At 73.9% G+C, this 55,986-nt stretch carries 54 protein-coding genes (2 of these 54 cut by a window edge); 33 read left to right on the top strand and 21 right to left on the bottom strand.

The window, feature by feature from the left end:
* The 5 genes from ACQPYX_RS19005 to ACQPYX_RS18985 form a co-directional block, all read left to right on the top strand.
* Positions 1 to 422: the final stretch of an ISL3 family transposase gene (locus ACQPYX_RS19005; protein WP_433798860.1), read on the top strand. Its footprint begins 892 nt before the window's first position; the window shows 422 of its 1,314 coding nt (coding positions 893–1,314); the start codon falls outside the window, past its left edge; the stop codon is at positions 420 to 422.
* A gap of 134 nt (positions 423 to 556) precedes the next feature.
* A complete protein-coding gene (locus tag ACQPYX_RS19000) occupies positions 557 to 2,437 on the top strand; it encodes an ATP-binding protein (protein WP_433798859.1) in 1,881 nt (626 codons plus the stop codon).
* A complete protein-coding gene (locus ACQPYX_RS18995; RefSeq protein WP_433798858.1) occupies positions 2,434 to 2,835 on the top strand; it encodes a roadblock/LC7 domain-containing protein in 402 nt (133 codons plus the stop codon). The genes ACQPYX_RS19000 and ACQPYX_RS18995 overlap by 4 nt, the downstream gene beginning before the upstream one ends.
* Positions 2,832 to 3,212: a DUF742 domain-containing protein gene (locus tag ACQPYX_RS18990; protein ID WP_433798857.1), complete on the top strand. Its 381-nt coding sequence runs from the start codon at positions 2,832 to 2,834 to the stop codon at positions 3,210 to 3,212. The genes ACQPYX_RS18995 and ACQPYX_RS18990 overlap by 4 nt, the downstream gene beginning before the upstream one ends.
* Positions 3,193 to 3,795, top strand: a complete 603-nt coding sequence (locus ACQPYX_RS18985; RefSeq protein ID WP_433798856.1) for a GTP-binding protein — start codon at positions 3,193 to 3,195, stop codon at positions 3,793 to 3,795. The genes ACQPYX_RS18990 and ACQPYX_RS18985 overlap by 20 nt, the downstream gene beginning before the upstream one ends.
* Before the next feature lie 13 nt (positions 3,796 to 3,808).
* Here ACQPYX_RS18985 and ACQPYX_RS18980 read toward each other — a convergent pair whose 3' ends face one another.
* Together ACQPYX_RS18980 and ACQPYX_RS18975 are read right to left on the bottom strand one after the other, a co-directional pair.
* Positions 3,809 to 4,795 carry an N-acetyltransferase family protein gene (locus ACQPYX_RS18980; RefSeq protein ID WP_433798855.1) on the bottom strand — a complete coding sequence of 329 codons (987 nt, stop codon included), beginning with the start codon at positions 4,793 to 4,795 and terminating at the stop codon, positions 3,809 to 3,811.
* Entirely contained in the window at positions 4,795 to 5,589 is a 795-nt protein-coding gene (locus ACQPYX_RS18975) for a class I SAM-dependent methyltransferase (protein WP_433798854.1), read from the bottom strand. The genes ACQPYX_RS18980 and ACQPYX_RS18975 overlap by 1 nt, the downstream gene beginning before the upstream one ends.
* Before the next feature lie 260 nt (positions 5,590 to 5,849).
* On the opposite strand from ACQPYX_RS18975, the gene rpsA reads away from it, so the two are divergent.
* The 3 genes from rpsA (at position 5,850) to coaE (ending at position 8,640) form a co-directional block, all read left to right on the top strand.
* Positions 5,850 to 7,364, top strand: a complete 1,515-nt coding sequence (gene rpsA, locus ACQPYX_RS18970; RefSeq protein ID WP_230758556.1) for a 30S ribosomal protein S1 — start codon at positions 5,850 to 5,852, stop codon at positions 7,362 to 7,364.
* Positions 7,365 to 7,498: 134 nt separating this feature from the next.
* The gene (locus tag ACQPYX_RS18965; protein WP_433798853.1) at positions 7,499 to 7,666 is read left to right on the top strand and encodes a hypothetical protein; all 168 of its coding nucleotides are present in this window, start codon (positions 7,499 to 7,501) and stop codon (positions 7,664 to 7,666) included.
* A 56-nt stretch (positions 7,667 to 7,722) separates the two neighbouring features.
* Positions 7,723 to 8,640: a dephospho-CoA kinase gene (gene coaE / locus ACQPYX_RS18960; protein ID WP_433798852.1), complete on the top strand. Its 918-nt coding sequence runs from the start codon at positions 7,723 to 7,725 to the stop codon at positions 8,638 to 8,640.
* Between the two features lie 22 nt (positions 8,641 to 8,662).
* On the opposite strand, the gene ACQPYX_RS18955 is transcribed toward coaE, so the two are convergent.
* Both ACQPYX_RS18955 and ACQPYX_RS18950 read right to left on the bottom strand, forming a co-directional pair.
* Positions 8,663 to 9,175, bottom strand: a complete 513-nt coding sequence (locus tag ACQPYX_RS18955) for a DUF402 domain-containing protein (RefSeq protein ID WP_433798851.1) — start codon at positions 9,173 to 9,175, stop codon at positions 8,663 to 8,665.
* 47 nt (positions 9,176 to 9,222) lie between these two features.
* Entirely contained in the window at positions 9,223 to 9,597 is a 375-nt protein-coding gene (locus tag ACQPYX_RS18950) for a VOC family protein (protein WP_433798850.1), read from the bottom strand.
* Positions 9,598 to 9,716: 119 nt separating this feature from the next.
* Here ACQPYX_RS18950 and ACQPYX_RS18945 point away from each other — a divergent pair, with 119 nt between their 5' ends.
* The 4 genes from ACQPYX_RS18945 to uvrB are packed head-to-tail and all read left to right on the top strand — an operon-like array spanning position 9,717 to position 14,305.
* Entirely contained in the window at positions 9,717 to 10,412 is a 696-nt protein-coding gene (locus ACQPYX_RS18945; protein ID WP_433798849.1) for a TetR/AcrR family transcriptional regulator, read from the top strand.
* Positions 10,409 to 10,783: a nuclear transport factor 2 family protein gene (locus tag ACQPYX_RS18940; RefSeq protein WP_433798848.1), complete on the top strand. Its 375-nt coding sequence runs from the start codon at positions 10,409 to 10,411 to the stop codon at positions 10,781 to 10,783. Before ACQPYX_RS18945 ends, ACQPYX_RS18940 begins: the two co-directional genes overlap by 4 nt.
* 48 nt (positions 10,784 to 10,831) lie before the next feature.
* Complete coding sequence (locus ACQPYX_RS18935) at positions 10,832 to 12,028, top strand: DUF5685 family protein (RefSeq protein ID WP_433798847.1); 1,197 nt, start codon at positions 10,832 to 10,834, stop codon at positions 12,026 to 12,028.
* 45 nt (positions 12,029 to 12,073) lie between these two features.
* Entirely contained in the window at positions 12,074 to 14,305 is a 2,232-nt protein-coding gene (gene uvrB, locus ACQPYX_RS18930) for an excinuclease ABC subunit UvrB (protein ID WP_433798846.1), read from the top strand.
* A 6-nt stretch (positions 14,306 to 14,311) separates the two neighbouring features.
* Here the strand turns inward: uvrB and ACQPYX_RS18925 are convergent, their stop codons facing one another.
* Together ACQPYX_RS18925 and ACQPYX_RS18920 are read right to left on the bottom strand one after the other, a co-directional pair.
* Positions 14,312 to 14,971 carry a UdgX family uracil-DNA binding protein gene (locus ACQPYX_RS18925; protein ID WP_433798845.1) on the bottom strand — a complete coding sequence of 220 codons (660 nt, stop codon included), beginning with the start codon at positions 14,969 to 14,971 and terminating at the stop codon, positions 14,312 to 14,314.
* A 208-nt stretch (positions 14,972 to 15,179) separates the two neighbouring features.
* Entirely contained in the window at positions 15,180 to 15,659 is a 480-nt protein-coding gene (locus ACQPYX_RS18920) for an N-acetyltransferase family protein (protein ID WP_433798844.1), read from the bottom strand.
* 97 nt (positions 15,660 to 15,756) lie between these two features.
* On the opposite strand from ACQPYX_RS18920, the gene ACQPYX_RS18915 reads away from it, so the two are divergent.
* The 6 genes from ACQPYX_RS18915 to ACQPYX_RS18890 all read left to right on the top strand — a co-directional run bounded on the left by ACQPYX_RS18915 (position 15,757) and on the right by ACQPYX_RS18890 (position 22,935).
* Entirely contained in the window at positions 15,757 to 17,001 is a 1,245-nt protein-coding gene (locus tag ACQPYX_RS18915) for a GAF domain-containing protein (protein ID WP_433798843.1), read from the top strand.
* A gap of 48 nt (positions 17,002 to 17,049) precedes the next feature.
* Positions 17,050 to 18,105 (top strand): 2,3-butanediol dehydrogenase, encoded by a 1,056-nt coding sequence (locus ACQPYX_RS18910; RefSeq protein ID WP_433798842.1) that lies wholly within the window; start codon positions 17,050 to 17,052, stop codon positions 18,103 to 18,105.
* Complete coding sequence (locus tag ACQPYX_RS18905) at positions 18,102 to 18,884, top strand: acetoin reductase (protein WP_433798841.1); 783 nt, start codon at positions 18,102 to 18,104, stop codon at positions 18,882 to 18,884. Before ACQPYX_RS18910 ends, ACQPYX_RS18905 begins: the two co-directional genes overlap by 4 nt.
* 244 nt (positions 18,885 to 19,128) lie before the next feature.
* Positions 19,129 to 19,440, top strand: coding sequence for a hypothetical protein (locus ACQPYX_RS18900; RefSeq protein WP_433798840.1), 312 nt, complete (start codon positions 19,129 to 19,131; stop codon positions 19,438 to 19,440).
* Positions 19,441 to 19,693: 253 nt separating this feature from the next.
* Positions 19,694 to 21,190 (top strand): ABC transporter transmembrane domain-containing protein, encoded by a 1,497-nt coding sequence (locus tag ACQPYX_RS18895; RefSeq protein WP_433798839.1) that lies wholly within the window; start codon positions 19,694 to 19,696, stop codon positions 21,188 to 21,190.
* Positions 21,187 to 22,935 carry an ABC transporter ATP-binding protein gene (locus ACQPYX_RS18890; RefSeq protein WP_433798838.1) on the top strand — a complete coding sequence of 583 codons (1,749 nt, stop codon included), beginning with the start codon at positions 21,187 to 21,189 and terminating at the stop codon, positions 22,933 to 22,935. The genes ACQPYX_RS18895 and ACQPYX_RS18890 overlap by 4 nt, the downstream gene beginning before the upstream one ends.
* Positions 22,936 to 22,944: 9 nt before the next feature.
* Here ACQPYX_RS18890 and ACQPYX_RS18885 read toward each other — a convergent pair whose 3' ends face one another.
* On the bottom strand, positions 22,945 to 23,817 hold the full coding sequence (locus ACQPYX_RS18885; protein WP_433798837.1) for an alpha/beta fold hydrolase: 873 nt from the start codon (positions 23,815 to 23,817) through the stop codon (positions 22,945 to 22,947).
* Positions 23,817 to 24,206, bottom strand: coding sequence for a tautomerase family protein (locus tag ACQPYX_RS18880; protein WP_433798836.1), 390 nt, complete (start codon positions 24,204 to 24,206; stop codon positions 23,817 to 23,819). Before ACQPYX_RS18880 ends, ACQPYX_RS18885 begins: the two co-directional genes overlap by 1 nt.
* Positions 24,207 to 24,298: 92 nt before the next feature.
* Here ACQPYX_RS18880 and ACQPYX_RS18875 point away from each other — a divergent pair, with 92 nt between their 5' ends.
* Positions 24,299 to 24,937: a TetR/AcrR family transcriptional regulator gene (locus ACQPYX_RS18875; RefSeq protein WP_433798835.1), complete on the top strand. Its 639-nt coding sequence runs from the start codon at positions 24,299 to 24,301 to the stop codon at positions 24,935 to 24,937.
* Positions 24,930 to 26,858 carry an AAA family ATPase gene (locus ACQPYX_RS18870; protein WP_433798834.1) on the top strand — a complete coding sequence of 643 codons (1,929 nt, stop codon included), beginning with the start codon at positions 24,930 to 24,932 and terminating at the stop codon, positions 26,856 to 26,858. The genes ACQPYX_RS18875 and ACQPYX_RS18870 overlap by 8 nt, the downstream gene beginning before the upstream one ends.
* 60 nt (positions 26,859 to 26,918) lie before the next feature.
* Here the strand turns inward: ACQPYX_RS18870 and glmS are convergent, their stop codons facing one another.
* The 3 genes from glmS to ACQPYX_RS18855 are packed head-to-tail and all read right to left on the bottom strand — an operon-like array spanning position 26,919 to position 30,174.
* Positions 26,919 to 28,727 (bottom strand): glutamine--fructose-6-phosphate transaminase (isomerizing), encoded by a 1,809-nt coding sequence (gene glmS / locus ACQPYX_RS18865; RefSeq protein WP_433798833.1) that lies wholly within the window; start codon positions 28,725 to 28,727, stop codon positions 26,919 to 26,921.
* 12 nt (positions 28,728 to 28,739) lie between these two features.
* The gene (locus ACQPYX_RS18860) at positions 28,740 to 28,997 is read right to left on the bottom strand and encodes a hypothetical protein (protein WP_433798832.1); all 258 of its coding nucleotides are present in this window, start codon (positions 28,995 to 28,997) and stop codon (positions 28,740 to 28,742) included.
* Between the two features lie 49 nt (positions 28,998 to 29,046).
* On the bottom strand, positions 29,047 to 30,174 hold the full coding sequence (locus ACQPYX_RS18855) for a citrate/2-methylcitrate synthase (RefSeq protein WP_433798831.1): 1,128 nt from the start codon (positions 30,172 to 30,174) through the stop codon (positions 29,047 to 29,049).
* Between the two features lie 54 nt (positions 30,175 to 30,228).
* Between ACQPYX_RS18855 and ACQPYX_RS18850 the strand changes: the two genes are divergently transcribed.
* On the top strand, positions 30,229 to 31,383 hold the full coding sequence (locus tag ACQPYX_RS18850) for a citrate/2-methylcitrate synthase (RefSeq protein WP_433798830.1): 1,155 nt from the start codon (positions 30,229 to 30,231) through the stop codon (positions 31,381 to 31,383).
* 52 nt (positions 31,384 to 31,435) lie between these two features.
* On the top strand, positions 31,436 to 32,458 hold the full coding sequence (locus ACQPYX_RS18845) for a hypothetical protein (RefSeq protein WP_433798829.1): 1,023 nt from the start codon (positions 31,436 to 31,438) through the stop codon (positions 32,456 to 32,458).
* A gap of 21 nt (positions 32,459 to 32,479) precedes the next feature.
* On the opposite strand, the gene ACQPYX_RS18840 is transcribed toward ACQPYX_RS18845, so the two are convergent.
* Together ACQPYX_RS18840 and ACQPYX_RS18835 are read right to left on the bottom strand one after the other, a co-directional pair.
* Positions 32,480 to 33,337 (bottom strand): ABC transporter permease, encoded by an 858-nt coding sequence (locus tag ACQPYX_RS18840; protein WP_433798828.1) that lies wholly within the window; start codon positions 33,335 to 33,337, stop codon positions 32,480 to 32,482.
* Positions 33,337 to 36,243 (bottom strand): alpha/beta fold hydrolase, encoded by a 2,907-nt coding sequence (locus ACQPYX_RS18835; protein ID WP_433798827.1) that lies wholly within the window; start codon positions 36,241 to 36,243, stop codon positions 33,337 to 33,339. The genes ACQPYX_RS18840 and ACQPYX_RS18835 overlap by 1 nt, the downstream gene beginning before the upstream one ends.
* Before the next feature lie 266 nt (positions 36,244 to 36,509).
* On the opposite strand from ACQPYX_RS18835, the gene ACQPYX_RS18830 reads away from it, so the two are divergent.
* The 4 genes from ACQPYX_RS18830 to ACQPYX_RS18815 all read left to right on the top strand — a co-directional run bounded on the left by ACQPYX_RS18830 (position 36,510) and on the right by ACQPYX_RS18815 (position 40,933).
* Positions 36,510 to 37,535, top strand: a complete 1,026-nt coding sequence (locus ACQPYX_RS18830; RefSeq protein ID WP_433798826.1) for a TerC family protein — start codon at positions 36,510 to 36,512, stop codon at positions 37,533 to 37,535.
* A 94-nt stretch (positions 37,536 to 37,629) separates the two neighbouring features.
* Positions 37,630 to 38,838 (top strand): hypothetical protein, encoded by a 1,209-nt coding sequence (locus ACQPYX_RS18825; RefSeq protein ID WP_433798825.1) that lies wholly within the window; start codon positions 37,630 to 37,632, stop codon positions 38,836 to 38,838.
* A complete protein-coding gene (locus tag ACQPYX_RS18820; RefSeq protein WP_433798824.1) occupies positions 38,835 to 39,887 on the top strand; it encodes an ABC transporter ATP-binding protein in 1,053 nt (350 codons plus the stop codon). The genes ACQPYX_RS18825 and ACQPYX_RS18820 overlap by 4 nt, the downstream gene beginning before the upstream one ends.
* Complete coding sequence (locus tag ACQPYX_RS18815) at positions 39,884 to 40,933, top strand: ABC transporter permease (RefSeq protein ID WP_433798823.1); 1,050 nt, start codon at positions 39,884 to 39,886, stop codon at positions 40,931 to 40,933. The genes ACQPYX_RS18820 and ACQPYX_RS18815 overlap by 4 nt, the downstream gene beginning before the upstream one ends.
* Here ACQPYX_RS18815 and ACQPYX_RS18810 read toward each other — a convergent pair whose 3' ends face one another.
* The gene (locus ACQPYX_RS18810) at positions 40,934 to 42,946 is read right to left on the bottom strand and encodes a DUF222 domain-containing protein (RefSeq protein WP_433798822.1); all 2,013 of its coding nucleotides are present in this window, start codon (positions 42,944 to 42,946) and stop codon (positions 40,934 to 40,936) included.
* 92 nt (positions 42,947 to 43,038) lie between these two features.
* On the opposite strand from ACQPYX_RS18810, the gene ACQPYX_RS18805 reads away from it, so the two are divergent.
* Positions 43,039 to 43,935 carry a Dyp-type peroxidase gene (locus ACQPYX_RS18805; RefSeq protein WP_433798821.1) on the top strand — a complete coding sequence of 299 codons (897 nt, stop codon included), beginning with the start codon at positions 43,039 to 43,041 and terminating at the stop codon, positions 43,933 to 43,935.
* Here the strand turns inward: ACQPYX_RS18805 and ACQPYX_RS18800 are convergent.
* From ACQPYX_RS18800 to ACQPYX_RS18790, 3 genes are read right to left on the bottom strand one after another with little or no spacing between them, the layout of a single operon-like run.
* Positions 43,878 to 45,527 (bottom strand): chloride channel protein, encoded by a 1,650-nt coding sequence (locus tag ACQPYX_RS18800; RefSeq protein ID WP_433798820.1) that lies wholly within the window; start codon positions 45,525 to 45,527, stop codon positions 43,878 to 43,880. The two genes, ACQPYX_RS18805 and ACQPYX_RS18800, sit on opposite strands and share 58 nt — an antisense overlap.
* Positions 45,524 to 45,973, bottom strand: a complete 450-nt coding sequence (locus ACQPYX_RS18795) for a MarR family winged helix-turn-helix transcriptional regulator (protein WP_433798819.1) — start codon at positions 45,971 to 45,973, stop codon at positions 45,524 to 45,526. The genes ACQPYX_RS18800 and ACQPYX_RS18795 overlap by 4 nt, the downstream gene beginning before the upstream one ends.
* 52 nt (positions 45,974 to 46,025) lie before the next feature.
* Positions 46,026 to 46,880: an esterase/lipase family protein gene (locus ACQPYX_RS18790; RefSeq protein WP_433798818.1), complete on the bottom strand. Its 855-nt coding sequence runs from the start codon at positions 46,878 to 46,880 to the stop codon at positions 46,026 to 46,028.
* Positions 46,881 to 46,930: 50 nt separating this feature from the next.
* Between ACQPYX_RS18790 and ACQPYX_RS18785 the strand changes: the two genes are divergently transcribed.
* A complete protein-coding gene (locus ACQPYX_RS18785) occupies positions 46,931 to 47,803 on the top strand; it encodes an SCO6745 family protein (protein WP_433798817.1) in 873 nt (290 codons plus the stop codon).
* Between the two features lie 78 nt (positions 47,804 to 47,881).
* Here ACQPYX_RS18785 and ACQPYX_RS18780 read toward each other — a convergent pair whose 3' ends face one another.
* Positions 47,882 to 48,085 carry a hypothetical protein gene (locus ACQPYX_RS18780; protein ID WP_230759586.1) on the bottom strand — a complete coding sequence of 68 codons (204 nt, stop codon included), beginning with the start codon at positions 48,083 to 48,085 and terminating at the stop codon, positions 47,882 to 47,884.
* Between the two features lie 57 nt (positions 48,086 to 48,142).
* Between ACQPYX_RS18780 and ACQPYX_RS18775 the strand changes: the two genes are divergently transcribed.
* Genes ACQPYX_RS18775 through ACQPYX_RS18765 form a run of 3 tightly spaced genes read left to right on the top strand, consistent with a single transcriptional unit; the run spans position 48,143 to position 51,886 of the window.
* Positions 48,143 to 49,144 carry an NAD(P)/FAD-dependent oxidoreductase gene (locus ACQPYX_RS18775; RefSeq protein ID WP_433798816.1) on the top strand — a complete coding sequence of 334 codons (1,002 nt, stop codon included), beginning with the start codon at positions 48,143 to 48,145 and terminating at the stop codon, positions 49,142 to 49,144.
* Between the two features lie 42 nt (positions 49,145 to 49,186).
* The gene (typA, locus tag ACQPYX_RS18770; protein WP_433798815.1) at positions 49,187 to 51,115 is read left to right on the top strand and encodes a translational GTPase TypA; all 1,929 of its coding nucleotides are present in this window, start codon (positions 49,187 to 49,189) and stop codon (positions 51,113 to 51,115) included.
* A 57-nt stretch (positions 51,116 to 51,172) separates the two neighbouring features.
* The gene (locus ACQPYX_RS18765; protein WP_433798814.1) at positions 51,173 to 51,886 is read left to right on the top strand and encodes a hypothetical protein; all 714 of its coding nucleotides are present in this window, start codon (positions 51,173 to 51,175) and stop codon (positions 51,884 to 51,886) included.
* Here the strand turns inward: ACQPYX_RS18765 and ACQPYX_RS18760 are convergent.
* Together ACQPYX_RS18760 and gndA are read right to left on the bottom strand one after the other, a co-directional pair.
* Complete coding sequence (locus ACQPYX_RS18760) at positions 51,883 to 52,569, bottom strand: DedA family protein (RefSeq protein ID WP_433798813.1); 687 nt, start codon at positions 52,567 to 52,569, stop codon at positions 51,883 to 51,885. The two genes, ACQPYX_RS18765 and ACQPYX_RS18760, sit on opposite strands and share 4 nt — an antisense overlap.
* Positions 52,570 to 52,619: 50 nt before the next feature.
* Positions 52,620 to 54,059 (bottom strand): NADP-dependent phosphogluconate dehydrogenase, encoded by a 1,440-nt coding sequence (gene gndA, locus ACQPYX_RS18755; RefSeq protein ID WP_433798812.1) that lies wholly within the window; start codon positions 54,057 to 54,059, stop codon positions 52,620 to 52,622.
* A gap of 154 nt (positions 54,060 to 54,213) precedes the next feature.
* On the opposite strand from gndA, the gene ACQPYX_RS18750 reads away from it, so the two are divergent.
* Positions 54,214 to 55,074 carry a GH12 family glycosyl hydrolase domain-containing protein gene (locus ACQPYX_RS18750; RefSeq protein ID WP_433798811.1) on the top strand — a complete coding sequence of 287 codons (861 nt, stop codon included), beginning with the start codon at positions 54,214 to 54,216 and terminating at the stop codon, positions 55,072 to 55,074.
* A 62-nt stretch (positions 55,075 to 55,136) separates the two neighbouring features.
* On the opposite strand, the gene ACQPYX_RS18745 is transcribed toward ACQPYX_RS18750, so the two are convergent.
* On the bottom strand, positions 55,137 to 55,733 hold the full coding sequence (locus ACQPYX_RS18745; protein WP_433798810.1) for an NADPH-dependent FMN reductase: 597 nt from the start codon (positions 55,731 to 55,733) through the stop codon (positions 55,137 to 55,139).
* 149 nt (positions 55,734 to 55,882) lie between these two features.
* On the opposite strand from ACQPYX_RS18745, the gene hisD reads away from it, so the two are divergent.
* Positions 55,883 to 55,986, top strand: the 5' end (the start) of a protein-coding gene (hisD, locus tag ACQPYX_RS18740; protein ID WP_433803758.1) for a histidinol dehydrogenase. 1,183 nt of this gene lie beyond the right edge of the window; 104 of the gene's 1,287 nt are visible here — the first part of the coding sequence; it begins with the start codon at positions 55,883 to 55,885; its stop codon lies off the right edge, out of view.

The following is a 55,986-nucleotide window of genomic DNA, read 5'->3' as shown; positions in this document are numbered from 1 at the left end:
GCGTCCGGCGGACCCTGCGCACTCGTCTTGGGCTGCTCTCCGAGCGGCAACGAGCCCGTCTGGAGACCGTGTTCGCGTTCGACGAGCACGTCGCGGTCGAGGTGACCTGGTGGGCCTACCAGCAGATCATCGCCGCCTACGAACAGCATGATCGTGCCCGCGGCAAGGCGCTGCTCACCGCGGTGATCGACCGGCTCCGGACCGGGCTACCCGACGGGCTCGAGGAGTTGGCGACCCTCGGCCGGACGCTGCACCGGCGCCGCGACGACGTCCTGGCCTACTTCGACCACCGGGCCTCGAACGGGCCGACCGAGGCGATCAACGGCCGACTCGAAGCCCTCCGACGCAACGCCTTGGGCTTCCGCAACATGATCAACTACCGGATCAGATCTCTACTGCACTGCGGCGCCCTCGCACTCTGATTCCGGAAGAGCCACTTTCTCGGACCGGCCTGCGTCGCCATTCGCACCGATCGCGTCGTGATCGCGGTGTACGGTCACGCGCACCTTTCGCCGCGGGGGGCGTCGGCCGAGATCGAGGACGGTGTGATCCGCGCATGACCCGGGTGCTCGACTACCTCCCGCACGGCGACCTCGTCGACGACGAGCAGTGGGGACGACGCCACCGATTCCTGCTCGTCGTCCTCGCGGCACTGTGCCCGGGCCTCGCCATCTTCGGCCTGGCCACCGGATCCGGGCGGGGCCTGACCGTGCTCATCGCGCTGGTTCCGGCCGTGACCGCGCTGGCGGGGTGGGTGCTGCGCAGCCACCGCACCGCCGGATCGCTGTTGGTCACGGCCGGGCTCTCGGCGAGCTGTGCCGGCCTGGTGATCCTCTCCGGCGGTTACATCGAGGCGCACTTCTCGTTCTTCGTGATCATCGGTTTCCTGGCGCTCTACCAGAACTGGGTGCCGTTCGTGTTCAACATCCTGTTCACCGTCGCGAGCCACGGTCTCGGTTCGGCGTTGGTGCCGGGACTGATGTTCAACCACCACATGGGCCAGATGAGTCCGTGGACGTGGTCGCTCGTCCACGGGGTCGCCGTGCTGCTCGCATGCATCGGCGTGTCCATCTTCTGTCGCATCACGGAGGACGAGCAGCGGAAACGCGCGGCGATCGCCGAGGAACTGGCCGCAGCGGAGGTCCGGCAGCAGGAATTCACCTCGGGCATGCTGCTGAACCTCGCGCGGCGCAACCAGAGCATGTTCCACCGGCAGCTGGACATCATCAACGATCTCGAGGAGCGGGAGCGCGACCCCGACGTGCTCGCCGAGCTGTTCCGGCTCGACCACCTCGCCACCCGCGTCCGGCGCAACGCCGAGAGCCTGCTCGTCCTCTCCGGCGAGCAGCCCGCGCGCGTGTGGTCGGCGCCGGTGGCGCTGCGCGACGTGGTGCGGGCCGGCATCGCCGAGACCGAGGACCTCGACCGGGTCGCCTTCACCGTCGACGAGCGCCCCCGCGTGGTCGGCAGCGCGGTGGCGGACCTGACCCACATGATCGCCGAGCTCACCGAGAACGCCGTCCGCTTCTCGCCGCCCGGGACCCGGGTGAGCATCCAGAGCCGGGTGCACCACGGGAACCCGGGCGCGCACCTCGTGATCATCGAGGACACCGGTGTGGGTATGCCCCCCGACGAGCTCGCCGCCGCGAACGACCTGCTCGCCCGGCCCCAGGAGGTCGACGTGTCGGCCTCGCGCCGGCTCGGGTTCCACGTCGTCTCCCGGCTGGCGGGCCGGCACGGCATCGAGGTGTCGCTGACCCCGACCCCCGGCTGCGGGGTCACCGCGGTCGTGGTGCTGCCCGCGGTGCTCTTCGCCGAGACCGTGGCGACGCCGCCCGCCGTGCCGGCGACGGTGCCGACCGCGCTGGCGGGCGCCGGAGCGGTGAACTCGGGGTCGTTCCACGCGCTGCTGCCCGACCCGCCCGAGGGCGCGGTCCCGGCCCCGCGGGAGGGACGCGCGCCGGTCGGGACCGGCCGGCACGCCTGGCCGGGGAACGGGAACGGCGACGTCCCCGCGTCGGGCTCCCGGCCCCGCACCGCCCTGATCCACCCCGTCGTCGTCCCGCCGCCCGATGAGGCGCCCCGGCCGGAGCCGCCCGCCGACGGGTCGGTCCCGGGCACGGGGGACACGGCGGAGCCGTCGGAGCCGTCCGAGCCGTCGTCTCCGGTGCTCAAGCGGCGTATCCCGCAGACCCACCTCGCGCCCGAGCTGGCCCGCCCGCACCCGACCCTGTCCTCGATGCCCCCGACCCCGGCGATCCCGGCGGGCGCCGTGGTCTCCCCAGGGACCGACGGTCCACCGGCCGGACCGGTGGGCGCGGTGAACGCCCTCTCGCGCTACCAGGCGAGCCGGAACGCGGCCCACGACGCCCTCGCCGCCCGGGGTGCCGGCGCGGGCCCCGACGACGACACCCCGGGCGACGGGAGGCCCACGTGAGCGGAACCGGACGGGACGTCGACTGGCTGGTCACCGAGTTCGCCTCGGGGACGCCCGGTGTCCGGCACGTCGTCGTGGTCTCCGCCGACGGACTCCGACTCGCGGCCAGCGGGGGCGTGGACCCGCAGCTGGCCGACCAGCTGTGCGCCGCGGTGTCCGGGCTGGTCAGCCTCGCCCGGGGCACGGCGGCGCTACTGGCGGCCGAACCCGTGTCCCAGACGATCGTCGAGATGGCCGGGGGCTACCTGTTCGCCACCTCGATCAGTCTCGGCTCGACCCTCGCGGTCTTCACCGACCGGACCGCCGACATGGGGCTGGTGGGCTACGAGATGACGATGCTGGCCGCCCGGGTGGGCCACGCCCTCACCCCCGCGGCCCGGGTGCGGGTCGACGGGTGACCGTGGACCGACGACCCGGTCCGCCCGCGCAGGAGGGCGGGCGCGTGGTGCCGAACTACGCCCTGACCGGCGGCCGCACCCGGTCGCAGCGGATGGAGATGCCGATCGAGGCCCTGGTGACCACGACCGAGCTCGGGCTCGCGACGCTCGCCGGGCTGCCGCCCGAACACCGGACGATCCTCGAGGCCGCGGCCGAGCCGGTGTCCCTGGCCGAGGTGGGGCACCGGCTGGGGGTCCCGGTCGGGGTCGCCCGCGTCCTGGTCAGCGACCTGGCCGCCGACGACTACCTCGCCGTCCACCTCCCGCTGGTGGGGGCCGACGGTCGTCCTCGCCGTGAACTCCTGGAGAGGTTGCTCGATGGACTCCGCGCCCGCTGAGCCCCTGCTGTCGCCGGCCGCGGCCCGGGAGGGGCTCGTCCCGCTCAAGGTCCTCGTCGCCGGCGGGTTCGGGGTCGGCAAGACCACGCTGGTCCACTCGCTCTCCGAGGTCCCCCCGCTGTCGACCGAGCAGCAGATGACCAGCCTGTCCCAGGGCATCGACGACGCGAGCGTGGTGCCGGGGAAGACCACGACGACCGTGGCGATGGACTTCGGGCGGCTCACCGTCGACGAGCGGATCGTGCTGTACCTGTTCGGGACGCCCGGGCAGTCGCGGTTCTGGTTCATGTGGGACGAGCTGGCCCGCGGCGCCGTCGGGGCGGTGGTGCTGGTCGACCTGCGTCGGGTCGACGACTGCTTCGCCGCGATCGACTACTTCGAGAGCCGCGGGGTGCCGTTCGTGGTCGCGGTCAACGACTTCCCCGGGTCCGGCGCGTTCGACGACCCGACGGTGCGCGACGCCCTGGCGCTGTCCCCCGGGGCGCCGCTGGTGCGCATGGACGCCCGGGAGGAGGGGAGCTGCCGGCGCACGCTGATCGCCCTCGTCGAGCACGCCGCCGCCTGGAGCCCGGCGACGACCTGACGGCGCGGCCCGGTCAGGCGGGGCGCAGCCCGCCGGCCGGCCGGACCTCCCACAGCGTCCACAGCGGGCGGTAGCCGGCGCGGGGCCAGAACACCGACGACAGCGGGTTGGGCGGGTTGTAGTAGAGGTAGGTGCCGCGGACCGGCAGGCCCGAGTCGGTCGTCTCCAGCTCGGGCAGGGCGGCGGCGGCGAGGCGGTGGCCCACGCCGCTGCCCCGCTCCGCGGACGTCACGGACGCGCAGTTGACGTAGCCCCAGGCACCGTGCGGCAGCAGCCCGGCCAGCCACGTGCCCGGGGTCGACTCGGTGCGCCCGCACTCCATCATCCCGACGGCCCGGTCGCCGCGGAGGGCGATCCAGGTCGGCTCCCCGCGGGCGAGCCGGTCGCGGATGGTCGTGCGCTTCACCGCCTCCGCGTCGGCCCGGACCAGCGAGCCGCCGACCTGGCTGGAGTAGGCCAGCTCCTCCAGGGCGAGGCGGACGCACGCGTCGAGGTCGTCGGTGCGGGCCCGGCGCACCTCGAGCGTCGGGTCCGGGGGAGGGGCGGGCAGTGCGGCGGGCGGGCGGACCGCGAGGACCGCGAGGGGGACGAGCCCGTGGTCGAGGAACACCCGCGTCGCCACGACGTCGCGGCTCGGCCACGTCACGGTGGCCGCGGAGTCCGGCTCCCGCAGGACGGCGGGCAGCAGGCGGCCGCGCCAGGCCTCGACCAGGGCGTGCAGCGGTGCGTGCCCGGCGGCCCCGACCACCGGGTGCAGCTCGGAGACCTGGGCGGCCGACCACAGCAGCGGACCGCTGCCCGCCGGCCAGGTGTGGTGGGTGACGACCCCGGCCACGCGCTGCGGGGGCGTGCCGACGACGACGATGTCGCCCGGTGGGGGAGCGACGGCCTCCGGCAGCCGCGGGTCGAGCGCCGCGAACCGCCGGCGCTGGACCTCGAGCAGGTCGGCGAGCACCTGGGCGGGCGCCTCGAGGGCGGCCCGGGCCGCGTGGCGGGGCATCAGCCCGGCAGCCGGCAGCGGAAGATCGCGGTGCCCGGGAACAGCGCGCCCCGCAGCGGGGACCACTGCCCCCACACGTCGGTGAGCCCGGCCGGCCACTCCGGCTCCACCAGGCCCTCGAGGACGAAGCCCGCGCCGACGATCTCGGCGATCCGGTCGCCCAGGGTGCGGTGGTGCTCGACGTAGGTGGCGCGGCCCGCGTCGTCGAACTCGGCGTAGCCGGTGCGGTCGAAGTAGGAGTGGGCGACGGTCAGGCCGTCCTCGCCCGGGTCGTCCGGGAAGATCCACCGCAGCGGGTGGTTCACCGCGAACACCCATCGCCCGCCCGGTCGCAGGACCCGGGCGACCTCGGCCATGAGCGCCGCGGAGTCGGCCACGAAGGGCACGGCCCCGAAGGCGGAGCAGGCGAGGTCGAACCCGTCGTCGGGAAAGGGCAGCCGGGAGGCGTCCGCCTGGACGAGGGGGACCTCGGTCCCGGTGCGCCGCGACGCGGCCCGGGCCTCCCGGAGCATGCCGGCGGACAGGTCGACGCCGACGGCGTCGGCCCCGCGGTCGACCAGCCAGCGCGAGCAGGAGGCCGCGCCGCACCCGACCTCGAGGACGCGCTTCCCGACGAGCCCGACCACGGGTCCCAGCAGGTGCGCGTCGGCCTCGCGGAGCCGCTCCGGGCACCAGACGAAGTCGGCGTCGCCGAGGAAGGCGCCGTGCTCGGCCTGGTAGTCCGTCGCGTCGGCGTCCCACCAGGCGCGGGAGGCCGCGACGGACTCCGCGTCCCCGACCGCACCGGCGCTCATGGGCGGCATCCTGACACGGCGTCCGGACATGTCCGACACGCCGGGCGGCCCGCGTGGTGTGACCCGTTTGCCGGTCCGTCGGGCGAGTGGATACGATGGTCTTCCACGTCAGTGGTCTCGCCCTGTCCGGTCGGCTCCGGTGGGCAGCGATCCCCTCGGTCCCCGCGGGTCCGATCTGAGCGTCAGGACGACGTCCGCCCTCGTGGGTCACGAACACGTCCACCCGACCGAGACCTGCCCATCCCGGAGCCATCCACCGTATGTCCATCGACACCCACACCGCCCCGAGCCACAGCAGCCCGCAGGTTGCTGTCAACGACATCGGGTCGGAAGAGGACTTCCTCGCTGCCATCGACGAGACGATCAAGTACTTCAACGATGGTGACATCGTCGAAGGCACCATCGTCAAGGTCGACCGCGACGAGGTCCTTCTCGACATCGGCTACAAGACCGAGGGCGTCATCCCCTCGCGCGAACTGTCGATCAAGCACGATGTCGACCCCAACGAAGTCGTCGCCGTCGGCGACGAGGTCGAAGCCCTCGTCCTCCAGAAGGAGGACAAGGAGGGCCGGCTGATCCTGTCCAAGAAGCGTGCGCAGTACGAGCGCGCGTGGGGCACGATCGAGCAGCTCAAGGACAACGACGAGCCGGTCAAGGGCACCGTCATCGAGGTCGTCAAGGGTGGTCTCATCCTCGACATCGGCCTCCGCGGCTTCCTCCCCGCGTCGCTGGTCGAGATGCGCCGCGTCCGCGATCTCCAGCCGTACGTCGGCAAGGAGATCGAGGCCAAGATCATCGAGCTGGACAAGAACCGCAACAACGTGGTCCTGTCCCGGCGCGCGTGGCTGGAGCAGACCCAGTCCGCCGTGCGCAGCGAGTTCCTCAACCAGCTCGCGAAGGGCCAGATCCGCAAGGGTCAGGTCTCCTCGATCGTCAACTTCGGCGCGTTCGTCGACCTCGGCGGGGTCGACGGTCTGGTCCACGTCTCCGAGCTGTCCTGGAAGCACATCGACCACCCCTCCGAGGTCGTCGAGGTCGGCCAGGAGGTCACGGTCGAGGTCCTCGACGTCGACCTGGACCGCGAGCGGGTCTCGCTGTCGCTCAAGGCGACGCAGGAGGACCCCTGGCGCCAGTTCGCCCGGACCCACCAGATCGGCCAGATCGTGCCCGGCAAGGTCACGAAGCTGGTGCCGTTCGGTGCGTTCGTGCGCGTCGACGAGGGCATCGAGGGCCTGGTCCACATCTCCGAGCTGGCCGAGCGCCACGTCGAGGTGCCGGAGCAAGTCGTCCAGGTCGGCAACGACGTCATGGTCAAGGTCATCGACATCGACCTCGACCGTCGCCGCATCTCGCTCTCGCTGAAGCAGGCGAACGAGGGCATGACGCCGGAGACCGAGTTCGACCCGGCGCTCTACGGCATGGGCGCCGAGTACGACGACGCCGGCAACTACATCTACCCGGAGGGCTTCGACCCCGACTCCGGGGAGTGGCGCGAGGGCTTCGAGTCCCAGCGCGAGGAGTGGGAGCGCCAGTACCAGGCGGCGTACGCCCGCTACCAGCAGCACATCGCGCAGCTGCAGCGCACCGCGGAGCAGGAGGCGGAGGCCGCCGAGGCGGCCCCGGCCAACTACTCCTCGGGCGGCCCGGAGGACGAGTCCGCCGAGCCGCGCGACGACGACGACCCGGGCCAGGGCCCGCCGTCGCAGTCCGGTGCCGGGTCGCTCGCCAGCGACGCGCAGCTCGCCGCGCTGCGGGAGAAGCTCTCGGGCAACTGATCGCCCGAGCATGCTCGACGACGGGCCCTCACCCCTTCCCGGGGTGGGGGCCCGTCGTCGTGTCGGGGTGACGTGGTCGGGCCGCTCCGGTACCTTCCGTCCCACCAGTCACACCAGCACCACAGGGGGTCGGGATGTTCGCGCGGCGTCGTCGGAGCGGTCGGCACCGTCTGGGCTCCACCGGCCTCACCTGGGCCCGCGAGCACGTGGCGGTGGCCGCCGCCCTTGCCGTCCCGGCCGTGTCCCGTCGCGGCCTGTTCGAGACCTTCTTCGCGACGGCGAGGCACACGGCGCTCGCGTGACCGGTCCGGGGCGAGCGGAGCGACGGGGAGCTCGACGCTAGGGCAGACTGCGCGCCGTGCTGCGCGTGGGACTGACCGGTGGGATCGGGGCGGGCAAGTCGACGGTGGCCTCGGAGCTCGCCGCGCTCGGCGCCGTCGTCGTGGACTCGGACAAGATCGCCCGCGAGGTGGTCGAGCCGGGCACCGAAGGGCTGGCCGCGGTGGTCGAGGCGTTCGGCGAGGAGGTCCTCGACGCGGACGGCGCCCTCGATCGCCCCGCCCTGGGGAAGATCGTGTTCGCCGACGACGAGGCGCGGCAGCGGCTCAACGGCATCCTGCACCCCCGGATCGGTCGGCGGACCGGCGAGCTGGTGGCGGCCGCGCCCGACTACGCGGTCCTGGTGCACGACGTGCCGCTGCTCGTGGAGAACGGCATGGGCGCGGCGTTCGCGCTCGTCGTCGTGGTGGACGCGCCCGAGGACGTCCGCGTGGAGCGCCTCGAGCGGACCCGGGGCATGGCCGAGGACGACGCGCGGTCGCGCATCCGGGCGCAGGCGACCACCGAGGCCCGCCGGGCGGCCGCCGACGTGTGGATCGACAACGTCGGGTCGGAGGAGGACGTCCGGGCCGGCGTGCGGTCGTTGTGGTCCGAGCGCCTCGTGCCGTTCGAGGCGGCCGTCCGGGCGGGGACGGCGACGCCGTGGCCCGGCGAGCCCGTCCCGGCGGACCCGACCTGGCCGGACCAGGCCCGTCGGCTCGCCGCGCGCCTGGTGCTGGCGGGTCACGACCGCGTCGACCGGGTCGAGCACGTCGGGCCGACGGCCTCACCCGGGGAGGCCGCGCCGGACGTCATCGACCTGGTGGTGCTCGCGTCCGCCGACCCGGCGGAACTGGCGGAGGGGTTCGGCGGGATCGGCTTCCCGGCCGTGGACGACGACCGGTTCGGCAGCGCCGACCCGGCGCGACCGGTGCGGGTGACGGTGCAGCGCCCCTGAGCCCGGCGGTCGTCGGGAAGGCCTACTGCCAGGGCCAGTCGAGGACGATGCCGTGGGTCGCGAGCCAGGCGTCGAGGTCGTGGCCGTGCTCGGCGACGCCGGCGTGGGTGGTGGTCGCGGTGGTGAGGGCGCGCTCCGCGGATTCCGCGGCGAGCACCCCGGCGGCGACGGCCTCGACGAACTCGTCGACGTCCAGCAGCTCGGTGCGCGTCCCGGTGTGGACGACGAGGTCGAGGTAGAAGTCGGTGGTCGTCCAGGTGTCCCCGTCGCGGGCGACGTCCGCGATGTCGACGTAGAAGTCCTGGAGCCGCTCGAACCCCGGCTTGAAGCTGAAGTCGGTGACCCGGATCCCGAGGTCGGGGAGCAGCCACGAGCGCATGTGGGTCAGGCTCGGGTGGTCGGGCATCGGGCGGGCGAGGTAGAGCCCGAAGGGCTCCGTGCGGTAGAGGTCGACCTCCCGCACGAAGCCCTTCGGGTCGGTGTTCGTGCCCTCGGCGACGGCGAACGTCTCGACCTTCGGAGGATGCAGCGCCACGCCGCCGGACCCTACGGGGATCAGCCCGTGACGGCGGCGGGGTCCATCTAGACGACCTCCCAGACGTGACCGTCCGGGTCGGCGAAGCTGGCGCCGTACATGAAGCCGTGGTCCTGGTTCGGCTTCCACTCGCTGCCGCCGTGGGCCAGCGCGGTGGCGCGCATCCGGTCGACCTCCTCGCGGCTGTCGGCGGAAAGGGCGATGAGCACCTCGGTGGTCTTGTGGGCGTCGGCGATCTCGCCCTCGACGAAGTCGGCGAAGCGGGTCGGCGTCATGACCATCGCGACGATGTTCTCGGCGATGACCACGCAGGCGGTGTTCTCGTCGCTGAACTGCTCGTTGATCGAGCAGCCGAGAGCGGTGAAGAAGGCGCGGGAGACCGCGACGTCCTCGACGGGCAGGTTGACGAAGATGCTGCGCACGATGGTTCTCCTGTCGGGCCTGCCGGGTAACTGCGTCCGGGAGATACTGTGTCCGGCGGATACTGTGTAAGGTAGACACAGTTGGCTGTGACGCACAAGACATTCCGGACGGGAGGGTGATGACCGCCGGTCAGTTGCTCTGGGACGGCGGGACGACACCGACGCGCGGGCCGCGTCGGGCACTCTCGCTCGACGACGTCGCGGCCGCCGCCGTCGCCGTGGCCGACCGCGACGGGCTCGAGGGGCTCTCCATGCAACGCGTGGCCGCCGAGGTCGGCCTCACGAAGATGGGCCTGTACCGCTACGTGGCCGGGAAGGACGAGCTGGCGGCCCTGATGGTCGACGCGGCCGTCGAGGAGCCGCCGGAGCCCGGCGACCTCGAGGGCACCTGGCGCGAGCAGGCCGAGGAGTTCACCCGCCGGGTCGACGCGGTGTGGACGCGGCACCCCTGGCTGCCCTGGGCCACCATCGGCGAGCGCCTGATGGGGCCCCGGGAGGTGGGGTGGGTGGAGGCCGCGGTCCGCATCTTCGAGCCGCTCGGCTTGGAGCCCGGGGAGCGGATGGACGCGGTGTCCATGCTGTTCGGCCACCTGCGCAGCACGCACGCGGCCGCGTCGGGCGGTACCCGCCCCTGGACGGCCGACCCCGAGGGCGGGCACACGATGCGCGACCTCGTCGTGGCCCACGCGGACCGGTTCCCGGCCCTGACCCGGGTGATGGCCGCACCCGCCGTCGACCCCGGGGCCCGCTACGCCTTCGGGCTGCGGTGCCTGCTCGACGGCCTCGAGGCGGCCGCGGCGCGGGGTGCGCGGTGAGCGTGCTGCGGCGCTACCTCGCCGCGCTCGACGCCGGGTCCGTCGAGGACGTCCTGGCGTGCTTCGCCCCCGGGGGCGAGGTCGTCTCCCCGCTCTACGGGACCCTGCCGGCGACGACGTTCTACCCGGCCCTGTTCGCCGACTCCGCGCCCTCGCGCACGGTGCTCGACCGCGTCTACGTCGACCCGGACGAGCCGCGCGAGGTGGCCCTCGCATTCCACTACGACTGGACGCTCGCGGACGGCACCGCTGCCCCGTTCGACGTCGTCGACCTCGTGACCCTCGCCGGGGACCGGGAACGGATCGAGCGGCTGCGCATCTGTTACGACACGGCGCCCCTGCGCGCGTCCTGGGAGCGTGTCTCGTCGTAGCCCGGACGGACGCTGGAACTCACGCTCCGCCACCGACATCCTGTGCCGGTGTTCGGCTTCCTCCGTCCGTGTCGGCACCACCTGAGCCCCGAGCTGCACGCCCTGTGGAGCGCCCACCTCTGCGGTCTCTGTCTCGCCCTGCGGGACGGGGCCGGGCAGCAGGCCCGGGTGACCACGCACGTCGACGCACTGGTGGTGTCGGTGCTCGGTGCGGCACAGGGTGTGGCGGACAGTCGGCGTGCCGGGCCCTGTCCGCTGCGGGGCATGCGTCCCGCGACGGTGGTGACCGGCGACGGGGCGCGGCTCGCCGCGTCCACCGCGCTGCTGCTCGCCGCCGACCGCGTGGCGGACCACGTCGAGGACCGTGACGGACCCTTCGCCGCGCGCCCCGCCGCCGTCGTCGGGAAGCGCCTGGCGACGCGGTGGGCGCGCGCGGGGACGTCCGTGGCGTCCGACGTCGGGTTCGACCCGGCGGCCCTGCTCGCCGTGCCGGCCCGGCAGCGCGCGGTCGAGTCGGCCGCCGGGGTGGGGCTGGCGGAGGCGACCGCGCCGACCGAGGCGGCCGTCGGCGCGGCGCTGGCCCACACGGCCGTGCTCGCCGGACGGCCGGACAACGTCGCACCGCTCGACGAGGCCGGGCGGCTGCTCGGGCGGCTCGCGCACCTGCTCGACGCCGTGACCGACCTCGACGAGGACGCCGCCCACGGCCGCTGGAACCCGGTGGCCGCGAGCGGGACGAGCCGGTCGGCCGCGCTCGCACGGTGCCGGGAGGCGGTCGCGGGGATCGGGGCGGCGCTGCGCCGGGTGCGGTTCGACCCGGGTCCGGCCCGGGGCCTCGCGCACGCGCTGCTGGTGCACGAGACGGCCCGTGCGGTGACCCGGGCGGAGCAGGGCCCGGAACCGCCGCTCGCGCCGTGGGACCCGGCGCGGCCACCAGGTCCGGCTCCGGACGGGCCGTCGGACCCGGCGGGTCCGCCCGACCCGGCGGACCCCTCGGACCCGCCCGGGCCGCGCCGGGTGGGTCCGCAGCGCGGGCTGCTCGGCGGCTGCGCGGCGGCGGCCGGGCTGTGCTGCACCGGTCAGCTCTGCTGCGCCGACGAGTTCCCCGACCCGTGGACCGGGCAGCCGCGGCAGGGCCGGTGCTCGGACTGCGTGGACTGCACGAACTGCTCCTGCGACTGCTGCGACTGCTGTTCGGTCTGTGGCGACGGGGACTGCTGCTGCTCGTGCGATTGTGGGTCCTGACCTGCGCGGACCGTGACTGTCGGGGGGTCGGGTTAGCCTCGTGTCATGGCGTTCGCGACCGAGGTCCCCGGTGCCGCCCGTGACCAGCACGAGCACGGGCAGGGCACGCTGCTCGACAACCCGGAGGGGCTGCCCGACGACGCCCTGGCGGAGTCGGAGTTCCGGCCGATCGGGGAGATCGAGCGCACCGGGGTGCCGTTCGAGGTCGTCAGCCCGTACCAGCCCGCGGGCGACCAGCCGGCCGCGATCGACGAGCTGGAGCGCCGGGTCCGGGGCGGGGAGCACGACATCGTGCTGCTGGGCGCCACCGGTACCGGCAAGTCGGCGACCACGGCGTGGCTGATCGAGCGGGTCCAGCGGCCGACGCTCGTCATGGCGCCGAACAAGACGCTGGCGGCGCAGCTGGCCAACGAGCTGCGGGAGCTGCTGCCGAACAACGCGGTCGAGTACTTCGTCTCGTACTACGACTACTACCAGCCCGAGGCGTACATCGCGCAGACCGACACCTACATCGAGAAGGACTCCTCGATCAACGAGGACGTCGAGCGGCTGCGCCACTCGGCGACGTCGAACCTGCTGCTGCGCCGTGACACCGTGGTGGTGGCGTCGGTGTCGTGCATCTACGGCCTGGGCACGCCGCAGTCCTACCTCGACCGCTCGGTGAAGCTCGAGGTCGGCGAGGAGATCGACCGGGACACCCTGCTCCGGGCGCTGGTCGACGTGCAGTACACGCGCAACGACATGTCCTTCGCCCGCGGCACGTTCCGGGTGCGCGGCGACACCGTGGAGATCATCCCGGCGTACGAGGAACTCGCGATCCGCATCGAGTTCTTCGGCGACGAGGTCGAGGCGCTGTACTACCTCAACCCGCTCACCGGCGACGTCGTGAACCAGGTGCAGGACGTCCGCATCTTCCCGGCCACGCACTACGTCGCCGGGCCGGAGCGCATGGAGCGGGCGATCAAGGCCATCGAGCAGGAGCTCGAGGAGCGCCTCGCGGAGCTCGAGAACCAGGGGAAGCTGCTCGAGGCGCAGCGGCTGCGCATGCGCACCAGCTACGACATCGAGATGATGCGCCAGGTCGGGTTCTGCTCCGGCATCGAGAACTACTCGCGGCACATCGACGGCCGCGGGCCGGGCACGGCGCCCGCCACGCTGATCGACTACTTCCCGAACGACTTCCTGCTCGTCATCGACGAGTCGCACGTGACGGTGCCGCAGATCGGCGGCATGTACGAGGGCGACATGTCCCGCAAGCGCAACCTCGTCGAGTACGGGTTCCGCCTGCCCAGCGCCACCGACAACCGGCCGCTCACGTGGGAGGAGTTCGCCGACCGCATCGGGCAGACCGTGTACCTGTCGGCGACGCCGGGCGACTACGAGATGCGCCAGGCCGGCGGGGAGTTCGTCGAGCAGGTCATCCGCCCGACGGGCCTCGTCGACCCCGAGGTGATCGTCAAGCCCACGAAGGGCCAGATCGACGACCTCGTGGGGGAGATCCGCACGCGGGTCGACAAGGACGAGCGCACCCTGGTCACCACGCTGACCAAGAAGATGGCCGAGGACCTCACCGACTACCTGCTCGAGCTCGGGATCAAGGTCCGGTACCTGCACTCCGAGGTCGACACGTTGCGCCGCGTCGAGCTGCTGCGTCAGCTGCGGGCGGGGGAGTACGACGTCCTCGTCGGCATCAACCTGCTGCGCGAGGGCCTCGACCTGCCCGAGGTGTCCCTGGTCGCGATCCTCGACGCGGACAAGGAGGGCTTCCTGCGCAGCGAGCGGTCGCTGATCCAGACGATCGGCCGCGCGGCCCGCAACGTGTCCGGCCAGGTGCACATGTACGCCGACAAGGTCACCGAGTCGATGCAGTACGCCATCGACGAGACCGCGCGGCGCCGCGAGAAGCAGATCGCCTACAACACCGAGCGCGGTGTCGACCCGCAGCCGCTGCGCAAGAACATCGCCGACATCCTCGACCGCGTCTACCGCGAGGCCGAGGACACCGAGGTCGAGATCGGTGGCTCCGGGCGCAACGCCTCCCGCGGACGCCGTGCCGCGGGCGAGGCGGGCGGTACGCGCGGGCACTCCGGCGTGGTCGAGCACCGCGACACCTCGGGCATGGCCCGCGCGGAGCTCGCCGACCTCATCCAGCAGCTGACCGACCAGATGATGTCCGCGGCCCGCGACCTGCAGTTCGAGCTGGCCGGACGCCTGCGCGACGAGATCGCCGACCTCAAGAAGGAGATGCGGGGGATGGACGCGGCCGGAGTGAAGTAGGCCGCGTCAGCCCAGCAGGGCGGCGGCCACGCGCAGGTCGGCGACGAAGCCCGCCCGCATCTCGTCGCCGTCCTGACCACGAGCGGGGTCGGCACGCAGGATCGCCGACGGGTGGATCGTGGGCACCAGCGTGGTGCCCTCCCACTCCCGGGCCTCGCCGCGCTCACTCGTGATCCGGAACGACGAGCCGAGCAGGGCCTTGCCCGCGGTCGCCCCGAGGGTGACGACGACGTGCGGGCGGACCAGCGCGAGCTCGCCGTCGAGCCACGGCCGGCAGGCACGGACGTGGCCGACCTTCGGCGTCTGGTGGATGCGCCGGTTCCCCTGGCGGCGGAACGAGAAGTGCTTCACCGCGTTCGTCACGTACGCGTCCTCGCGCGCGATCCCGGCCTCGACGAGGGCGCCGTCGAGCAGCTTCCCTGCGGGCCCGACGAAGGGGGAGAGCTGGCGGTCCTCCTGGTCGCCGGGCTGCTCGCCGACGAACATCATGCGGGCGGTGGTCGGGCCGGTGCCGAAGACCGTGCCGGTGGTGCCCTCGTACAGCTCGCAGGCGGTGCAGGCGGCGGCGCGTTCACGCAGGTCGTCGAGGGTGGGCGCGTCGGACACGGCGGCGGCCGGGTCGGGCGTCGACGACTCCGGCTCGGTGGAGAACAGGGGCTCGGTCACCGGCTGGGGGTGCCCGCCGCCACCTCCGGGCACCCGGCCCGTTCGCGAGATGTACACCAGGCAGCCCGGCGGGCCGCAGAACCTGCTTCATGTACACCTCACGCCGGCGGATGCCCGGGGCGCCGCCGCGAGGGGGACACCAGGCAGCCCGGCGGGCCGCAGAACCTGCTCTACGTACACCTCGCGGTGGGGGAGGAGTGCCGAGCGCTCAGTCCGTCCGGCAGGCCATGATCAACGACGACCGCAGGGTCCCGTCGGCGCGGCGGTAGTGCCGGTCGCGCAGGCCCTCCACCACGAACCCGGCCGCCGCGTACAGCGCGATCGCCCGGGTGTTGTCCGGCCACACCTCGAGGTCGACCTTGTGCGCCGCGCCGGCCCGGGCCCACTCCAGCGCCGCCTCCACCAGCGCCCGCCCACCCCCGCGTCCCCGGCCGGCCGCGACGATCGCCATGCCCAGCCCGAACACGCCGGGGGTGCGTGGCATCAGCGTCAGGTAGCCCAGCACCGCGCCGTCCTCGATCAGCACCCAGGCCGCGCCCGTGCCGGCGGCGATCAGCTCCCGGAACCCGTGCGCCCGGGCCTCGACGTCGACGGGCGGCTGCGCGCCGAGCGTGTCCTCCGGGGCCACCGTCGCGACCACGGCGGCCATCGACGCCGCGTCCCCCTCTGTCGCCCGCCGCAGCTCCACGGCGCCGAGCCTGCCCCACCGCGGCCGCCCCCGCCCTCGCGAACCTGTCAGCGGCGCCACACCCCGGTTATGCTGCGCGCCACAGGAGGTGCACGTGGTGGACGACGGCGTCTGCGCGGTGACGCGGAGTACCGACCTCCGGCAGCACGCGCGTCTGCTGCACCAGGCCCACGACGCGCGGCTGTCCGGGGGCCGCGTCACGACGGGCCTGCGCCGGGTCGTGTCCCGCTCGTGGGACCGGATGCTCGCCCTCGGCGTGACACCGGACGTGCGGTCGCTGCCCGACCCCGCCGCACCCGAGATCGTCGAGCGACGCCGCGCCGAGTCGCCCATCGCCGGCGTGCTGCCGCAGCTGCGGGCGAGCCTCACGGCGGTGGCCGAGGACGCCGAGCACATCATGGTCATCACGGCGGCCGACGGGTTCGTGCTGTGGCGCGAGGGCGCGAGCCGGGTCGCCCGGCTGGCCGAGGGTCTCGGGTTCTCGCCGGGCGCCGACTGGACCGAGGAGTCCGTCGGCACCAACGCCATCGGCACCGCGCTCGCCGAGCACGCCTCGGTACAGCTCTTCTCCGCCGAGCACTTCGCCCGCGCGCAGCACCCGTGGACGTGCACCGCGAGCCCGATCCACGACCCGCGGACCGGCGAGATGCTCGGCGTCGTCGACCTGTCCGGCCCGGCCCCGACCGTGCACCCGACGACGGTGGCGCTCGTGCACACCGCGGTGCGGCTCGCCGAGTCCGGCCTCTGGGCCCAGCACGAGCAGCGGCTCGACTCGCTGCGCGCCGTCGCCGCCCCGCTGCTCGCCCGGCGCAGCGGCCCCGCGCTCGTCGTGGACGACCACGGGTGGGTCGCCGGCGCCACCGGCCTGTCACCGCGCGACCGGGTCGGCGTGCCGAGGGCCGGCGAGGTCATGCTCGTGCACGGCCTCGGCCCCTGCCTGCCCGAGCCGGTGCCCGGCGGCTGGCTGCTCCACCCGACCAGCGCGCAGGAGAGCTCGACCCGCCTCCGACTCGACCTCACCGCCGACCCGCCGGTCGCGGTCGTCGAGGGGCGGGAGACGTGGCGACACACCCTGTCGCGGCGCCACCTGCAGATCCTCGCGCTGCTGATGCGGGCCGGGACGACCGGTCTCGACGCCGCCGCGCTCAGCCGGGCCCTCTACGACGACGCCGACCATCTGGTCACCGTGCGCGCGGAGCTCTCCCGCCTGCGCCGGGTGCTGGGCAACCTCGTCGTCGCGCGGCCCTACCGGATCGCCCCCGGCGTCGGGCTCGAGGTGCCCCCGCCCGACGTCATGGCCGGGCTGCTGGGGTCTGCAACACCGCTGCAACGCTTCCCGTGACCGGGGTCACTCCTCTGGGATGGACGCATCCCGAGCGAGGAGGAGCGTATGAAGGCTGCCCGCTTCCACGGACGCGGTGACGTCCGCGTCGAGGACATCCCCGAGCCGCACCCGGCCCCCGGCCAGATCCAGGTCGCCGTCGAGTGGTGCGGCATCTGCGGCACCGACCTGCACGAGTTCCTCGACGGTCCGATCTTCACGCCGACCCCGGACGCGCCCCACCCGCTGACCGGCGGCGCCGTGCCGGTGACCCTCGGGCACGAGTTCTCCGGCGTCGTCGCCGAGGTCGGCCAGGGCGTGACCGGCCTGCGGGAGGGCGACCGCGTCGTCGTCGAGCCCTACGACGTGTGCGGGACCTGCGTGGCCTGCCGCGACGGCCGGTACAACATCTGCCGCCAGCTCGGGTTCATCGGACTCGACGGCGACCAGGGCGGGTTCGCCGAGAAGATGGTCGTGGACGCGCGGTGGGCGCACTCCATCGAGGGCCTGTCCACCGAGCAGGGCGCGCTGGTCGAGCCGCTCGCCGTCGGCTACCACGCGGCCAAGCTCTCCGGTCTCCGGAGCGGGGGCACCGCGGCGGTGTTCGGGTCCGGGCCGATCGGGCTGGTGACGGCGGCCGCGTTGCGCGCCACGGGCGCGGGCCAGGTGATCGTCGTGGAGCCGGCCGAGGCCCGGAAGGCGAAGGCACCCGGGGCGGGCGCGGACCACGTGCTGGACCCGACCGAGGTCGACGTCCCCGAGGCCATCCGCGAGCTCACCGACGGTCGCGGCGCGGACGTCACCTTCGAGTGCGCGGGCATCGACCAGGTCCTCGCGAGCGCCGTCGCGTCGACCGCGCCCGGCGGGACCTGCGTGAACGTGTCGATCTGGGGCCACCCGGCGACCTTCGACGTCAACTCGCTGGTCTTCTCCGAGGTCACCCTCATCGGTTCCCTCGCCTACGCCAACCGGCACGCCGAGGTGATCGAGCTGATCCGCAGCGGCACCGTCGACGTCGAGCAGTTCATCACCGGCCGCATCGCCCTCGAGGACATCGTCGACCGGGGCTTCCGCGAGCTCATCGACCACAAGGAGTCCAACGTGAAGATCCTGGTGCACCCGTGAGCGCCCCGGGTACGAGAACCGCGGTCGTCACCGGCGCGGGACGCGGCATCGGGGAGGCGATCGCGCGCCGCCTCGCGCGCGACGGGTTCGCCGTGATGGTGTCCGACATCGACGCCTCGACCGCGCAGCGCACGGCCGACGCGATCACCGCCGACGGCGGCCGGGCGGCGTCGCACGCCACGGACGTCTCGGACCGCGACGCGTGCTTCGCGCTCGTGGCCGCCACCCGCGAGGAGTTCGGCGGGCTCGACGTCATGGTGTCCAACGCCGGCATCGCCCAGGTGAAGACGCTGCTGGAGGTCACGCCGGAGGACCTGCAGCGGATGCTCGCGGTCAACGTCGGCGGGGTGCTCTGGTGCCTCCAGGCGGCGGCGGAGACGATGATCGAGCAGGGCCGCGGTGGGAAGATCATCTCGGCGGCGTCGATCGCCGGGCACCAGGGATTCGACCACCTCGGGCACTACTCGGCGTCGAAGTTCGGCGTCCGGGCGCTCACCCAGGCCGCCGCGAAGGAACTGGCGCGCCACGGCATCACGGTGAACGCGTACTGCCCGGGCATCGTCGACACGACGATGTGGGAGGAGATCGACGCCGGGCTCGGCGGCTATCTCGGCACCGGCAAGGGGGAGGCGTTCGCGCAGTACTCCCAGCTCATCGCCCTCGGCCGGCCGCAGACCGCGCAGGACGTCGCCTCCTACGTCTCGTACCTGGCGAGCCCGGACGCGGACTACATGACCGGGCAGGCCGGGATCATCGACGGCGGCATCGTCATGAGCTGAGCGGTGACCTGACCGGGGTGGAACCGAAGGGGTCCGGCGTGTCCGGGCCCCTGCGGTTGCGTCCCGACGTGGCCTGAGTAACATCACCGTCATGATCGCGCGGGCAGAGGTAGTACCCCAGCGCGTCGGGTGAGCCAGGCTCCCGGCGCGCACACCACGGCGCGCCGCCGTGAGCCCCCGTGAAGACTCCCGAGACCTGGCTCGGATTCCACACCGCGGATCCAGCACGTCCAGGAGCATCCTCATGACCACTCTCGAGCCCGCCCGCATCCCCGCCGCCGACCTGGAGCGGGCCGTCAACGGCCCCGGTCGCCGCGCCTCCCGCCTGCCCCGGCCGTTCACCATGGTCACCACCGGCGGGATGACCGGCGTCATGGCGCTCGCCTCGTCGCTCTGCGAGCTCGGCTACCGGGTCCCGGACTTCGCCGTCGACGTCCACGAGGGCGTCTCCTGCACGAGCATCACGTGCACCGTCGCGCTCACCACCGACGAGTGCGCCGCGTTCGCCGACACCGTCCGCAACCTGCCGGGCGTCGAGTCGGTCGAGCCGTACTGAGCCGGTACCGCACAGCGACCGAGTAGCTGACGAGGCCTCCGCCCGCAGCGAAATCCGGTCGCGACCGCCCCGGCCCCGACCTAGCGTCGGGTCGATGCGCCCGCACACTTGACTCCCCGTCGCCCGCCGTCCCTACCCCGCGCCGGATCTCCGGCTCGACGACCCACCGACCGCGACCGGACTGCTCCGGGCCCTGCTGCGGGCCCGACCCGGCCTCGTCGTCGCGACCGTCGTGGTCGGCACCCTCTGGCTCGTGCCCGGGGCCCTCGTCCCGCTCGTCGCGGGCGCAGCCGTCGACGACGGGATCGCCGGCGGCGACACGACCGCGCTGGTGCGCGGTGCGGGCCTCGTCGTCGCCCTCGGCCTCGCCCAGATGGCCGCTGGTGCCGTCCTGGACTTCCTGTCCCACGGCATGTGGCTGCACGCTGCGTCGAGCACCCAGCGCCGTCTGACGAGCCACGTGCTCGGCCTCGGCGCCTCGTTGACCCCGCAGGCCGGCAGCGGCGACGTCACGGCCGTCACGACGTCCGACCTGAACAAGATCGGCAACCTGTTCGACACCGCCGGCCGGTTCGTCGGCTCCGTGGTGGCGTTCGGTGTCGTCGGCGCCGGCCTGCTCGCCCGCTCGCCCCTGCTCGGCGTGGTGGCGCTCGTCGGCGTCCCGCTCGCCGTCGTCGGGATCGGCCCCCTGCTGCGGCCGCTGCAGCGGCGGCGGGACGCCCAGCGCACCGAGCTCACCGCCGTGAACGCGCTCGCCGCCGACATCGTCGCCGGTCTGCGGATCCTGCGCGGCGTCGGGGGCGAGGCGCGATTCGCGGCCCGCTTCCGCGACGCGACCGCCCGGGTCCGCACCGCCGGGCTCGGGGTCGCCCGCAGCACCGCGTCCCTCGCGGCGGCCGAGGTGCTCCTCCCGGGCCTGGTCCTCGTCGTGATCACCTGGCTCGGGGCGCGCCTCGCCGTCGCGGGCGCGATCAGCCCCGGGGAGCTGGTGGCCGTGTACGGCGCGTCCGCCTTCCTCGTCGTCCCGGTGACGACCGCGACGGAGGCCGCCGCCTCGTTCGCCGCGGCCCGGGCGGGCGCGACGAAGGTCGCGCGCCTGCTCGCGCTGCGCCCGCTGCTCGCCGACCCGGGGGAGGACGCCGATCCGCTGCCCGCGGGTCCGCTCGCGGTGGCCGACCCGACGACGGGACTCGAGGTCCGCGCGGGCGAACTGACGGTCGTCGACGCCGGGGCCGACGCGTCCGCGGTCGCGGCCCGGCTGGCCCGTTTCGTCGACGGCGGGACGGTCGAGGGCCGCGGCACCGACACCGTCGCGGTCGCCGACCTGCGTCGCCGGGTGGTGCACGCCGGGCCGGAGGACCTGTGGTTCTCGGGCGTCCTGCGCGATGAGCTCGAGCCGCGCGGGGCGCTCACCGTCGCTGACGCGCTCGACGTCGCCGCCGCGACCGAGATCCTCGACGGGTTCCCGGACGGGCTCGACGAGGTCCTCGGCGAGCGCGGCCGCGAGGTGTCCGGCGGGCAGCGCCAGCGCCTCGCCCTGGCCCGCGCCCTGCTCACGGACGCGGACGTGCTCGTCCTGGAGGAACCGACCTCGGCCGTGGACGCCCACACCGAGGCCTGGATCGCGACGCGCGTCGCGGCCCGACGACGAGGCCGCACCACCGTCGTCCTCGCGCAGACCGCGCCGTGGCGGCACGTCGCCGACCGCACCGTCGACCTGACCCGCACCCTGGAGGGGAGCACCCCGTGACCGCCACCGTCCTCGGCTACGCCTCCGGGCGGGAGGCCCTGCGCTGGGCCGCGGCCGTTATCCGTGCCCGTCGACGCCGGTTCGTGACGGCGACGGGGCTCTTCCTGGCGGCCTCGGCCGCCGGTCTGGTCGGCCCGCAGCTGCTCGGCCGGATCGTCGACGAGGTCGCCGGTGGGGCCGGGTCGACGACCCGGATCGACGTGCTCGCGGCGATCTTCCTGGCCGCGCTCCTGGTGACGGCCTGGCTGCGCCGCGCGGCCCGGTGGCGGGCCGGGGCGCTGGGGGAGGACCTGCTGGCCGCCAACCGCACCCAGCTGGTCGACCGGGCGCTCGCGCTGCCGCTCGGCCAGGTGGAGGCGGTCGGCACCGGTGCGCTCCTCTCGCGCGCCACCACCGACCTCGACCGGGTCGACTCCGCGTTGCGCCAGGGCCTGCCCGAGATCGTCACGGCCGCCGTCACGGTGGTGCTGACGATCGTGGCGATGATCGTGACCTCGCCGCTGCTGGCGCTCGCGCTGCTCGTCGGGGTCCCGACGATCGTCCTCCCGACCCGGTGGCTCTGGCGTCGGCTGCCGCCCGCCCAGGCACGGATGCTGGACGCCTGGGCGCTGCTCGCGTCCCGCGCCCACGAGTCGACCGCCGGGGCGCGCACGCTCGACGCCCTCGGTCGCGTCCCGGCTCGGCGCCGAGGTGACCACGCGGCGCTCGACGGCGGGGTCGACCGCGAGCGGGACCTGCGCGCCCTCTACGTCCGGTGGACGCCGTGGCTGGAGATCTCGCACGCGCTGCCCCTCGCGGCGGTGCTGCTGCTCGGCGGCTGGGCGTACGCGGAGGGCCTGGCCTCGCTGGGCACCGTCACGACGATGGTCGTCTACACCCAGGCGCTCGCCACGCCGTTGGACACGGCGCTGTGGTGGGTCGAGGACCTGATGGTCGCGGCGACCGCGCTGCGCCGGGTGCTCGGCGTGCGGGTGCCCCCGCGGCCGGTCACTGCGCCGGTCGGGCCGCGGACGGGAGCGGGCCTGGAGGTCGAGGGGGTCCGCTTCGCCTACCGGCCCGACCGACCCGTGCTGCACGGGGTCGACCTGCGGGTCCCGCCCGGCGAGCGGTGGGCCGTGGTCGGCGGGTCCGGCGCCGGCAAGTCGACGCTGGCGCGGCTCATCGCCGGCATCTCCGTTCCCAGCAACTATCCGGCGGGGTCGGTCCGCATCAACGGGCGCGAGGTCACCTTCCTGGACGACGACACCCTGCGCTCGGAGGTGCTCCTGCTGACCCAGGAGCACCACGTCTTCACCGGCTCCGTGCGCGACAACCTGCTCCTGCCCGCCGGCGCCTTCACCGACGCGGACCTGCACCGGGCCCTCGGCGTCGTGGGCCTGGGGGAGTGGGCCGTCGGCCTCCCGGACGGCCTCGACACCGTGATCGGCGCGGGCGCCCGTCCCGTGCCCGCCCCGCTCGCGCAGCGGCTCGCACTGGCCCGCGTGGTGCTCGCCGATCCGGGCACGGTGGTGCTCGACGAGGCGACCTCGCTGCTCGACACGGTCTCGGCGCGGCGCGCCGAGCAGGCACTGGGCCGGGTGCTGGCCGGGCGCACGGTCGTCGCGATCGCGCACCGGCTGCACACCGCGGCGGCTGCCGACCGGGTCGTGGTGATGGCCGACGGCCGGATCGTCGAGCAGGGTCCGCCGGACGAGCTGCTCGCCGCGGGCGGCGAGTACGCCCGGCTGGTGGCGGCCGCGGCCTGAGCCGGCGCGTCAGGCCAGGAATCCGAGCACCTGGGCGACGACGAGGTCGGGGACCTCCTCGGGCAGGAAGTGGCCGGCCGGCAGCGCGGTGCCGCGGACGTCGTCGGCGTACTCCCGCCAGACCTCGAGCGGACGGTAGGCCTTCCCGACGATCGACTGCTCTCCCCAGAGCACCAGGGTGGGCCACCCGATGCGCTCCCCCGCCGCGGCCGAGGTGTCGTCGTCGACGAGGTCGGTCGTCGCGCCGGCCCGGTAGTCGGCGCAGGACGCGGCGATCGTCGCGGGGTCGGAGAAGCAGCGCACGTACTCGGCCATGACCTGCGGCTCGATGTGCGTGCCGGGGGCGAGCAGGCGCTCGATGGTCGCGCGGATCCACGACTCCGGGTCGAGGCCGATGAAGTGCTCGGGGATCCCGCCGCCGGTCGCCGTGAAGAACCAGTGGTAGTAGGCGGTGGCCACGGCGAGGTCGAGGTGGCGCAGGACGTGGCGGGTCGGCACCACGTCGAGGACGGCGAGGCGGCCGACGACCCCGGGGTGGTCGAGCACGAGGCGCTGGGCGACGCGGGCCCCGCGGTCGTGGGCGACGACGTCGAACCGGTCGAACCCGAGGGCCCGCATGACCCCGACCTGGTCGGCGGCCAGCGCCCGCTTGGCGTAGACGGTGTTCGCCTCGTCGGGGGCGGGCTTGTCGCTGTCGCCGTACCCACGCAGGTCCGTGGCGACCACGGTGTACCGCTCGGCGAGGCGGGGCAGGACGTGGCGCCACATGAGGTGGCTCTGCGGGTAGCCGTGCATGAGCAGCAGCGGTGTGCCCCGTCCGCCCACGACCGCCCGGATGCGGAGCCCGTCGACGTCGACGTCGTGTTCGGTGAACTCGCTCATCAGTCGGTCTCCTCGACGCGGACGCCCTGCGGGATGCCGTTGTAGCCCCAGTTCAGGGGCGGGACCTCGTGCAGCGCGACGTAGAAGACGCTCGCGAGCGGGCCGAGGATCCGGCCCAGCTCGGCGTGGGCGTGGGCGATGAACGCGGCCTTCTCCTCGTCGGTGTTGATGCCGTCGGAGAGCAGGACGTCGAGGTGGCCGCCCACGCCCTCGACCGGGGCGGCGCCGACGAACCAGGACCGTTCGGGCTGCAGGTCGACCGACATCACGGTGATGCGGGCGATCTTGCGCAGGTCCTGCGCGAGCAGGTCGGTGATCGTGCTCGCGAGCGTGTCGACGGTCTCCTGCGGGAGTTCGGGGCGGTTGAGGGTGAGGCGGACGAACGGCATCGGGGGCTCCCGGAGTTCGAAGTGGGCTGGCCAGACCAGTAGGTGCCGTCAGCAACTGGTCTGTCAAGCCCAGTTTTTGCTAGGGTCGGGACATGACCGAGGGGACGAGGCGGCTGACCGCGCGGGGAGCCGCGACCCGGGAGCGGATCGTCGGGGCCGCCGCCCGGCTGTTCTACGAGCGTGGCGTGCGGAACACCGGCAACGAGGACATCCGCCGCGAGGCCGAGGTCAGTGGGTCGCAGCTGAACCACTTCTTCGCCACCCGCGAGGACCTGGTCCGGGCCGTCCTCGACCGTCGGACCGCGGAGGCATCCGACCCCGAACGCATCCCGGGCCTCGGACGCCCCGCCACGCTCGCGGCCCTGCGGGAGTGGGCCGACGAGTACGTCGAGCACTGGCAGGACCGGCTGGCTGGATGCCGGGTGGGCTCGATCGCGGCGGAGACGCTGAAGAGCGGGTTCTCCCTCGACGACGAGGTCGCCGGCGCGTTCGAGCGCTGGCGGGCCGCGTTGGAGGCGGGCCTGCTCGCACTCCGGGACCACGGCGAGCTGGCGCCCGACACCGACGTCCGGGAGCTCAGCCTCGTCCTGCTGACCTCGCTGCAGGGCGGCCTGCTGCTCACCCAGGCGCAGCAGGACGTCGCGCCACTGCGGGCGGCGTTGGACGCGGCGGTGGCGTCCGTCGCGGCGCACGCCACCGCCGCGCCGGGCGCACACTGGAGTCATGGCTGACCAGGACCGCACCCGGTGGGGCGAGCGGAGCGACGGGGGAGGGCGTCGGGAGGACCCGGGTCCGGGCCCGCTCTTCGAGGACCTCCTCGGACGCCTGGTCGACCTCGATCTCGGCACGCTCTTCGGCGGGTTCGACGAGCCCGACCAGCGGGAGGACCCCCGCGAGCCGCGGCAGGAGCCGTCGTCGGGACCGCGCAGCCGGCGCACCCCCACCCTGGACCGGCACGGGCGCGACCTCACCGCCGACGCCCGGGCGGGCCGGCTCGACCCGGTGATCGGGCGCGACCGTGAGCTCTCCCAGGTCGTCGAGATCCTCGCGCGGCGCAGCAAGAACAACCCGGTGCTGCTGGGGGAGCCCGGCGTCGGGAAGACCGCGATCGTCGAGGCCCTGGCGAGCCGGATCGTGGCGGGCGAGGTGCCGGCGGCGATCCGGGACACCCGCGTGGTCACGGTCGACCTGGCGGGCATGGTGGCGGGCACCAAGTACCGCGGCGAGTTCGAGCAGCGGCTGACGGCGCTGGTGGCCGAGGCCTCGCACCCGGACACGATCCTGTTCGTCGACGAGCTGCACGCGATCGTCGGTGCGGGGTCGGCGCAGGAGTCGCCGATGGACGCGGCCGGCATCCTCAAGCCCGCCCTCGCCCGTGGCGAGCTGCGCCTCGTCGGGGCGACGACCACCGCGGAGTACCGCCGCCACGTCGAGCCGGACGCCGCGCTGGCCCGACGGTTCGCCGCGGTCGACGTCCCGGAGCCGACCCCCGCGCAGACGATCACGATCCTCGACGGGCTCGCGCCGGGCTACGAGGCGCACCACGGCGTCGTGCTGCCGCCCGCCACGCGCCGGGCCGCCGTGGAGCTGACAGCGCGGCACGTCCGCGACCGCTTCCTGCCCGACAAGGCGATCGACGCGATCGACCGGGCCGCCGCACGCGTGCGCACGCGCGAGCCGGAGGGCCGGCCGACGGTGACGACGCAGGACGTCGCCCAGGTCGTCGCCGACCTCACCGGCCTCCCGGTCGCCGACCTCACCGAGGACGACCGGTCCCGCCTGCTCGACCTCGACGCCCGGCTGCGTGCCCGCGTGGTGGGGCAGGATGGTGCGGTGGACACCGTCGTCGACACGGTGCTGGCGGGCCGCGCGGGGCTGGCCGACCCGGAGCGGCCGCACGGCGCCATGCTGTTCGTCGGGCCGACCGGGGTGGGCAAGACGGAGCTGGCCCGGGCCCTCGCCGACGCGCTCGGCACCGAGCTGGTGCGCTTCGACATGGCCGAGTTCGGCGAGGCGCACACCGTCTCGCGCCTGACGGGGGCGCCGCCCGGTTACGTGGGGCACGACCGCCCCGGCGAGCTGGCCGAGGCCGTCCGTCGTCACCCGGCGTCCGTCGTGCTGTTCGACGAGATCGAGAAGGCGCACGCCGACGTCGTCGCGGTGCTGCTCGGCGTGCTCGACGCGGGGCGGCTCACCGACTCCCACGGGCGCGCCGTGAGCTTCGCGGACACCGTGCTGATCATGACGTCGAACCTCGCCGCGGCCGAGCTGAAGGTCGTGGACGAGCCCGAGGAGGCCCGGGAACCCGTCATGCGGGTCCTGCGACGGTCGCTGCGCCCCGAGCTCCTCGGCCGGATCGACGACGTCGTGCTCTTCCGCCGCCTGACGCCCGACCTGCTGGCCCGCGTGGTCGGCCTGGCGCTCGACACGACGCGCGAGCGGCTCGCCGCGCAGGGCATCACGTTCACGGTCGAGCCCGCGGCCCTCGCCGCCCTCGCGGCCCGCGCCGACCCGGCGTCGGGGGCCCGTGGGTTGCGGCAGGTCGTGTCCCGCGAGGTGGAGCGCCCGCTCTCGCGCCGGATCGTGGCCGGCGCGGTGCGGGACGGCTCCGAGGTGGTCCTCGACGGCGAGCTGAGGCTCGAGGTGCGCTGAGGCGCCTGTGAGCACTTTCCGTCGCCGGAGCCACGGAAAGTGCTCACAGAGGCCGCACGCCTATTCCACCGTCACCGACTTCGCCAGGTTGCGGGGCTTGTCGATGTCGCGGCCGAGCGCCGCGGCGCAGTGGTAGGCGAAGAGCTGCAGCGGGACGCCGAGCAGGATCGGGTCGAGCTCCGGCTCCACCCGCGGCACCCGGATGACGGCGTCGGCGAGCCCGTCGGGCAGGTCGGCGTTGGTCACCGCGATGACTGGGCCGCCGCGGGCCTTGACCTGCTCGATCGTCGAGACGTTCTTGGCGACCAGCTCGTCGTCGGGCACGACGATCACGCACGGCATCGTCGCGTCGACCAGCGCCAGCGGCCCGTGCTTGAGCTCGGAGGCCGCGTAGGCCTCGGCGTGCACGTAGGAGATCTCCTTGAGCTTCTGCGCGCCCTCGCGGGCGACCGCGGAGCCCCGCACGCGCCCGAGGAAGAACATCGACCGGGCGTCGGCGTACCGCCGGGCCACGGCGGCGATCTCGTCCTCGGCGTCCAGCGCGGCGTCCACCGCGTCCGGCAGTCGCCGCAGGCCCTCGACGAGCCGCGTGCCGTGCGCCGCGGAGAGGTCCCGCACCCGGCCGAGCAGCAGCGCGAGCAGGGCGAACGACGTCGTCATCGAGCTGAACGCCTTGGTCGAGGCGACGCTGACCTCCGGGCCGGCGTGCAGGAACATGCCCGCCCCGCACTGCCGGGCGATCGCCGACCCGATGACGTTCACGCACCCGACCACCCGGCCGCCCTTGCGCTGCAGCTCCTCCACCGCGGCCAGGGTGTCGATGGTCTCGCCGGACTGGCTGACCGCGACGTAGAGCGTGTCCGGGTCGACCAACGGGTTGCGGTAGCGGAACTCGCTCGCCTGCTCGGCGTCGGCCGGCACACGGGCGAGCTCCTCGACCAGCGCCGCCCCCAGCTGGCCCGCGTAGTGCGCCGATCCGCACCCGAGGAACGTGACGCGCCGGATGCCGCGCAGCTCGCGGGGGTCGAGGTGCAACCCGTCGAGGCGCGAGGTGGCGAACCGGCTGTCCAGGCGCCCGGCCAGCACCCGGCGCAGGGCGGCGGGCTGTTCGTGGATCTCCTTGGACAGGAAGTCGGGGTGGCCGTCGAGGTCGTAGTCGTCGTCGCCGACCTCGACCGTGGTCGGCGGGCCGAGGCGCGAGCCTTCGTAGCCGGTCGCGGTGATCGTCGCGATCTCACCGTCCGCGAGGAACACGACCTGCCGCGTGTGCCGGACCAGCGCGGCCACGTCGCTGGCCACGAACATCTCGCCGTCACCCAGGCCGAGCACGATCGGGCTGCCGTTGCGGGCCACCACGAGCTCGTCGGGACGCCTCGCGTCGAGCACGACGAGGCCGTACGTCCCCTCGACCGTCCGCAGCGCCTCGCGAACCGCGGCCTCCAGCGAGTCCTGCTGCTCGACGGCCTGCGCGATGAGGTGGGGGAGGACCTCGGTGTCGGTGTCGCTGGCGAGCGTGATCCCGTCGGCGACGAGCTTCGCCCGGAGCTCCTCGGCGTTCTCGACGATGCCGTTGTGCACCACCGCGATCCGCCCGGCGGTGTCGGTGTGCGGGTGGGCGTTGCGCTCGCTCGGCTCGCCGTGGGTCGCCCACCGCGTGTGCGCGATGCCCGTCCGTCCCGACGACGCGTCCTGCCCCACCTTGGCCCGGAGGTCGTCCACCCGGCCGACCGCCTTCGTCGTCCGGAGCGCCTTGCGGTGGGCGACGGCGATGCCGGCGCTGTCGTACCCGCGGTACTCGAGCCGGGCGAGCCCGTCGACGAGGATGCGTGCCGCCGGTCGATTGCCGACGTACCCCACGATGCCGCACACGTTGCTGCCCCTCTAGCCGTAGACGATCCGTCGCAGCTGCCGCTCGCTGACCTCGCCGGCCTTGACGGGACGCACCGCGAGTTCCGATGCGATCACCGCCCAGATCTCGGCGTTGCGCCGGTCGCGGGCCTGCAGCTCCCGGTGCCGCCGCCGCACGTACTCCTCGGTGGTCTCCGAGAAGTAGGCGACGACGTCGGCCACCACGCGAGCGGCGACCGGCCCGGGCAGACCCGTCGACGCGGACACGTTCCGCACCAGTTCCGGGTCCACGGGTCAGGAGCCTGCCCGGCTTCGACGATTCAGGCCAGTGTCCTGCCCGCTATCGGGCAGAGTCGGGGCCGACGTAGCGGGCCGCCGGCCGGATGATGGTGGAGCTCCGGGTCTGCTCGAGCACGTGCGCGCACCAGCCGACGACCCGGCTGACCGCGAACGTCGGCGTGAACATCTCCGCCGGGATCCCGGCCAGCGACATCACCACGCCCGCCCAGAACTCCACGTTGACCCGCAGCTCCCGGCCCGGCCGGTGCTCCGCGAGCAGCGCCTCGGTGCGGTCCTGGGTCCGCGCGGCCAGGTCGACGAGCGGCCCGCCGATGGACTCGGCGACCTCCCGCAGCATGACCGCCCGCGGGTCGGCCGTCCGGTACACCGCGTGCCCGAACCCCATGACCCGGTCGCCCGCCGCGAGCTTCGCCCGCACGTAGGGCTCGATCCGGTCGGCGGTGCCGATCTCGTCCAGGGCCTCGAGCGCCCGGTCCGGGGCCCCGCCGTGCAGCGGTCCGACGAACGTCCCGATCGCCGCGACCACCGCCGAGGCGACGTCGGTGCCCGCCGACGCGGCCACGCGCGCGGTGAACGTCGACGCGTTGAAGCCGTGGTCGACGGTGAGGGTGAGGTAGCGCTCGACCGCGGCGGCGAGGACCGGGTCCGGCTCCACGCCGTGCAGCGCCCACAGCCACGCCGCCCCGCCGTGCAGGTCGTCCCGCGGCTCGACGGGGTCGAGGCCCTGCCGGCGTCGCCAGAGCGCGGCGAGGATCGTCGGGGTCACCGCGACCACGCGCAGCGCGTCCTCTCGACGACGGGCCGGGGTCGCGCCCCAGGTCGGTTCGAGCCCGTCGGCCTCCGCCAGCACGCAGAGGGCGGCGCGCAATCCGGCGAGCGCGTCGAACCAGGCGCCGGCCCCTGCCACCGTGGGCAGGACCGCGGCGACGGCGGGTGGGAGCGACCGGTGGACCGCGAGCTCCGCGCGCAGGCCCGCACCCCCGTCGTCGGGAAGGTCCCCGTCGAGGACGAGGGCGGCGGCCTCGTCGAACGAGACGGTGCGGGCGAGATCGACCGCGGAGCGCCCGCGGTAGTGGAAGGAGCCCTCCGCCCCGAGCACGTCGCCGATGGCGGTGTCGCTGACGACGACCCCGCGGAGCCCCGGGGGTACGTCGAGTGTGGATGTCATGGCGCGAACGCTCCGCCGTGCGATCAATGTCGTCAATCTTGATAGCGTCAACACGTGCGGACGTTGACGACCTCCGAGGCCGCCGCCCGGCTCGGGGTCAAGCCCGAGACCCTGTACGCCTACGTGAGCCGCGGGCTGCTCACCTCGACCCGGGGGACCGGGGGTCGGCCGAGCACGTTCGACGCCGACGAGGTGGACGCGCTGGTCGCGGGCCGCGGCCGCCGGCCGACCGGCGTCGCCGAGACCATCACGACCCGGCTCACGCTGGTCGAGCCCGACGACGTCGTCGTCCGCGGCCACCGCCTCGTCGACCTCGCGCGCACCGAGACCCCGGAGCGGATGGCCGCGCTGCTCTGGCTCGGCTCGCTCGACGCGCCGCTGCCCGAGGCCGTTCCCGACGAGGCCGTGGTCGCCGCCGTGCGCGGGCTCGTCGCGGGCATGCCCGGCGACCCCCGGCCGGTCGACCGGCTGCGGCTGGCGGTGGCCGCTCTCGCGCCGAGCGACCCGTGGCGCTTCGACCTCGACGCCGCCGCCACGAGCGGCCTGCGCTGCTGGCGCGGCATGACGGCGGCCCTCGGCGGGCTGTGGCCGGCGCTGTCCGACCGCCCCGAACCGCCGGACGTGCTGCGCACCGCCCTCGTGCTGCTCGCCGACCACGGCCTCGCCGCATCCACCCTGGCCGCCCGGGTCGCCGCCAGCGCGCGGGCCCACCCCTACGCCGTCGTCTCGGCCGGGCTCGGCGCGCTCGACGGGCCGGTGCACGGGACGGCGTCGACCGCGGCGTACCGGTTCCTCGCCGAGGCGCTCGACGACCCCGCCCGCGCCGTCGCCGACCGGTTGCGGGCGGGGGAGCGGCTGCCCGGGTTCGGGCACTCGATCTACGCCGAACGCGACCCGCGGGTGGCGGTGCTGCTCGGGGCGATCGCCGGGACCCGGGAGGCCGACCTCGTGGGCGCGCTCGCGGAGCAGGTCGCCGACCGCCCCGGCCTGTTCCCCAACGTCGACCTCGGCCTCGCCGCGGTGATGCACGCCCACGGCATGCGCCCCGACGCCGGAGAGGCGATCTTCGCCGTCGCCCGCACCGTCGGGTGGATCGCGCACGCGATCGAGCAGTACGCCGAGCCCGGGCTGCGGTTCCGGGTGACGGGGACCTACGTGGGCGAGCGGGCGGAATCCGACCTGTCACACCCGGCCCCCGGCGGGCGATGATTCACTCGACGGCGTGGGTCCCGGGAACTCCGACACTGACGAGGTACGCGTGGTGGCACAGGCGACATCGGCCGAGGACGACGCTGCGGATGAGCACCCGGCCGAGCCGACCCACCCCTACGTCGAGGCCCTGACCGGGCTGCCCGGTGTGGAGCACGTCGCCGTGGTCGACGTGTCCGGCCGGCGGGTCCTGGGGGAGTGGGGCGGCCCGGCGGGATCGGCGGACCCGCTGCTCGAGCGGGCCCGTGCGGCCGCCGACCGGACGGGTCGTCGTGAGCTCTCCGACGTCGAGTCGACCACGCCGTCGGCGATCCACCTCTCCCGCCTCGTGCTCGCGAACCCGGACCACCCGGAGTCGGTCTGGGTGGCGGTGCGCATCGACCGTGCCCAGGGGAACCTCGCGTGGTCGCGGGCGGCTCTCGCCGGGCTGGACCACCCCGCGGGCCTCCCACGGATCCCGGTCCCGCGTGCGGCGAGCGAGCGACCGGTCGCGACGCCGCCCGAGGTCGGTCCGGCCGTCCCCGCCCAGCGGGTGGTGCCTCCGCCGCCCGTACGTGCGTCGGGGCCGGTCCCGACCCCCGTCCCGCCGCCGCCCCCGGCGCCGCTCGCGGTGCCGCCGACGCGGGCTCACGTCACTCTCACCGCGCGGCCCGTCCCGCCACCGCCGGGCGCCCCGCAGGACGGCGCCGAGACCACGGAGACCGCGGTCCCGGAGGTGGCGACGACCGTCGAGCTGGCGGCGCCGGCCCTGCCCGAGCCTCCCGAGCCGGTCGCCCAGCCCGTCCGGGCGACCTCGTTCGCCCCGGTCATGGTCGTGGCGCCGCCGCCGGCGCCGGTCCCGGACGACGGAAGCTTCGAGGAGCCGGCGCCGATGCCCTACCCGGTCGTCTTCGCGCCCGACCCCACCGCCGACGGGCAGCCGGGTCCCCAGGTGGACGCCGAGGAGGTCCACCCGGAGCCGCAGGCCGCCCCGGTGTCCCCGGTGTCCCCGGTGGCCCCGGAGCCGGACCCGCAGGACGCCGACGAGCCGAGAGTGGTGCGACGGCTCATCCAGGGACTCCGTCGCCGCCCCTGAGACGCCCGGGGCGGTTCCCGCTCAGCTCGTGATGTCCTTGCGCCGGAACCACCAGACCGCGGTGGCCCCGAACGCCGTGGCCCACACGAGCGCGGCGAGCACGCCCTGAGCCATCTCGGTGCCGTCGACGTCCGCGGTGAGCAGGTCGGTCCACGCGAAGGCGTAGTGGGTCGGGAGCACGTTCCGGATCGACCCGAGCGCGTCCACCGTGTCCAGGATCTGCGACAGGATCGACACGAGCACCGCCCCGCCGACCGCCCCGAGCGGCGCGTCGGTCGCGACCGAGAGCAGCGTCGCCACCCCCGCCACCCACGTGAGCTGCAGCGCGATGTAGACCACGGCGAGCAGCAGCCGCAGCACCCCGGTGCCGTACGTCAGCGTCTCCCCGGTCGGCGAGGCGAGCGCCCCGTCGCCGTAGACCAGCGTCCCGAGCGCGAGCGCCACGAGCGGCAGCACGGCGATCACGGTGATCGACAGCAGCCCCGCGACGATCACCTTCTGTCGCAGCAACCGGACCCGGGGCACCGGGACCGCCAGCAGGTAGCGCAGTGACGACCACGACGCCTCGCTCGCCACCGTGTCCCCGAAGAACAGCGCGACGACCACGACGAACAGGAAGCTCGCCGAGGAGAACAGCGCGAACACCACGAAGTTCGGCCCCGACGTCTGCGCCAGGTCGGTGAGCGACAGCCCCGCCTGCCCCGACGAGTCGTCGCCCACCGAGAACGCGATCCACAGGATCACCGGCAGCAGTGCGAACAGGCCGAGCGTGATCTGGGTGCGTCGCCGGCGGAGCTGCCGGAGCAGCTCGATGCGGACGGGCAGGGTCCGTCCCGACGAGGCCTCGCGCGGCCCCAGCCGTACGTCGCTGCTGGTCATCAGCGGCTCTCCTCCCCGATCAGCGCGAGGAACGCGTCCTCGAGCCGCCGCCGGGGGCCGACCCCGACGACGTCGACACCCGCCTCGACGAGCACCCGCACGACGGCGGCCCGCTCGGTCTCGGTGCTCCCGCCCTCGGCGATCACCACGTCCTCCCGTTCGGGGTCGGCCTCGGCGGCGAACCCGGCGTCCCGCAACGTGATCACCGCGCGGTCCCGGTCGCCCCCGACCGCGACGGCCACCTGCCCGCCGGCCACGAGCTCGGCCACCTCGCCGGCCGCCACGACCTCGCCGCGGTGCATGACGACGACGTGGTCGCAGGTCTGCTCCACCTCGGCCAGCAGGTGGCTGGAGACGAGCACGGTGCGGTGGCCGGCGCTCGCGTACTGCTTCAGCACCTCGCGCATCGCGTGGATTTGGGGCGGGTCGAGCCCGTTCGTGGGCTCGTCGAGCACCAGGAGGTCGGGCAGGCCGAGCATCGCCTGGGCGATCGCGAGGCGCTGACGCATGCCCTGCGAGTAGGTCCGGACGACGCGGTCCACCGCCGTGCCGAGCCCCGCGATCTCGAGCGCCTCGTCCATCCGCGCCTCGCCGATCGGGCGCCCGGTCGCCGCCCAGTACAGCTCCAGGTTCGCGCGCCCCGACAGGTGCGGGAGGAACCCCGGGCCCTCGACGAACGACCCGATCCGCCCCAGCACCGGCGCCCCCGGCGTCACCCGCACCCCGAAGACCCGCAGCTCGCCCGCCGTCGGGCGGAGCAGCCCCATGAGCATCCGCAGCGTCGTCGTCTTGCCGGCGCCGTTCGGACCGAGCAGCCCGAGGACCTGGCCGCGCTCCACGCGGAACGAGACGTCGCGCACCGCGGTGAACCCGTTGCGGTACTGCTTCGCGAGGTTCCGCACCACCAGCGGGACGTCGACGAGCTCCGGGTCGACCGCCAGGTCTCCGCCGGGCTCCAGGTCCCGACGACGACGCCGGGCGGCCACGACCCGTCCGACGACCACGGCGGCGACGACCCCGAGCAGGAGCACCCCGATGGCCACCAGGGGGCCGGCCGGGACCGTCGAGCCCCCGGTCTGCTCGCCGGGGACCTCGGGGACCGACAGCGTGGGGTCGGCCAGCGCGATCCGGTACACGGCCGGGTCGGCGGGCGAGGCGAAGCCCTGGTCGGTGGTCGCGATCGCCACCTCGAGGTGGTGGCCCGCCTGCACCGTCGCCGCGACCGCGGGCAGCGTCACGGTCACGGTCTGCGTGCCGGCCTGCGTGGGCAGGCGCAGCGGCGCGACCGCATTCCCGAGCAGGCTGCGGGTGTCCGGGGCGCCGTTCTGACCGGGCGCGACGTCGTAGACCTTCCCGAAGAGCACCGGCCCGGAGGAGGGCGCCGGCGCGCCTGGCGCGGTCGACCCCGTCGTCGAGACCGAGATCCGCACCCGGGGCGACCCGGACACGATCGTCCGGTCGGTCAGCGGTGCGGTGCGGAAGGTCGCGGCCTGGCCGGGGAGGTCGGCGGCGAGCCGGCCGAGCAGCGCGCTCGCCCCGCCACCGCCGGAGCCACCGCCGCCCGAGCCGCCCGAACCACCGCCACCGGAGCCGCCCGACCCGCCGTCGTCCTCGTCGTCGCCGGAGCCACCGGAGCCGCCCGAACCGCCGGCCGCCCCGCCCGCGAGCGCGGAGAGCCCCGGGATCGACGAGATCGAGCCGGGCACGCCGCCCGCCGGCGCGACGACGGCCTGCTCGTCACCGGTGAGCGTGAGCCCGGCCCGCGGCGCGTCCGCCGGGTAGGACGGGGCGGTGACCACCCGCTGGGTGGGCGCCGAGCGGCTGCGCACCCCGGAGGGCAGCACGTAGGTGAAGTCGGCGGGGGGCGCCGACCCGGCGCGCAGCAGCCAGTGGTCGAGCCACGCGGAGATCCGCGCGTTCGTCCGGGAGTCGGGCGATCCGCCGTCGTGACCGCCGTTGAACCAGGCCACGGCCACCGTCCCGCCGCCGGAGGCGATCGCGCGGGCGTTGGCGTCGGCCTGGTCGAGTCCGAAGAGCGTGTCGTTCTCGCCCTGCACGAGCAGCGTCGGCGCCTGGATCCGGTTCGCGACGGACGCGGGGGAGGAGCGCTGCAGGTAGGTCGCGAGCGCCGCCGGCTCCCGTCCCGTGCGGACCGCCTCGACGTAGCCGGCGCAGACCTCGGGGAGGAAGCGGCCGCAGACGTCGGGTGCCTGCCCCGAGCCGGTCCGGGTGCCGATGCCGAAGAACAGCGACGCCCAGGACCGCTTGAACACACCGTCCGGGGCGTCCGCGCCCACCGCCGGGGTGGACGCGAGCGGACCGGTCGCCGCGTTGTTCGGGAAGAGGGCCTGGCCGAGGTCGTTCCAGGTGATCATCGGGACGGTGACGTCGACGCGGCGGTCGTACGCGGCGAGCAGCAGCGCGAGGGCGCCGCCGTAGGAGCCGCCCATCACGCCCACGCGCGGGTCGCCCGGGCCGTCCTGCGTGACCTCCGGGCGCTGGGCCAGCCAGTCGATCAGCTGCGAGGCGTCGGCGACCTCGTAGTCGGGGTTGTTCAGCGCGATCTGGCCGGTGCTCTGCCCGAACCCGCGCGCCGACCAGGCCAGCACGACGTAGCCGCGGGCGGCGAGGCTGCGCGCCTCGCCGGCCACCGACCGCTTGTCCGCGCCGAACCCGTGGGCGAGCAGCATCGCGGGCGCCGGGGTGCGGGCCGGCAGGTAGAGGGTCGCGTCGAGGGACTGCGGCTGGTCGCGGGCCGGACCGTCGCGGACGTCGATTCGCAGGTCCTGTGTGCGCACGGTGCCGGTCCCGTCGTCGGTCGGCGTCTGCGCGGGCGCCGCCTGGGCCGGCGCGGCGAGGAGCACCCCCAGCAGCACGACCAGGGGCAGCACGAACAGGCGGATCACCTCCGGAACCCTAGGTGTCCGCGGTGATGTCGGCGTGCGGCGCCGGGGTTGCGTGGCGGACGGTGAGGTGAGCGACACCCCGGGTGTCCGCCGGGGATCGGCGATGGAATAGTCCGCGGTGGAGGGGAGTATCCCCGGAACGCCTGCGAGCGCCTCGTCAGCACGACAGCCGGAAGATGTCCGGGGCGCACGGTGCGTCGGCCCGGCGCGGGCCGCGCGCGGGAGAGACCTCCGGTGTGGTGCCGACCTTCCCACCGGAGGATTCCGTGTTGCTGTCTGCTGTGCCGGGGCCCGTCGTGGCCACCGAGGGTGAGCCGTTCTGGGTGTGGGCCCTGACCATCGCCGGGTTGGCGGTGATCTTCGCCGTCGACCTGTGGGCGGGCCGTAAACCGGCCGAGGTCACGATGCGTCAGGCCGGGCGCGGGGTCGCGATCTACGTCGGGCTCGCGGTGCTCTTCGCGGCCGGTGTGTTCCTGTTCGGCGGTCAGCCGAAGGCGACGGCGTTCATCGCGGGGTACGTCACGGAGTACTCGCTGTCGGTGGACAACCTGTTCGTGTTCCTGCTGATCATGACCGCGTTCGCGGTGCCGAGGGCGTTCCAGCACCGGGTCCTGCTGGTCGGGATCCTGATCGCGCTGGTCATGCGTGGCGGGTTCATCCTCGCCGGTGCGGCGGTGATCGAACGGTTCTCCTGGGTGTTCTACCTCTTCGGCGCGTTCCTGGTGATCACCGCGGTCAAGGTGTGCTTCGAGGGCTCCGACGACGACCAGGAGGAGTACCGGGAGAACATCCTGCTCCGCGCGGTGCGTCGGGTGGTGCCGGTCACCGAGGACTACCGCGGCGCCAGGCTGACCGTGCGGGAGGCGGGACGGCGGATGATCACCCCGATGTTGATGGTGATGATCGCCATCGGGCTGACCGACCTGCTGTTCGCCCTGGACTCCATCCCGGCGATCTTCGGGCTCACCAAGGACCCCTACATCGTCTTCACCGCCAACGCGTTCGCCCTGCTGGGGCTGCGGCAGTTGTACTTCCTGCTCGGCGGGCTGCTCTCGCGGTTGGTGTACCTGCAGTACGGGCTCGGGGTGATCCTCGCGTTCATCGGGGTGAAGCTGGTGCTCGAGGCCCTGCACACCAACACGCTGCCCTTCGTCAACGGCGGCCGGCCGGTGCCGGTGCCGCTGATCGGGATCGAACTCTCGCTGGGCGTGATCATCGGTGTCCTCGCCGTCACCACCATCGCCAGCCTCCTGCGCACCCGGTCGACGGACCGCGATCTCGAATCCGTGTGAGGCCGGCTGAGGGTTCACGGCGCCCGCGCGTCCCGAATGGCACCCTCGATGGCGTGATGGTCGTCGGGACGGAGCGTGGGCACGGGTGACCGCGGTGCTCGACCGTCTCCGCCCGGGCGGGGACGGGGGTCCGCCCCCGCCGATCCGGTCCGTCCGGGTCCGGCGGTGGGTCGTCGTCGTCGTGGTGGCGGCTCTCCTGGTCGCCGTCCCCGCCGTGGTCGCGGCGTGGCCGGTGTCCGCCCCCGACGTCTCGCCCACCGAGCTGCGGGACCGCGTGGCGGCCTCGGGCGACCTGCCGTGGAGCGGCTACGCCGAGGCCAGCGGGGGCCTGAACCTGCCCGACGTCGCGCAGTTCTCCGACGTCACCACCCTGCTCTCGGGCACCTCCCGACTCCGGGGCTGGTACGCGGCACCGGACCGGGTGCGCGTCGACCAGCTCTACGCGGGTGGGGAGCGCAGCCGGTACACCACCCCGAACGGCCAGGTCGTCTGGGACTACGGCGCCCAGCTGCTCACCTACGTCCGCCGGGACCCGCTCGTGCGGCTCCCGCGCCCCGACGACCTGCTGCCGCCGCAGCTCGCCCGCCGTCTGCTCTCCGGCACGCTCCCCGACGATCCCGTGTCCGCGCTGCCACCCCGGCGGGTGGCGGGCGTGGACGCGGCCGGCTTCCGGGTGACCGTCGCCGACCCGCGCACCACCGTCGGGGCGCTCGACGTGTGGGCCGACCCGGCCGACGGGCTCCCCGTCGCCGTGGAGGTCCGGATCAAGAACAGTGCGGGCACCCTGGCCGCAGGGCCCGTCGTCGGGACCAGCTTCCTCGAGCTCGACCGCGGGACGCCGGACCCGTCGTTGCTGCAGGTGCAGCCGACCCCCGGCGTCGGGGTGACCCGCAGCCCGACCTCGGACCTCTTCGGCGTCCTCGGCCGCGGCAGCCCGGACGCCGTCCCCTCCACGGTGGACGGCGTCGACCGGGTGGCGCCGCAGCGCGGGTTCGCCGCGATCGGGAAGTACGGGACGACGCTGTCCCAGCTCATCGTGGTCCCGCTGCCCGCCGACATCGCCGGGTCGCTGCTCGACAACATCGGCGACGCCGGGTCCGCCGGCCGCTCGATCAGCGTCACCCCGCCCGAGAACGCGCTCGGTCGCACGGCCAACGCGACGGCGGGGGCGCTCGAGTCGCCGCTGCTGAGCCTGGCCGTGCTGCGCGTGGGCAACCGGGCGTGGGCCGTGGGTGGCCTGGTGCCCGACGACGTCCTCGACCGTGCCGTGGCCGACATCGCCGACTCAGCAGGAGCACCGTGACCAACCTGGGCGAGCGCAACGACGGCGACCGCGGCGGGGCCCGCCGTGCGGGCGCCGGCACCGGGCTCCGCACCCCGAGCGAGCCCGTGCCCGCGCAGCGGGGCCGGCCGCTGCCCGGCCCGCCGGTGGCGTCCCCGCTGGTCATCGAGACCCGCGGGCTCACCAAGCGCTACGGCACCCGTGCTGCCGTCGACGACGTCGACCTGCACGTCGCCGAAGGCGACCGCTACGGCTTCCTGGGTCCCAACGGGTCGGGCAAGACGACGATGGTGCGGATGCTGCTCGGGCTGGTCTTCGCCACCCGCGGCGAGATCCGCGTGCTCGGCCACGAGGTGCCGCGCGAGGTGCACCAGGTGCTGCCGCGCATCGGGGCGATGGTCGAGGGACCGGCCGCGTACGGGCACCTCTCGGGGCGCGCCAACCTGGACCTGCTCGACGCCTCCGGACCGGGCCCGCGGGCCGGGCGACGACGGCGGGTCAGCGAGGCGATGGAGCGCGTCGGGCTCGGCGGGGTCGACCGGCGCCCGGTCCGCACCTACTCCCTGGGCATGCGCCAGCGGCTCGGGCTGGCCGGGGCGCTGCTGTCCCGACCCGACCTGCTCATCCTCGACGAGCCCACGAACGGGCTCGACCCGCACGGCATCCGCGAGATCCGGGAACTGCTCATCGAGCTGAACCACGAGGGCACCACGGTGTTCCTCTCCAGTCACCTGCTCGCCGAGATCGAGGCGCTGTGCACCCGCGTCGGGGTGGTCGACCGGGGCCGCCTCGTACTCGAGGAGCCCCTCGAGGCCGTGCGGCGCCGCACCGGGCGGGTGGTGCTCACGACACCGGACGCCGACCGTGCGGCCGCCGCCCTCGGCGGGGCCCTGGTCGCCCGGACGCCCGAGGGCGCGCTGATCGTGGCGCCGGCCGACGACGACGGGGCCGCCGGCCTCGCCCGACACCTCGTCGGTGCCGGGGTGCGGATCGACGCGCTGGAGCCGGAGACGGTCAGCCTGGAGGACGTCGTCGTGCGGATCACCGGCCCCGGGAGCGACCGCGCATGATGGTCGTCGAGCTGCGCAAGCTGTTCCGACGGCCGCGCACCTGGGTGACGATCGGGCTGCTCTGCCTGCTGCCCGTGATCGTGGCCGTGTTCCTGGCGTCCACCCGGATCGCGCCGCCGCCCGGGCAGGGTGCGGCGTTCCTGTCCGCGGTCCTGGAGTCGGGGTCGCTGTACCCGGCGGCGGCGCTGGCGCTGGTGCTGCCGATCTTCCTGCCGGTGGCCGTCGCCGTGATCGCCGGCGACACGGTGGCGGGGGAGTCGGGCGCCGGGACGCTGCGCTACCTGCTCGTGCGTCCCGTGGGGCGTACGAAGCTCCTGCTGGCGAAGCTGGTGTCGGTCGTCGCGTTCGTGGTGGCCACGGTCGCCGCGGTGGCGGGCTCGTCGTACGTGGTGGGCGTGACCCTGTTCGGCGCGGGCGACCCGGTCGCCGTCGTCAACGCGATCCCGCAGATCTCGGGGCCCGGCGGTGGCGGGTCCTCGAGCTCGGCGGGTGGGTCGGGCAGCGCGGCGTCGGCGCCGAGCGCGGGTGGCTCGGCCAGCGCCGCGGACCCGGCGGCGCCTGCACCCGCTGCGCCAGGTGCCCCCGCGATCGGATCGTCGGGTGCCGACAACGGCTCGCCGGCGCAGCTCGACCCGACCGAGGCCCGCGAGCGGGCGGCCGACTCCGTCGCGTCCCTGTCGGGCGACCCGCTCTCGCCGGCCGACCTCGCCCTGCGGCTGCTCGGCGCGATGGCCTACATCACGATCTCCATGCTCGGGGTCGGGGCGATCGCGCTGTTCCTGTCCACGGTGACCGCGTCCTCGCTCGGCGCCACCCTCGGCGCGCTGGCGGCGTTGATCTCCTCGCAGGTGCTCGTGACGCTCGACGCCGCGGCCTCGGTGACCCCGTACCTGCCGACCCGCTACTGGCTTGCCTGGATCGACTTCTTCCGCGATCCGATCTTCCTGCGCGACATCCGTGCGGGCGTGATCGTCCAGGCCGCCTACGTCGTGATCCTCATGCTGGCCGCGTGGGCCAACTTCACGACCAAGGACGTCGCGCAGTAGTCAGCCCACGCTCTGCCAGGGGCGGTTGTGTCTGGGTTGTCGGGTGGGGTCGAGCCATGTCGGTGGGGTGAACCAGGGCAGGTGGTCGATCATGTGGACCTGCCAGCCGCCGTGGTGGACGAGGTCGTGGTGGTATCGGCAGAGGCAGACGAGGTTGTCGGGTTCGGTGTGGCCGCCGTGGGCCCAGTGGATGATGTGGTGGATTTCGGAGTGGCGGGCTTTCTTGGCGCAGCCGGGGAACGCGCAGTGCCGGTCCCGTTTGACGACGGCGCGGCCGGTGGCGGTGGGGATGGCCCGGGTTTTGCGGCCGACGTCGAGGACCTCGCCCTTGGAGCCCAGGACCATGGGGATGAGGTCGGCGTCGCACGCGAGGCGGCGGGCGGTGTCGGGGCGGATCCAGGTGGAGTCACCCAGGAGTGCCAGCGCTGTGCTGGTGTCGGCGAGTTGTTGGCGCAGCGTCTCGTAGTCGAGTGTGACGGTGAGGGTGACCCGTTCGCGGCCGGGTAGGGCCATGGCGTCGAAGTCCGGTGGTGTCCACGGCCGGTGCGGCGGCGGCTCCGGCTCCGCGTCGGAGTCTGGTGGCCCGGGACCGAAAAGTGGTGGCTCGCCGGGTTCCTCGGGGTCCGGCCCGGCGGGGTCGCCTGGACCGGTTCCGGTGGCATCGGTTCCGGCGTGGTTCCCGGGGTCGGGCCCGTGCTCGTCGGTCCGGTGTTCGTTGGTCCGGTGCTCGCCGGTGGCATCCGCCTCGGGTTCTCCGGCATCCCGGGAACCGGTGCCATTGGCATCGGTTCCGGCGTGGCCTCCGGGGCCAGTCCCGTGCTCGTCGGCCTTGTCGCCAGCCTCCGCCGGGGCGGCCTCACGAGCGTCGTCTTCGGGGTCGGGGGGCCAGGCGGTGGTGTCGAAGTCACGGTCGAGGTCGGGGAACGGCACCGCACCTGGGTGCTCGGGCTCGTTGAGCCCGGCGTGGTGACTCGCCGAGATCAGGTCCAGCAGACCCGATGCTTGGCGGGACGCCTTGGAGCGGTCGGCCTCGTCGCGCGGGTCCTGCCCCCGCGCCCCGTCGTCGGACACCGGCGCCGCGCCGGTCTCCGGGTCGGCGACCACCGATGAGGCGGGGGCGGGGGTGGCGGCCCGGATGGCGTCCTCGAACAACGCCGCCGCCGTCGACTCCCGCAGGATCAGCTTGGCGTGCAGGTCCCCGTTGCGCCGCTTCGTGTAATGCAACTCGTTCCCGGCGGCGTCGTCGTCCTTCGGGGCGGCGCCGTCGGGGTCGAGCCGGTCGGCGATCGCCCGCGCCGCCGACGCCAACCCCTTCGGCGACAACGTGGCCGCCAGCGACGCGAGTTGTTCCTCGGCGACCGCGCGGACGGCGTCGTCGAGGTCGGGGACCTTGCCGAGGCGTTCCATGGTCTTGCGGATGATCTCGACGTGGTGCTCGTCCACCAGGCCGTCCTCGACCACTCCCGCGGTGGCGGGCAGATCGGCGGGGGTGGTGGCGCCGGTCGGGGTGAGGGTCTCGGACAGCGCGTCGGCCTGCCGCTCCAGGGAGGTGACGGTCTTCGGGTCGAGGCGCAGGTGGTCCTCGAGCAGCCGGCCCATCCGCCGGTACCCGGTCTCAGCGAGCACCTCCGAGCGGCGCAGTGCCCGCAGCGACCGATAGACCCGTGCCCCGGCCAGGCGCTGCGCACGGACTGCGGCAGCCGCCTCGGCCAGCAGGGCGGCGGACTCGGGCGACAGACTGTCGTCGCCGGACGGCTCGCCGGACGGCTCCGCGGCGGAGGACACCCCGGGCACCGCCCACGCCGGCTCAGCGGCCGGCGCCACAGCGGGTTTCTCGTACTCGTACTCCGCCCACGGGAACACCGCGTCCCGCAGCACGGCGACGTTCTCGGCCTGCCACCGGGCGACGTCCTCCTCCGCGGGCGGCACCCACGCCGGCTCCTCCGGTTCCCACGACGGCGGCGTAGGCAGCGGCGACCCCGCCTCGGGGTCCCACCCTGCCTCGATCGCCATACACCTATGAGCGAACACCAGTTCGAACAAGGCAAGCCGCAGTCAGAGCAACTTCATGATCGCGAACGGATCAACGAGTAGCGTCCCTGCCCATGGCCGTCCCGCAGAACGGCGTGCTGGCTCTGGGCACGTCCTCGCACGCCTACCTCGAGTTCGACCGCCGACCGGGGATCGACGCCGCCGCGCTGGTCCATGCGCTCGCCGACCTCGCGGTCTCGGTCCGGACGACGGGCGCGGTCAGCCTCGTCGTCGGGACCCGGCCGGAGCTCTGGGCCGAGGTCGCACCCGACGACGCCCCGCGCGACGTGCACGGGTTCGACGAGCCGGTCACCGGTCCCGACGGCTTCACCATGCCCGCCACCCAGCACGACGCCGTGATCTGGGTGTCCGGGGGTAGCCGCTCGGTGGTGTTCGACGGGTCGACCACGGCGGTCGCGGCGCTGCACGGGGTCGCCGACCTCGCCGACGAGACCGACGCCTGGTCGCACCACCACGACCGCGACCTCACCGGCTTCGAGGACGGCACCGAGAACCCGCCCGCGGCCGAGGCGCCCGGCGTGGTGCTCGTCCCCGACGGCGAGCCCGGCGCGGGCAGTTCCGTGCTCCTGCTGCAGAAGTGGCGGCACGACGCGCAGCGCTGGTACGCGCTGGACCGCCGTACCCAGGAGGACGTCATCGGGCGGACCAAGCCCGACTCGGTGGAACTGGCCCCCAAGCCCGCGGACGCCCACGCGGCCCGCACCGACCAGGACACCTACGGCCACATCTTCCGGCGCAACTCCGCCTACGGGGACACCTCCGACCACGGCACGATGTTCGTCGGGTTCTGCGCCTCCCAGCGGCCGCTCGCGGTGATGCTCGCCGCCATGGCCGGCCAGGACGGTCCCCGTGACGCCCTGACCCGCTACACGACCGCCCTGACCGGCGCGTACTACGTCATCCCCGCGGCCGACAGCCTCGTCCGGCTCGCCCCGGCCCCGGCCGGCTGACCGAGCAGCTCCGCCAGCGTCGCCGTCCCCAGCAGCGCCCCGTCCTTCCCGACGACGGGTGCTGCCGTGATCCTGGCGCCCAGCAGACGGTGCCGGGCGTCGAGGAGCGTGTCGTCGGGTCCGAGCGTCACCGGGTCCTCGACCACCTCGCCCGACCGCCGCACCACCCCGGTCAGCCGCCCGTCGTCGTCGACCTGCAGGCGGAGCGGACCCGAGCCGTCGCCGACGACGGGCGCCATCACCTCGTCGACGAAGCGCGTCGAGTACGGGTCCACCTCGTACTCGCGCGAGAGGTGGCCGCCGCGGCGGGCGATCTTCTCGGTGAGCACCGAGCGCCGTAGCAGCAGCACGGACACGCCGTAGGCCGTGGCGGACGCGATGAGCAGCGGGAGCAGCGCCGACCAGGCGTGCGTGAGCTCGAGGGAGAACACGACCCCGGTCAGCGGCGAGCGCATCACGCCGCCGACCGTCGCCGCGAGCCCGACCAGCGCCCAGAACCCGGGGCCCACCGCCGGCAGGACGAACCCGGCGAGCGCACCGAGGGCCGCGCCGATCATGAAGGTCGGCGCGAGCACACCGCCCGAGGTCCCGGAGCCGAGCGACAGCCCCCAGATCAGGGATTTCACGACGAGGATCCCGACGATCAGCGACAGCGCGGCGTGCCCGGAGAGCAGATCGCCGATCACGTCGTACCCGACGCCCAGCGCCCGCGGCACGATCAGACCGCCGATCCCGATGATCAACCCCCCGATGGCCGGCCACCACATCCAGTGCACCCGCCCGCGGAGCAGCTCGAAGGCGTCCTCGGAGCGGTAGACCAGGGCCGTCACCGCCACCGCGAGCAGGCCGCCCAGGACGCCGATCCCGACGCCGAGCAGCTCGGCCGGCACGCCGATCCGCCAGTCGGCCGTGTCCACTCCGAAGATCGGGCCGGAGCCGAGGAGCGGTGCGCGCAGCAGCGTCGCGACCACGACGGCCGCGGTCACGGGCAGGAAGCTGCGCGGACGCCACTCGAAGAGCAGCAGTTCGACGGCCAGCAGCACCGAGGCGAGCGGGGCGTTGAACGTCGCTGCCATGCCGGCCGCCGCGCCCGCGACCATCAGCGCCTTGCGCTCGTCGTCGGACAGGGTGAGCCGCTGGGCGACCAGGGAGCCCAGGGCTCCGCCGGTCATGATGATCGGGCCCTCGGCGCCGAACGGACCACCCGTGCCGATGCTGACCGCCGCCGAGGTCGGCTTGAGCACCGCGACCTTCGGCTCGACGATGCTGCGCTTGAACAGGATGGCCTCGAGCGCCTCCGGCATCCCGTGCCCGCGGATCTTCTCCGAGCCGTAGCGCGCCATGACGCCCACGACCAGCCCACCCACCACCGGCGCGCCGAGCACCAGCCACCAGGGCGCGTGCAGCTGTCCGGGGCTCACCGTGTCGGTCGCGAGCCGTCCGGCGAACACGGCGTTGGTGATCAGTCCGATCAGCCGGAGCAGCAACCACGCCGCCACGGCACCGAGGGCGCCGATCGAGACCGCCCACGCGACGATCACCCCCACCCGGGGCGTCAGGGTGAAGTCGGACAGGGGTCCGGGCCGTCTCACGGGGTCATCAGCTCCACGGGGCCGACGCCGAGGTCGGGACCGGCGGCGTCTCGGAGGGCGGTCAGGGCGGCGGTGAGCGCGTGGCGCTGCTCGTCCGGGAGCCGTCCGACCAGGTCGGCGAGGGCTTCCCGACGACGGGCCAGCACCGTCCCGACGAGGGCGCGGCCCGCCTCGGTGGGCTCGAGCACCACGACGCTGCGGTTCGCCGGATCACGACGACGGGTCAGGTGCCCCGAGGCCTCGAGCTGGTCGCCGAGCCGGGTGACCGACGACGCCGCCGTCCCGAGGCGGTGCGCGGCGACCGTGCCGGGGCTCGCCCCGAGCTCGTCGAGCACCAGCAGCAGCCGGAACTGGGGCAGCGACATGCCGAGGTCCTCGAGAGCCCGGGTCGCGACCCCGACGAGCAGTCGGGTCGTCGCCATCAGGGCGTCCACCGCATCGTTCACGTACGCAACCATTGCGTAATGCAACGCTTGCGTCAGCGAAGTGTGGTGCCGATCATCGTGTCCCGACGAGCACCGGGCGCCCGACGCCCTCGGCCTGCAACCGCGAGCAGTCGCCCGGCACGGGGACCGGGAGCGGCCGCGTCCCCAGGGCGCGCAGGGTGAGCCCGACCGCCAGGCCCGCCGTCGGCAGCTGGCCGTGGCCGATGAGGATGCCGTCGCAGACCGCCTGCAACCGGAGGGAGCGCACGCCGGGCAGGGCGGAGGAGCCGGGCGGGGTGACGGTCTCGTCCTGGTCGGTCCACAGCGAGAGCCACGGGATGTCCGGGCGGGGCTGCGCCGCGAGGCGGGTGAGCAGCGAGCTGCCGGGCGCGAGCTGCTGGCACGCCCGCGGGCACGCACCCGGCACCAACGCCCCGCCGGCCGCGGCGAGCTCCGCGCCCTGGAGCGGGGAGCCGAGGGTGACCAGGCGCCGGATCGCGGGGGCCGTGGTCCCCGTCTGCAGGTAGAGCCACGACGCGACGCCGCCCGCGGAGTAGCCGACGAGGTCGACGCTGGTGGCGTCGTCGTGCCGGATCAGGTCGCGCACCGCGTCGTCGATGGCCGCCGCCTGCGCGGCGAAGTCCCCCGTCCCGTCGTCGGGAAGGTTCACGACGACGGCCGGGCGGCCGACCACCTGCAGGCGCAGCGCGAGCGCCTGGAGTGCGGCGGTGTTGCCGCCGTAGCCGGGGACCAGGACGACCGGGCCCATGACGGCCGGGTCGGCCTTCGGCGGCACGGCGTACTCGCGAGCCACCGAGACCCCGACGAGCACCGCGACGGCCAGCACGATCGCCGCCATGACCAGCACGAACAGGCGTCGGCGGGGAGCGAGGCCGCCGAGGGGTGCTCGTTCAGGCCACCGCGTCACGCCCTCCAGTGTGCCCATGATCGTGTGTGGTCGCGTTAGCGTGCGTCCTCGTGGAGCCCAGCGACGTCGCCCGCCTGTACCGCCGCCTCGAACCCCTGCACTCGATGATCTACTTCGCGCCCGAGATCGGCGAGGAGCTGGCCGAGCTGGGCATCGAGCACCCGCGCGCCCAGTACTTCGCCCAGCGATCGGCCGCGATGGGTGCCGTCGGGCCCGGCGTGGTCGCGGCGACGTACTACAACTTCAACCCGGCCCTCGTCGCGCGGTTCGTGCCGATGATCTGGATGTCGGCCTCGCCCGAGGCGGTGTTGAACGGCCGGCTGCGGGCCGCGGACCGCGCCCTGCGGCGGCTCCTCGGTGACGCCGTCTCCTCGCAGGAGTTCGAGCGGGCCGGGCTGCTCGCCCGGAAGGCCGCCGAGGCCTGCACCCCCGAGGGCCGCGCGCTCTACGCGGCACACGCCGACCTGCCCCGGCCCGACGAGCCGCACCTCGCGCTCTGGTACGCGATCACCCTGCTGCGGGAGTACCGCGGCGACGGTCACCTGGCGGCACTGATCGACGCCGGGGTGTCCGGCCTGGAGGCGCTGATCCTGCACACCGCGACCGGGAAGGGGTTCGTCCCGGAGGTGGCGCAGAAGACCCGCGGCTGGTCGCCCGAGCAGTGGGGCGAAGGTGCCGCGGGACTGCGCGAGCGGGGGCTGCTCGACGCCGAGCTCGGGCTCACCGAGGAGGGCGCCGCCTTCCGCGACCGCATCGAGGACGCCACGAACCGCGCCTCCGTGGCGCCGTGGGAGCACCTGGGTGCCGACGGGTGCGCCGAGCTGGCGGAGCTCGGCGGCGGGCTCACGAAGCGCCTGCTCGAGGCGGGCGCGTTCCCGGCCGGCGTGTTCGCGCCGGGCGCCGACCGGACGCCCAAGGGGTAGCGCCGGCCGGACCGGACGTCAGTGGCATCGGGGGCACCTGAGCGACCCTGGTGCCACTGACGTTCGGGCCCACGTGCCTCACGGCAGCCGCTGCGGGTCGCCCGACCCCACCTCCCCGTGCGCGCCGGCCCGCTTGGCGAGCCAGATGCCGCCGCCGATCACGAGCGCGCCCGCGATCAGCCAGCCGAGCGCCCCGAGCAGCCAGTGCACGAGCGGGAGCACCACCCCGCCGAGCAGCACGAGGGCACCGATACCGACCAGGATCCACACCACGATCTTCATGACGTCGATGCTCCGACGACGTGCGCGCCGCGGGATCGGGGTGCGACCCTGAGCTTCATGCGGGTCACCGTGGTCGGCGCCGGGATCGTCGGACTGTCCACCGCGGACGCGCTGCTGCGTCGGGGTCACGACGTCACCGTGCTCGAGGCCCGCCGGCCGCTGGGCGCGCGCAGCGTCGGCTCGTCCCGGATCTTCCGGCTCGCGCACGGCGATCCCGAACTGGTCGCCGCCGCGACCGAGGCGCGGGCGCTCTGGGACGCCTGGTCGGAGCGGGCCGGGCGGCCGCTCCTCGGCGGTGAGGGCGCCGTCGTGTCCGGGCCGTGGGTCGACGGGTGGGCGGCCGCCATGCGGGCCGCGGGCGCGGCGGTCGAGGTGGGCGACGCGCCGGCGGGGACCCTCGGCCGCGCCGACGGGCCCCTGCTCCACGACCCGGCCGGGGGAGCCCTCGACCTCGCCGGTGCCGGCGAGCTGCTGCTCCGCACGACGAAGCCCCACCTACGACCGGGCCGCGTCGTGGACCTCGACGAGTTCGACTCGGACGCGATCGTCCTCACAGCGGGGGCGGGCACCGCCGAGCTCGCGGCCCAGGTCGGGGTCACCGTGCCCGCCGAGCTGTGTCACCACGTCCGGTTCGCCTTCCGGTTCCGCACGGCCCCGTCGACCGTCCCGCCCGCCCACATCGACGACGCGACCTACCAGCACCGCACGCCCGACGGGACCTGGGCGATCGGCGGCCACCTGCCCGACGGGCTCACGACGACGGCGACCCATTCCCTCGACGAGGTGCGCCACCGGTCGCGCGAGCTGATCACCGCGCACGTCGCCGAGCGGCTGCCGGAGCTGGCGCCCGAACCGGTCGACGAGGTGACCTGCACCCCGACGGCGGGGGAGGGGGACGGGGTGCGCACGGCCCGCGTCGGGAACGTCCACGTGCTGTGGGGCGGCAACCTCGCCAAGTTCGCCCCGCTGCTCGGGGAACGCCTGGCCGCGGCGGTCGCGGAGGACCACGTGGCGCACGCCATCGGTCCACCCGACGACCCGGCGGATCACGGTCGGTAACCTGAGAGGGTCCGGCACCCTGTCTGAAGGAAGTCTCTCCTCGTGACCACGTCCGCACCCGAGCGGCCCGGGTCCGCCGATCACGTCCTGCGCACGGACCTGCGCAACATCGCGATCGTCGCCCACGTCGACCACGGCAAGACCACCCTCGTCGACGCCATGCTCCGCCAGTCGGGCGCCTTCTCCGCGCGGGCCGAGCTCGTCGACCGGGTGATGGACTCCGGCGACCTCGAGCGCGAGAAGGGCATCACGATCCTCGCGAAGAACACGGCCGTGCGCCGCGGGGACGTCACCTTCAACATCATCGACACCCCCGGCCACGCCGACTTCGGCGGCGAGGTCGAGCGCGGCCTGTCGATGGTCGACGGCGTCGTCCTGCTGGTCGACGCCTCCGAGGGCCCGCTCCCGCAGACGCGCTTCGTGCTGCGCAAGGCGCTCGCGGCCCGCCTGCCCGTGATCCTCGCGGTGAACAAGACCGACCGCGCCGACGCCCGGTGCGAGGAGGTCGTCAACGAGTCGCTCGACCTCCTCCTCGAGCTCGCCACGGACCTGGAGATGGACGACGACGTCGTCTCCCAGCTCCTCGAGCTCCCGGTCGTCTACGCCTCGGCCCGCGCCGGCAAGGCCTCGCTCGAGCGCCCGGCCGACGGCACCGTGCCCGACTCCGAGAACCTCGACCCGCTGTTCGAGCTGCTCCTCTCCGAGGTGCCGGCGCCCGCGGACGACCCGGACGGCACCCTGCAGGCCCATGTCACCAACCTCGACGCGTCGGCCTACCTCGGCCGCATCGCGCTGTGCCGCGTCCGCTCCGGGCGGATCCGCCGCGGGCAGCAGGTCGGCTGGTGCCGCGAGGACGGCACGGTCACCCGCGTGAAGGTCACCGAGCTGCTCCGCACCGAGGGCCTGGAGCGGGTCTCGGCCGAGGAGGCCGCGGCGGGCGACATCGTCGCGGTCGCCGGCATCTCCGACGTCACCATCGGCGACACCCTCGCCGACCCCGAGGACCCGCACCCGCTGCCGCGCATCACGGTCGACGAGCCGGCGATCGCGATGACCATCGGGATCAACACCTCGCCGCTCGCGGGGCGCGACCCGAAGCCCGGCACCAAGCTCACCGCGCGGCTGCTGAAGAACCGGCTCGACGCGGAGCTCGTCGGCAACGTGTCGATGCGGGTGCTGCCGACCGAGCGGCCCGACGCCTGGGAGGTCCAGGGCCGCGGCGAGCTCGCCCTGGCGATCCTCGTCGAGACGATGCGTCGCGAGGGCTTCGAGCTGACCGTCGGCAAGCCCGAGGTGGTCACCAAGACCGTCGACGGCAAACTGCACGAGCCGTTCGAGCGGCTCTCGGTCGACGTCCCCGACGAGCACCTCGGTGCGGTCACCCAGCTCCTCGCCGCGCGCAAGGGCGAGATGCTCGAGATGACCCACTCGACCTCGTCGGACCACGTCCGCCTCGAGTACCGCGTCCCCTCGCGCGGGCTCATCGGCTTCCGCACCGAGTTCCTCACCGAGACCCGCGGCACCGGCATCGCGAACCAGCTCTTCGACGGCTACGGGCCGTGGGTGGGGGAGCTGCGGGCGCGGCTGTCCGGCTCGCTGATCGCGGACCGCTCGGGCCCCGTCACGGGCTACGCCGTCGGCCTGCTCTCCGAGCGCGGCGAGCTGTTCGTCGGTCCCACCACGCAGGTGTACACCGGCATGATCGTCGGGGAGAACTCCCGCTCCGACGACATGGAGGTCAACATCACCCGCGAGAAGAAGCTGACCAACATGCGGTCCTCCACCGGGGACGAGCTGGTCCGCCTCACCCCGCCGCGGCTGATGTCGCTCGAGCAGTCGCTGGAGTTCTGCGCCGAGGACGAGTGCGTCGAGGTGACGCCGTCGGCAGTCCGGATCCGGAAGGTCGAGCTCGACTCGCACACCCGCAACCGGCAGCGGTCGCGCGCGAAGCAGGGGCTCGCCTCGAAGTAGTCCTCGCGTCGGGGTCGTCCGGTCCGTCACGATGCGCGTGACACCGAGGAGGCCCCGATGACCGTGACCTTCGACGTCGGCCTCGACGCCGGCCGCATCACCGCGGTGTGGATGCTCGGGTCGTTCCTGGTCGTGTTCCTGGTGACCCGCGTGATCACGCGGCTCATCCGGGCCGGCCGCGGCCCGTTCCGCGACACCTCGGTCGGCGGCGTCCACGTCCACCACCTCGTCTACGGCATCGCCCTGATGCTGCTGGCCGGGGCGGGCGAGTTCATCTACCGGCCCGACGGCGTCTGGCGCACGGTCCTGGCCGTGGCCTTCGGCGCCGGGGCCGCCCTCGCACTCGACGAGTTCGCGCTCTGGCTGCGGCTCGCCGACGTCTACTGGTCCGACGAGGGCCGGCTCTCGGTCGACGCGGTGCTCATGGTCGCCGTGGTGGGCACGCTGCTCGTGCTCGGCGCCAACCCGTTCGGCACGACCGGCGAGGACGGGGCGCTCGGGGTGGCGCTCTCGGTCCTCGTGACGTCGGGGGCGGCGATCACCGCGGCGTTCAAGGGCAAGATCGTCACCGCGATCCTCGGGGTGTTCCTCCCGCCCGTCGCGCTGCTCGGCGCGCTGCGTCTCGCCCGCCCCGGCTCGCCGTGGGCCCGGCGGCGCTACACCCCGGGCTCCCGCCGCGACCTCCGCTCCCGCTCCCGCTACCCCGAGGGCGCGCGCAACCCCTGGGACCGGGTCGTCGACCTCGTCGGCGGGGTCTCGCGCAAGTCCTAGGACCGGTCGTCGGGAACCCGGATGACCTGGGTGGGCGCCTCCATCTTCTTCACCCGACGGTGCTTGCGATAGCGCTTGACCAGCATGAAGCCGACGAGGCCGACCAGGAGCACCAGAACGATCGTCTGGAAGACGCCGGCGTACTGCTCCACCAGGTGCCACTGCGACCCCAGCGCGTAGCCGCCGCCGACGAAGACCGAGTTCCAGATCAGGCTGCCGAGCGCGGTGAACGCCGTGAACTCCCACCAGGGCATGCGGCGCTGCCCGGCCGGGATCGACACGAAGGAGCGGACGCCCGGGATCATGCGGCCCCAGAAGACCGAGGCCCGGCCGTGCCGGTCGAACCACGACTCGGCCTTGACCACGTCGTCCTCGGAGACCAGCGGCATCCGCGCGATGGTGCGCCGCACCCACCCGTCGGAGCAGAGCATCCCGACGAGGTAGAGCGCGATCGCCCCGACGACCGAACCCGCCGTCGTCCAGATGATCGCGGCCCAGACCGAGAACTCCCCCCGACCCGCCGCGAACCCCGCCAGCGGCAGGATGATCTCGGACGGGATCGGGGGGAAGACGTTCTCGATCGCGACGATGAGCCCGGCTCCGGGAGCGCCGAACGTGGCCATCAGGTCGGTCGCCCAGCCGGCGAGACCGCCGTCGCTCACAGGTGCCTGCACGGGGAGCATGTCCTGTCCAACGTCCGACTCGTCCGGATTTCTCCTCGGCCGACTGAGATCTACGCCTCGGACTCCGCGCGGTCGTCGGTGGCCCACGCCGTGTGGAAGGTCCCCTCGCGGTCGACGCGGCGGTAGGTGTGCGCCCCGAAGAAGTCGCGCTGCCCCTGCACGAGGGCGGCCGGGAGCCGGTCGGCGCGGATGCCGTCGTAGTAGGCGAGGGCCGAGGAGAACCCCGGCGTCGGGATGCCGAGCTGGGCTGCGCTCGCGACCACCCGGCGCCACGAGTCCTGCGCGCCGCCGATCGCCTCGGCGAACGACGAGTCGGTCAGCAGCGTCGTCAGGTTCGGCTCGCGGGAGTAGGCCGCGGTGATCTCGTTGAGGAACTTGGCGCGGATGATGCAGCCGCCGCGCCAGATGCTCGCCACCTTCCCGAGGTCGATCGACCAGCCGTACTCCTCGGCGCCGGCCTGGATCTCGTTGAAGCCCTGCGCGTAGGCGACGATCTTCGAGGCGTAGAGCGCCTGCTCGATGTCGTCCGCGAAGCCCTCCGCGGCCGCGCCCTCGAGGCGGGCCCCGGAGACGCCGGGCAGCCCGCGGGCCGCGTCGCGCAGCGTCCGGTTGCCCGACAGCGACCGCGCGAACGTCGCCTCGGCGATCCCGGTGACCGGCACGCCGAGGTCGAGCGCGGCCTGGACCGTCCAGCGGCCCGTGCCCTTCTGCTCGGCCTCGTCGGCGACGACGTCGACGAACGGCTTCCCGGTGGCGGCGTCGGTGTGCGCGAGGACCTGCGAGGTGATCTCGATGAGGTAGGAGTCCAGGCGCCCGGAGTTCCACTGCGTGAAGGTGTCCGCGATGGACGACGGCTCCATGCCCAGGCCCTGGCGCAGCAGGTCGTAGGCCTCGGCGATGAGCTGCATGTCGGCGTATTCGATGCCGTTGTGCACCATCTTGACGAAGTGGCCTGCGCCGTCGGCCCCGATGTGGGTGCAGCAGGGCTCGCCGTCGACCTTGGCCGAGATGTCCTCGAGCAGCGGCCCGAGGCTGTCGTAGGCCTCGGACGGCCCGCCGGGCATGATGCTCGGCCCGTTGAGGGCGCCCTCCTCGCCGCCGGAGACGCCCATCCCGACGAAGTTCAGGCCCCGGTCGCGCAGGGCCGCCTCCCGACGACGCGTGTCGGCGTAGTGCGCGTTGCCCGCGTCGATGATGACGTCCCCCTGCTCGAGCAGCGGGACGAACTCGTCGATGACCGCGTCCGTGGCCTTGCCCGCCGGCACCATGAGGATGATCCGGCGCGGCCGTTCGAGGGAGGCCACGAAGTCCTCGGCCGAGTAAGACGGGACGAACGTCCCCTCGTCGGCGAAGTTCTCGGCGAGGTCCCTGGTGCGCTTGTCGGTCCGGTTGTGCAGCGCCACGGCGTGGCCGTGCCGCGCGAGGTTGCGTGCGAGGTTCCGCCCCATGGTGGCGAGGCCGCTGACGCCGATCTCCGCTGTCTGACTCACAACGAGCAGTGTGCCCGCGAACCGGGTCCCGACACGCTCGACGGGGTGACGTTTCCTGCGCGCGGCTAACAGTCGTGATCTCGGCAGCGAGGAAGGGGTCGTACCGCGACGGCAGCAGACCGTCGCGGACGGTCACGGGGGAGTACGACGAACGATGACGGATCGCACACCTGACACCGGCGGTACGGTCCGCGGTGGTCGCGCAGCGGTACGACGGGCCGCGGCCCGGGCCACCCGGCGCACGCGCTTCCTGCTCGCTGCGATGCTCACCCTCGTGGTGGCGGGCGGGTCGCTGTTCATCGGCAACGCGGTCGGGTCGGCGGCGACCTACCCGCAGGTGTGCGAGCAGTTCGGCTCGAAGCTCGTCGGCGGCAAGTACGTCGCGCAGAACAACCGGTGGGGCACCACCAAGAACCAGTGCATCACGCCGTTCGACACCGGCTTCTCGCTCGACGTCGCCGACGGCACCAACAACACCGGCCCGGCCTCGTACCCGTCGCTCTACCGCGGCTGCGTGTACGGCTACTGCACGCCGGGCTCGACGAACGTCTTCCCGGCCCCGGTCCGCACGCTCGGCACCGTCCGGTCGTCCTTCACGACGACGGGTCCGGACAAGACCCAGCCGGTGAACCAGTACAACACCGCCTACGACATCTGGTTCGACCCGACGGCCACCAACACCGGCCGCAACACGGGTGCCGAGATGATGATCTGGCTGAACCGGACCTCGTGGGTGCAGCCCATCGGCAAGCCCTACTACGACGTGAACATCGGCGGCGCGGTCTACACGGTCTGGTACGGCAAGATCGACCTGCCGGTCATCTCCTACGTGCGCAAGACGCCGACGACCGCGGTGTCCAACCTCCCGATCGACGCCTTCGTCCGGGACGCCACGCTGCGCGGGGTCGTCAAGAACACCTGGTACATGACCAGCGTCCAGGCCGGCTTCGAGCCGTGGACCGGCGGCAAGGGACTCAAGGTCACCAACTTCTCGGTGACGCGCAACGGGCTGTAGCCCTCACCCCTGGCAGGAGAGCGTCGTTGCCGGCATCCGATGCCGGCAACGACGCTCTCCTGTCATGCGGTGCGCGTGCCCTGCAGGCCGAGCTTCTCGACCCAGGCGGACAGGCCGTCCAGGGCGGCCTTCGCGCCGGCCTCGGTCTCCGGGGCGGGCGTGAAGACGCGCTCGTCGCCCTCGCCCGAGACGTTCTTCATCGCGAACGGGATCGGCACGGCCGCCGAGACCGGGACCATGTTCAGCCCGACGAGCACCGGCCAGAGCGCCTCGGCCGCCCGCGTGCCCGCGGCGACGCCGCCGTAGCTCACGATCGTCGCCGGCTTGCCCGCCCACTCGCGGTTGAGGTGGTCGAGCGCGTTCTTCAGGGCCGCGTTGAAGCTGTGGTTGTACTCCGGGGTCACGAACACGAAGGCGTCGGCGCGCTCGATGATCGCGCTGAACCGCTTCGTCGAGTCGAGCGTGTAGCGCCCGAAGCGCGGGTGCTCGGGCTCGGCGAACATCGGCAGGTCCACCACGGCGAGGTCCACGATCTCCACCTCGAAGCCCTCGTACGCCCGCGCGTAGCCCGCGAACCACTGCGCGATGGGCTCGCCGACGCGGCCGGGCCGGGTGCTCGCGACGATGATCTGCAGCAGCGGACGCCGGGCGTCGCTCATGGGGTCTCCTTCGTCGAGCTAACAGTTGTCTTCACAACCATGGTGCACCTGATCATGTCGGTGTGCCTCGTTACCCTGGGCACGTGACGACGCTCCTGTCCCGGTCCGACCTCCGCGGTGGCGTGCCGGCCCCGGCCGAGCTGCGCGCGATGCTGCCGCGCGCGGAGGTGAACGTCGACGCGGTCGTCGAGAAGGTGCGCCCCATCATCGACGACGTGCGCGACCGCGGGGTCGAGGCCGTCCTCGAGTACGG

Source organism: Actinomycetospora sp. CA-084318 (assembly GCF_050955885.1).
Taxonomy (GTDB): Bacteria; Actinomycetota; Actinomycetes; order Mycobacteriales; family Pseudonocardiaceae; genus Actinomycetospora.
This window is presented reverse-complemented; position numbering and strand designations above follow the sequence as displayed.

What these genes read in the sequence shown, in the direction of transcription:
- ACQPYX_RS18745 (WP_433798810.1), bottom strand. Translation starts at nt 55,733, where the DNA reads ATGAGCGACGCCCGGCGTCCGCTGCTGCAGATCATCGTCGCGAGCACC.
- ACQPYX_RS18840 (WP_433798828.1), bottom strand. Translation starts at nt 33,337, where the DNA reads ATGACCAGCAGCGACGTACGGCTGGGGCCGCGCGAGGCCTCGTCGGGA.
- ACQPYX_RS18810 (WP_433798822.1), bottom strand. Translation starts at nt 42,946, where the DNA reads ATGGCGATCGAGGCAGGGTGGGACCCCGAGGCGGGGTCGCCGCTGCCT.
- ACQPYX_RS18975 (WP_433798854.1), bottom strand. Translation starts at nt 5,589, where the DNA reads ATGAGCGCCGGTGCGGTCGGGGACGCGGAGTCCGTCGCGGCCTCCCGC.
- ACQPYX_RS18815 (WP_433798823.1), top strand. Translation starts at nt 39,884, where the DNA reads ATGATGGTCGTCGAGCTGCGCAAGCTGTTCCGACGGCCGCGCACCTGG.
- ACQPYX_RS18945 (WP_433798849.1), top strand. Translation starts at nt 9,717, where the DNA reads ATGACCGCCGGTCAGTTGCTCTGGGACGGCGGGACGACACCGACGCGC.
- ACQPYX_RS18780 (WP_230759586.1), bottom strand. Translation starts at nt 48,085, where the DNA reads ATGAAGATCGTGGTGTGGATCCTGGTCGGTATCGGTGCCCTCGTGCTG.
- ACQPYX_RS18910 (WP_433798842.1), top strand. Translation starts at nt 17,050, where the DNA reads ATGAAGGCTGCCCGCTTCCACGGACGCGGTGACGTCCGCGTCGAGGAC.
- ACQPYX_RS18980 (WP_433798855.1), bottom strand. Translation starts at nt 4,795, where the DNA reads ATGCCCCGCCACGCGGCCCGGGCCGCCCTCGAGGCGCCCGCCCAGGTG.
- ACQPYX_RS18775 (WP_433798816.1), top strand. Translation starts at nt 48,143, where the DNA reads ATGCGGGTCACCGTGGTCGGCGCCGGGATCGTCGGACTGTCCACCGCG.
- uvrB (WP_433798846.1), top strand. Translation starts at nt 12,074, where the DNA reads ATGGCGTTCGCGACCGAGGTCCCCGGTGCCGCCCGTGACCAGCACGAG.
- ACQPYX_RS18870 (WP_433798834.1), top strand. Translation starts at nt 24,930, where the DNA reads ATGGCTGACCAGGACCGCACCCGGTGGGGCGAGCGGAGCGACGGGGGA.
- ACQPYX_RS18805 (WP_433798821.1), top strand. Translation starts at nt 43,039, where the DNA reads ATGGCCGTCCCGCAGAACGGCGTGCTGGCTCTGGGCACGTCCTCGCAC.
- ACQPYX_RS18855 (WP_433798831.1), bottom strand. Translation starts at nt 30,174, where the DNA reads ATGACATCCACACTCGACGTACCCCCGGGGCTCCGCGGGGTCGTCGTC.
- ACQPYX_RS18765 (WP_433798814.1), top strand. Translation starts at nt 51,173, where the DNA reads ATGACCGTGACCTTCGACGTCGGCCTCGACGCCGGCCGCATCACCGCG.
- ACQPYX_RS18760 (WP_433798813.1), bottom strand. Translation starts at nt 52,569, where the DNA reads ATGCTCCCCGTGCAGGCACCTGTGAGCGACGGCGGTCTCGCCGGCTGG.
- ACQPYX_RS18965 (WP_433798853.1), top strand. Translation starts at nt 7,499, where the DNA reads ATGTTCGCGCGGCGTCGTCGGAGCGGTCGGCACCGTCTGGGCTCCACC.
- ACQPYX_RS18875 (WP_433798835.1), top strand. Translation starts at nt 24,299, where the DNA reads ATGACCGAGGGGACGAGGCGGCTGACCGCGCGGGGAGCCGCGACCCGG.
- ACQPYX_RS18880 (WP_433798836.1), bottom strand. Translation starts at nt 24,206, where the DNA reads ATGCCGTTCGTCCGCCTCACCCTCAACCGCCCCGAACTCCCGCAGGAG.
- rpsA (WP_230758556.1), top strand. Translation starts at nt 5,850, where the DNA reads ATGTCCATCGACACCCACACCGCCCCGAGCCACAGCAGCCCGCAGGTT.
- ACQPYX_RS19000 (WP_433798859.1), top strand. Translation starts at nt 557, where the DNA reads ATGACCCGGGTGCTCGACTACCTCCCGCACGGCGACCTCGTCGACGAC.
- ACQPYX_RS18900 (WP_433798840.1), top strand. Translation starts at nt 19,129, where the DNA reads ATGACCACTCTCGAGCCCGCCCGCATCCCCGCCGCCGACCTGGAGCGG.
- ACQPYX_RS18750 (WP_433798811.1), top strand. Translation starts at nt 54,214, where the DNA reads ATGACGGATCGCACACCTGACACCGGCGGTACGGTCCGCGGTGGTCGC.
- ACQPYX_RS18985 (WP_433798856.1), top strand. Translation starts at nt 3,193, where the DNA reads ATGGACTCCGCGCCCGCTGAGCCCCTGCTGTCGCCGGCCGCGGCCCGG.
- ACQPYX_RS18885 (WP_433798837.1), bottom strand. Translation starts at nt 23,817, where the DNA reads ATGAGCGAGTTCACCGAACACGACGTCGACGTCGACGGGCTCCGCATC.